This window comes from Pedobacter sp. PF22-3 (assembly GCF_026239555.1).
Classification (GTDB): domain Bacteria; phylum Bacteroidota; class Bacteroidia; order Sphingobacteriales; family Sphingobacteriaceae; genus Pedobacter.
Genome location: NZ_JAPIVP010000015.1, coordinates 1 through 57,671 on the forward strand (window position 1 = coordinate 1; position 57,671 = coordinate 57,671).

53 protein-coding genes are annotated in these 57,671 nt (G+C 38.7%); 15 read left to right on the top strand and 38 right to left on the bottom strand.

The genetic code is table 11. The annotated features are described in order from the left end of the window. From OQX63_RS17500 to OQX63_RS17655, 32 genes are all read right to left on the bottom strand, one after another. A partial coding sequence (locus tag OQX63_RS17500; RefSeq protein WP_265852113.1) for a hypothetical protein occupies positions 1-214 on the bottom strand: 214 nt, incomplete at its 3' end. A 6-nt stretch (positions 215-220) separates the two neighbouring features. Continuing rightward, positions 221-3,880: an RHS repeat domain-containing protein gene (locus OQX63_RS17505; protein ID WP_265852114.1), complete on the bottom strand. Its 3,660-nt coding sequence runs from the start codon at positions 3,878-3,880 to the stop codon at positions 221-223. A 178-nt stretch (positions 3,881-4,058) separates the two neighbouring features. Beyond that, positions 4,059-5,198 (bottom strand): type II secretion system F family protein, encoded by a 1,140-nt coding sequence (locus OQX63_RS17510; RefSeq protein WP_265852115.1) that lies wholly within the window; start codon positions 5,196-5,198, stop codon positions 4,059-4,061. Position 5,199: 1 nt separating this feature from the next. After that, positions 5,200-5,676 (bottom strand): hypothetical protein, encoded by a 477-nt coding sequence (locus OQX63_RS17515; RefSeq protein WP_265852116.1) that lies wholly within the window; start codon positions 5,674-5,676, stop codon positions 5,200-5,202. Further along, the gene (locus tag OQX63_RS17520; RefSeq protein ID WP_265852117.1) at positions 5,657-6,022 is read right to left on the bottom strand and encodes a type II secretion system protein; all 366 of its coding nucleotides are present in this window, start codon (positions 6,020-6,022) and stop codon (positions 5,657-5,659) included. Before OQX63_RS17520 ends, OQX63_RS17515 begins: the two co-directional genes overlap by 20 nt. Beyond that, a complete protein-coding gene (locus OQX63_RS17525) occupies positions 6,010-7,248 on the bottom strand; it encodes a hypothetical protein (RefSeq protein ID WP_265852118.1) in 1,239 nt (412 codons plus the stop codon). The genes OQX63_RS17520 and OQX63_RS17525 overlap by 13 nt, the downstream gene beginning before the upstream one ends. 138 nt (positions 7,249-7,386) lie before the next feature. After that, on the bottom strand, positions 7,387-8,034 hold the full coding sequence (locus OQX63_RS17530) for a hypothetical protein (protein ID WP_265852119.1): 648 nt from the start codon (positions 8,032-8,034) through the stop codon (positions 7,387-7,389). A 21-nt stretch (positions 8,035-8,055) separates the two neighbouring features. Further along, positions 8,056-8,880 (bottom strand): hypothetical protein, encoded by an 825-nt coding sequence (locus OQX63_RS17535; protein ID WP_265852120.1) that lies wholly within the window; start codon positions 8,878-8,880, stop codon positions 8,056-8,058. Then, positions 8,877-9,800: a hypothetical protein gene (locus OQX63_RS17540; RefSeq protein WP_265852121.1), complete on the bottom strand. Its 924-nt coding sequence runs from the start codon at positions 9,798-9,800 to the stop codon at positions 8,877-8,879. Before OQX63_RS17540 ends, OQX63_RS17535 begins: the two co-directional genes overlap by 4 nt. A gap of 1 nt (position 9,801) precedes the next feature. Then, complete coding sequence (locus OQX63_RS17545) at positions 9,802-10,755, bottom strand: hypothetical protein (RefSeq protein WP_265852122.1); 954 nt, start codon at positions 10,753-10,755, stop codon at positions 9,802-9,804. 1 nt (position 10,756) lies between these two features. Then, complete coding sequence (locus OQX63_RS17550; RefSeq protein WP_265852123.1) at positions 10,757-11,692, bottom strand: hypothetical protein; 936 nt, start codon at positions 11,690-11,692, stop codon at positions 10,757-10,759. Continuing rightward, positions 11,682-12,524, bottom strand: a complete 843-nt coding sequence (locus OQX63_RS17555; protein ID WP_265852124.1) for a hypothetical protein — start codon at positions 12,522-12,524, stop codon at positions 11,682-11,684. The genes OQX63_RS17550 and OQX63_RS17555 overlap by 11 nt, the downstream gene beginning before the upstream one ends. After that, complete coding sequence (locus OQX63_RS17560) at positions 12,505-13,614, bottom strand: hypothetical protein (protein ID WP_265852125.1); 1,110 nt, start codon at positions 13,612-13,614, stop codon at positions 12,505-12,507. Before OQX63_RS17560 ends, OQX63_RS17555 begins: the two co-directional genes overlap by 20 nt. Positions 13,615-13,617: 3 nt before the next feature. Continuing rightward, positions 13,618-14,619 carry a hypothetical protein gene (locus tag OQX63_RS17565; RefSeq protein ID WP_265852126.1) on the bottom strand — a complete coding sequence of 334 codons (1,002 nt, stop codon included), beginning with the start codon at positions 14,617-14,619 and terminating at the stop codon, positions 13,618-13,620. Next, positions 14,616-15,551, bottom strand: coding sequence for a hypothetical protein (locus OQX63_RS17570; RefSeq protein WP_265852127.1), 936 nt, complete (start codon positions 15,549-15,551; stop codon positions 14,616-14,618). Before OQX63_RS17570 ends, OQX63_RS17565 begins: the two co-directional genes overlap by 4 nt. Before the next feature lie 29 nt (positions 15,552-15,580). After that, on the bottom strand, positions 15,581-16,477 hold the full coding sequence (locus OQX63_RS17575; protein WP_265852128.1) for a hypothetical protein: 897 nt from the start codon (positions 16,475-16,477) through the stop codon (positions 15,581-15,583). After that, entirely contained in the window at positions 16,474-17,190 is a 717-nt protein-coding gene (locus OQX63_RS17580) for a hypothetical protein (protein WP_265852129.1), read from the bottom strand. Before OQX63_RS17580 ends, OQX63_RS17575 begins: the two co-directional genes overlap by 4 nt. Positions 17,191-17,193: 3 nt before the next feature. Beyond that, a complete protein-coding gene (locus tag OQX63_RS17585) occupies positions 17,194-18,285 on the bottom strand; it encodes a pyocin knob domain-containing protein (RefSeq protein ID WP_265852130.1) in 1,092 nt (363 codons plus the stop codon). Continuing rightward, positions 18,275-19,318 (bottom strand): hypothetical protein, encoded by a 1,044-nt coding sequence (locus OQX63_RS17590; protein ID WP_265852131.1) that lies wholly within the window; start codon positions 19,316-19,318, stop codon positions 18,275-18,277. The genes OQX63_RS17585 and OQX63_RS17590 overlap by 11 nt, the downstream gene beginning before the upstream one ends. A gap of 61 nt (positions 19,319-19,379) precedes the next feature. After that, positions 19,380-20,171 (bottom strand): hypothetical protein, encoded by a 792-nt coding sequence (locus tag OQX63_RS17595; protein WP_265852132.1) that lies wholly within the window; start codon positions 20,169-20,171, stop codon positions 19,380-19,382. Between the two features lie 59 nt (positions 20,172-20,230). After that, positions 20,231-21,217: a hypothetical protein gene (locus OQX63_RS17600; RefSeq protein ID WP_265852133.1), complete on the bottom strand. Its 987-nt coding sequence runs from the start codon at positions 21,215-21,217 to the stop codon at positions 20,231-20,233. Then, positions 21,214-21,831, bottom strand: a complete 618-nt coding sequence (locus tag OQX63_RS17605; RefSeq protein WP_265852134.1) for a toxin-antitoxin system YwqK family antitoxin — start codon at positions 21,829-21,831, stop codon at positions 21,214-21,216. The genes OQX63_RS17600 and OQX63_RS17605 overlap by 4 nt, the downstream gene beginning before the upstream one ends. Next, complete coding sequence (locus OQX63_RS17610; RefSeq protein ID WP_265852135.1) at positions 21,828-22,319, bottom strand: hypothetical protein; 492 nt, start codon at positions 22,317-22,319, stop codon at positions 21,828-21,830. The genes OQX63_RS17605 and OQX63_RS17610 overlap by 4 nt, the downstream gene beginning before the upstream one ends. Continuing rightward, positions 22,319-23,263, bottom strand: a complete 945-nt coding sequence (locus OQX63_RS17615) for a hypothetical protein (protein WP_265852136.1) — start codon at positions 23,261-23,263, stop codon at positions 22,319-22,321. The genes OQX63_RS17610 and OQX63_RS17615 overlap by 1 nt, the downstream gene beginning before the upstream one ends. Positions 23,264-23,266: 3 nt before the next feature. Continuing rightward, positions 23,267-24,109: a LytR/AlgR family response regulator transcription factor gene (locus OQX63_RS17620; RefSeq protein ID WP_265852137.1), complete on the bottom strand. Its 843-nt coding sequence runs from the start codon at positions 24,107-24,109 to the stop codon at positions 23,267-23,269. A 1,291-nt stretch (positions 24,110-25,400) separates the two neighbouring features. Beyond that, positions 25,401-25,997, bottom strand: a complete 597-nt coding sequence (locus OQX63_RS17625) for a VOC family protein (RefSeq protein WP_265852138.1) — start codon at positions 25,995-25,997, stop codon at positions 25,401-25,403. A 55-nt stretch (positions 25,998-26,052) separates the two neighbouring features. Further along, positions 26,053-26,262, bottom strand: coding sequence for a hypothetical protein (locus OQX63_RS17630; protein WP_265852139.1), 210 nt, complete (start codon positions 26,260-26,262; stop codon positions 26,053-26,055). 54 nt (positions 26,263-26,316) lie between these two features. Further along, complete coding sequence (locus tag OQX63_RS17635) at positions 26,317-26,811, bottom strand: hypothetical protein (protein WP_265852140.1); 495 nt, start codon at positions 26,809-26,811, stop codon at positions 26,317-26,319. Between the two features lie 149 nt (positions 26,812-26,960). Continuing rightward, a complete protein-coding gene (locus OQX63_RS17640) occupies positions 26,961-27,605 on the bottom strand; it encodes a hypothetical protein (protein WP_265852141.1) in 645 nt (214 codons plus the stop codon). A 32-nt stretch (positions 27,606-27,637) separates the two neighbouring features. Continuing rightward, positions 27,638-28,366, bottom strand: coding sequence for a DUF6794 domain-containing protein (locus tag OQX63_RS17645; RefSeq protein ID WP_265852142.1), 729 nt, complete (start codon positions 28,364-28,366; stop codon positions 27,638-27,640). 51 nt (positions 28,367-28,417) lie between these two features. Next, complete coding sequence (locus OQX63_RS17650; RefSeq protein ID WP_265852143.1) at positions 28,418-28,969, bottom strand: hypothetical protein; 552 nt, start codon at positions 28,967-28,969, stop codon at positions 28,418-28,420. A 118-nt stretch (positions 28,970-29,087) separates the two neighbouring features. Then, the gene (locus OQX63_RS17655; RefSeq protein ID WP_265852144.1) at positions 29,088-29,408 is read right to left on the bottom strand and encodes a hypothetical protein; all 321 of its coding nucleotides are present in this window, start codon (positions 29,406-29,408) and stop codon (positions 29,088-29,090) included. Positions 29,409-29,783: 375 nt separating this feature from the next. Here OQX63_RS17655 and OQX63_RS17660 point away from each other — a divergent pair, with 375 nt between their 5' ends. Continuing rightward, complete coding sequence (locus OQX63_RS17660; protein WP_265852145.1) at positions 29,784-30,695, top strand: HEPN domain-containing protein; 912 nt, start codon at positions 29,784-29,786, stop codon at positions 30,693-30,695. Positions 30,696-30,783: 88 nt separating this feature from the next. After that, a complete protein-coding gene (locus OQX63_RS17665; RefSeq protein WP_265852146.1) occupies positions 30,784-31,371 on the top strand; it encodes a hypothetical protein in 588 nt (195 codons plus the stop codon). Between the two features lie 437 nt (positions 31,372-31,808). Here OQX63_RS17665 and OQX63_RS17670 read toward each other — a convergent pair whose 3' ends face one another. The 4 genes from OQX63_RS17670 to OQX63_RS17685 form a co-directional block, all read right to left on the bottom strand. Further along, positions 31,809-32,045, bottom strand: a complete 237-nt coding sequence (locus OQX63_RS17670) for a hypothetical protein (RefSeq protein ID WP_265852147.1) — start codon at positions 32,043-32,045, stop codon at positions 31,809-31,811. A gap of 111 nt (positions 32,046-32,156) precedes the next feature. Further along, the gene (locus tag OQX63_RS17675; protein ID WP_265852148.1) at positions 32,157-32,957 is read right to left on the bottom strand and encodes an ImmA/IrrE family metallo-endopeptidase; all 801 of its coding nucleotides are present in this window, start codon (positions 32,955-32,957) and stop codon (positions 32,157-32,159) included. Then, a complete protein-coding gene (locus tag OQX63_RS17680; protein WP_265852149.1) occupies positions 32,932-33,354 on the bottom strand; it encodes a hypothetical protein in 423 nt (140 codons plus the stop codon). The genes OQX63_RS17675 and OQX63_RS17680 overlap by 26 nt, the downstream gene beginning before the upstream one ends. Continuing rightward, on the bottom strand, positions 33,351-33,962 hold the full coding sequence (locus OQX63_RS17685; protein WP_265852150.1) for a hypothetical protein: 612 nt from the start codon (positions 33,960-33,962) through the stop codon (positions 33,351-33,353). The genes OQX63_RS17680 and OQX63_RS17685 overlap by 4 nt, the downstream gene beginning before the upstream one ends. Positions 33,963-34,080: 118 nt before the next feature. Between OQX63_RS17685 and OQX63_RS17690 the strand changes: the two genes are divergently transcribed. The 10 genes from OQX63_RS17690 to OQX63_RS17735 all read left to right on the top strand — a co-directional run bounded on the left by OQX63_RS17690 (position 34,081) and on the right by OQX63_RS17735 (position 47,727). Continuing rightward, positions 34,081-35,055, top strand: a complete 975-nt coding sequence (locus OQX63_RS17690; RefSeq protein ID WP_265852151.1) for an SMODS domain-containing nucleotidyltransferase — start codon at positions 34,081-34,083, stop codon at positions 35,053-35,055. Next, entirely contained in the window at positions 35,033-35,440 is a 408-nt protein-coding gene (locus tag OQX63_RS17695) for a hypothetical protein (RefSeq protein ID WP_265852152.1), read from the top strand. The genes OQX63_RS17690 and OQX63_RS17695 overlap by 23 nt, the downstream gene beginning before the upstream one ends. A gap of 9 nt (positions 35,441-35,449) precedes the next feature. Beyond that, entirely contained in the window at positions 35,450-36,223 is a 774-nt protein-coding gene (locus OQX63_RS17700) for a hypothetical protein (RefSeq protein WP_265852153.1), read from the top strand. 1,078 nt (positions 36,224-37,301) lie between these two features. Continuing rightward, the gene (locus OQX63_RS17705; RefSeq protein ID WP_265852154.1) at positions 37,302-37,892 is read left to right on the top strand and encodes a TetR/AcrR family transcriptional regulator; all 591 of its coding nucleotides are present in this window, start codon (positions 37,302-37,304) and stop codon (positions 37,890-37,892) included. A 54-nt stretch (positions 37,893-37,946) separates the two neighbouring features. After that, positions 37,947-39,011 carry an efflux RND transporter periplasmic adaptor subunit gene (locus OQX63_RS17710; RefSeq protein ID WP_265852155.1) on the top strand — a complete coding sequence of 355 codons (1,065 nt, stop codon included), beginning with the start codon at positions 37,947-37,949 and terminating at the stop codon, positions 39,009-39,011. 11 nt (positions 39,012-39,022) lie between these two features. Then, positions 39,023-42,124 (top strand): efflux RND transporter permease subunit, encoded by a 3,102-nt coding sequence (locus OQX63_RS17715; protein ID WP_265852156.1) that lies wholly within the window; start codon positions 39,023-39,025, stop codon positions 42,122-42,124. Between the two features lie 18 nt (positions 42,125-42,142). Next, positions 42,143-43,432 (top strand): TolC family protein, encoded by a 1,290-nt coding sequence (locus tag OQX63_RS17720; protein ID WP_265852157.1) that lies wholly within the window; start codon positions 42,143-42,145, stop codon positions 43,430-43,432. 24 nt (positions 43,433-43,456) lie between these two features. Continuing rightward, complete coding sequence (locus tag OQX63_RS17725; RefSeq protein ID WP_265852158.1) at positions 43,457-44,056, top strand: hypothetical protein; 600 nt, start codon at positions 43,457-43,459, stop codon at positions 44,054-44,056. 16 nt (positions 44,057-44,072) lie between these two features. Beyond that, positions 44,073-45,329 carry an NAD(P)/FAD-dependent oxidoreductase gene (locus tag OQX63_RS17730; RefSeq protein WP_265852159.1) on the top strand — a complete coding sequence of 419 codons (1,257 nt, stop codon included), beginning with the start codon at positions 44,073-44,075 and terminating at the stop codon, positions 45,327-45,329. A gap of 70 nt (positions 45,330-45,399) precedes the next feature. Further along, positions 45,400-47,727, top strand: a complete 2,328-nt coding sequence (locus OQX63_RS17735; RefSeq protein ID WP_265852160.1) for a hypothetical protein — start codon at positions 45,400-45,402, stop codon at positions 47,725-47,727. A gap of 570 nt (positions 47,728-48,297) precedes the next feature. Here the strand turns inward: OQX63_RS17735 and OQX63_RS17740 are convergent. Next, a complete protein-coding gene (locus OQX63_RS17740) occupies positions 48,298-50,163 on the bottom strand; it encodes a hypothetical protein (RefSeq protein WP_265852161.1) in 1,866 nt (621 codons plus the stop codon). 563 nt (positions 50,164-50,726) lie between these two features. Between OQX63_RS17740 and OQX63_RS17745 the strand changes: the two genes are divergently transcribed. Continuing rightward, positions 50,727-51,470 carry a YoaK family protein gene (locus OQX63_RS17745; RefSeq protein ID WP_265852162.1) on the top strand — a complete coding sequence of 248 codons (744 nt, stop codon included), beginning with the start codon at positions 50,727-50,729 and terminating at the stop codon, positions 51,468-51,470. A gap of 144 nt (positions 51,471-51,614) precedes the next feature. Here OQX63_RS17745 and OQX63_RS17750 read toward each other — a convergent pair whose 3' ends face one another. Further along, positions 51,615-53,762, bottom strand: coding sequence for a GH92 family glycosyl hydrolase (locus OQX63_RS17750; protein ID WP_265852163.1), 2,148 nt, complete (start codon positions 53,760-53,762; stop codon positions 51,615-51,617). A 273-nt stretch (positions 53,763-54,035) separates the two neighbouring features. Here OQX63_RS17750 and OQX63_RS17755 point away from each other — a divergent pair, with 273 nt between their 5' ends. Together OQX63_RS17755 and OQX63_RS17760 are read left to right on the top strand one after the other, a co-directional pair. Then, positions 54,036-56,252 carry a glycosyl hydrolase family 95 catalytic domain-containing protein gene (locus OQX63_RS17755; RefSeq protein ID WP_265852164.1) on the top strand — a complete coding sequence of 739 codons (2,217 nt, stop codon included), beginning with the start codon at positions 54,036-54,038 and terminating at the stop codon, positions 56,250-56,252. Between the two features lie 808 nt (positions 56,253-57,060). After that, positions 57,061-57,414, top strand: coding sequence for a nuclear transport factor 2 family protein (locus OQX63_RS17760; protein ID WP_265852165.1), 354 nt, complete (start codon positions 57,061-57,063; stop codon positions 57,412-57,414). Positions 57,415-57,671: the final 257 nt, after the last annotated feature.

Genomic DNA, 57,671 nt, shown 5'->3' on the forward strand with positions numbered 1-57,671 from the left:
CGGATACAAAAGGTACGCAGTTTACATAGCTTAAACCCGTGGTAAAAATCCGCACAGGACCAGTGGTATGGAAACCATCAATCAGGGTTACGCTCAATGGTGCGCTGATCTCGCTTTCGCCGTTGTAAACCGATACCACTTTCTGGGCAGAAGCCTGGCCACCAAGCAGCAATAAAGCTGCCGCGGCACAAAAATATTTTAGCTGTTGTTTCATAGAGCGTTAGTTTTTATAATGATAATTAGTTTGCTTTAAGATATTGCCGTTCTGGTCTTTAATGATTTTCAGGCGCTGAAAGGCATCGTATTCGTAGGTAGTGGTCATGCCTTTGGCATCGGTACTACTTGTCATGCCGACTAATGGGTCAAATTCGAAAGTAGTCATTTGAGCATTTTTTGGCTGAAAACGAATATTGTCCAGCTGATAACCCTCATTAATAGCAATGATATAGGCAGATGTATCCACCAAAATATTATCTATAACCACAAAAGACCAAAGTCCAGTATTTTCTTTTTTCCAGTAACTTAAAACGTAAGTACCATTTGACAAACCGGATATGCTCTTTGAATATCCTCCGATTTTACTATACTTCCCGGATTTGCTATCTCCAACAGTACTTAATCCAGGACCGTTATATTCTTCAAAGTTTTCGTAAAAAATATCAGTCGCCTTAACATTATTACCTTGTGCAAGAGGAACAGATAAGCTATTACCCCATAAAAAACTTGTAACGGAGCCTTTATCTGCTGCTTGTTGCGTAAGTCGGTTTTTGTAATCATAAGTCATACGGAACCGGCTAGTATAGCTTGAGTTTTTCAAGAAAAGGCCGTTTGAAACTGTTGAGAAATCAAAAGAGTTAAGTGGTGTGACCGTTTCAGAAACTAAAATTTGTTTTAAAGTAGGTTGATCAGGGTTAAATATATTGATTGTACCTCCAAAGTATTTCTTTATTAAATTTGTACCTGGTGTAACCAGCTCTGTAAATGATTCTAAAGGGAGAATAATATGTTTTTGTTGCAATAGTTTTATACCACTTGAAATAGAATCAAGTCCAGATGCATTATTTAGGTCAGGATAATCCTGAGGATACTTATAATAGGTATTTAGCGTATCACCCCTAGAATTCCCAACAGATTTTTTAATCAGCTGAAAGTGTCCATTCGTTTTATCATACATATAGTTCTCATAAGTAATTTGCGCCTGAGTACCTGATATATCATACTCGGTGTGCTCTTTTCTTACAACAACATTACGATAAACGGGAATAGCGAACTGGTGTGCATAAATTTTGAATTCCTGACCATTATCATATCCCGGTGAAGTGTATTGACTAAGTCCTTGATTGAAGAGCATTTGCCATATTCTTCGGGGGTTTTCCCTGTCATAATAATAATAATCTTTTACTACAGGCATAAGATTACCCGCAGAAAGTTTATAATGTTTTTCTTCGATTAAATCTCCCCGTCCTCCAGGAATGGACGGGACACTGGCCATTACTGGATTTATAATCCAAGTATTGCTTAACTGGTTGCTGAAATAAAGGATAGTATTAATGTTAAAACTGCTCCCTGCATTATAATTGAATTCTGACAGCCCGTTCAGATTACCACTAGTGCTTTCTGAAATTTTCACTGTAGAATACCCAAAACACGGCGCATCCCGACCATCGCTGAATGGATAAATTGACTGACCATAGCGATAGCTAAAAATATTTAAAGCATCCTGTTGTGGAGACTGGTTAAAATAGTCCGATCCCTGTTGTGAAACATATATTGGCTTATCATCCTCTCTTCCATCAATATAAGTGAATTTTTTGACGTTAGTCGTTTCTGCAAGCGGGTCATAATTAGTAATCTTGCTGACCCGCAAACCACCTGAATAGATAGTTTTATCTACATAAGTGCTAGTACTACTTGTTTTCTCAACATATACCTGGAGCCGGACTTCACAGTTATTAAAAAAAGCCTGTGAATAGGGTTCTAGATATACCCTGTAATTACTGCCTCCCTTTATCACCACAGAAGAATCTTGAGCAGATGCGTAACTCGAAGAAGGAATTGGGATTCTTTTTAGAAACATTCCATTTTCATACAAAACAACATTAAAAAAATAATCTGAAGGATAACTACCATGCCTATCAACCATGCAAAAAATCTTGAGCCGCTTATTGTTCCAGGTATTTGCTGCAACCAGATTACCGTTTGCATCCATAAAACCTGAGACCGACAGTGTACTCGCTCCTGAAGCTTTGTAACCATTGCTTACCGTATCCCTATAAGTCGTTACAAGTTCTTTTCTGATGAACTGATTGGTTTCATATTCAAAGGTTGATTTACCCCCGGTAGGGTATTGAACAGATGTTAATATATTAGCCTGTGCATTGATTGGACTTGCTTCCCTATCTGCACCCGGAAAAGATTGCCAGGCTCCATTTGAAAAAACACTACCACCCGGTATAAACTGACCGTTAAATGCTCCATTAAAATATCCCCAATGATCAACAGAATACGACAACTTCGCAGGAAGGTTGATGTTTTCATTGTAAGAGTAAACAGTTCTCTTATTTATGTTCGCCTCTAAGGAATCTAATTCGGTCACGCTATTCAACTTAAGCCTTTTTGTATGGTTATCATTTGTATATTGGCTAAGCTGTACATTAGATCCAGATACGCCACCAAATCCGCTGGATGTGAAATAGTCATCATTGTTCAAAAGAACTTTTTTGATCAACGCTCCCTTATTGTTTCTAATCTCAATAGCTTTCAAACGGCGGGCGTTTTGAAGATCTTTCCGTTGTTCGTCATAAATAAACATAACAAATCCATCAGAAAAATTTATCTTATTGATATTAAGTTGTTGGTAGATTGAGTAGCTAGCTGTTGTAATGACGCCACGGGACTGCGATGTATGTGGGGAAACATTACCCACTAACTGAGTTTCACCAATAACGGGTAATGGATGCGTATAACTTTGTGTTGAATAGAGGTAATCAAAATTAATTTCGCCATTTACCGGTGATACAATTTTAGTAAGATACCAAGTATTTAAATTATGTGAAACGCGGTTTTCCACATAATAAGGATCGGTTGAATTGGTAGAGTTTAACTGTTTTTGGGTAAAAAAATAGACAATCCCCTTTTCATCTGTGATTTTCCAGTCTGGGTAATATCCATTTGGAATGATTTCAATCTTTAAAGAACCATCACCCAATAAAACCGGCTTAAAATTATTGTCAAAAACAAACTTATAACTACGCTCGCCAATATTGATCATATAAAGATCAGACGCAAAATCGGGAGCTTTCCCATCATAGCCCACTTGAAAATTATAGAAATATTCTTTTCCAACACCATTGTGTGGAAAAGACAACCCACTATAAACAACACCAGATACGCCATTGGCTGTAAATTGATTAAAGTTATTTACCCATAAATAATAGTTATTTTGATAGCTGATAAAAGGATTTTTTGATTGCAGGATTATGTCAGGATCATCTGGCATGTCAGGATAATTATTGGCAAACCCGCCTTCGAAATCGGGAGCGCCACGAACAGTGCTGACAATTGAGCCTCCTGCACTGAGCGCCCATCCAAGTCCAACTTCACTAGCCTCTTCTTTAACTTTTACCCCCCCTGCATGATACATCAAGGAGATTGGTAAGTTAAGATCACCTTCCTTAATCGTATAAACGGGATAAGTTATACTCGGTATTCCCGAAAAGTTACTGACCGGGATGAGTCCAAATTTACCCAATGCAGATACATCTGGAGGAGGAGGGGTAAGCATTGGTGGTTTTACAGTAGTTTGTCCGCTAATCATTTGACAATAAAGCATGGACAGAAAAAGGATAAAAATCCTTAGGATAGAGAATTGACGTTTCATTTATTAAGTATTATTAAGAGAATTATATGATATAGAATATTAGGAGGTCAGAAAGCTAGGGTAATCAAATTTTTTCACAGAAATCGGGAATTTAAACACCCATTCTCGCGATCTATAATTCCAACTATTTATTGAATTCAAATTATTATATTGCATTAATATTAGATTATTTAAAGGTTTAAAAACTGCTACTCATCTGGAACATCGGCAGGTACATGGCAATCAGGATTACGCCTACCACTATCCCCAAAAAGATGATAATTAAGGGTTCCAGTAAACCGCTGATGGCGTTGGTTTTGTATTCTACTTCTTCGGTATACTGTTCTGAAAGTTGCTCGAAGAAATATTCCAAGCGGTTTACTTCTTCCGCGATTTTGATCATCTGGATAAATTTTGCGGGATAAAAATCGTATTTGGAAAGTGCTGCCGAAAGACTGCTTCCTAAAAGAATATCCTTTTCTGCCAATTTGAGTGAATTTTCCACAGGATAAAAGGTAATCATCTGCCGCACCAGTTCCAGTGCCTGTAGCAAAGGGGTGTTGGTTTCGGTGAGTAAGCGCATGGTGTTGGCAAAACGGGCCAGGTAAACCTTACGCGTAATTTCGCCAACAATGGGAATGCGCAGCAAAAGCAAGGAAGCCCCTTTTTTAAACCAGAATTTATTTCGGTTAATAAAATATAGCACAACCAGTGCTACCACCGCAAACAGCATCAGGTAAATATATCGGTCAAACCAATCAGAAAAACTGACAATAAGGGAAGTGATGTAGGGTAATTTGCCACCAAAACGTTTAAATACATCGGCAAACATGGGTACCACAAACTTGATCATAAAAAATACCGCGCCGAAAGAGGTAAAAAGAACCAATAAAGGATAGGTAATGGCACCGATAATTTTGCGCTGCTGGCTGATTTTCGATTTGTAGTATTTTGCCAGTTCGCCCAATACTTCGCCAAGTTTACCTGTTTCCTCCCCTATTTTTACGCTATAATATTCGTAAGGACTAAATTTCGATTCGGCCTGCATGGTTTCGGACAGCGATTTACCTTCTATTACCTGTTTCTGTACGGAAGAAAAAAGTTCCACATCATTTTTTTGCGTATAAGAACCCGCGGTAAGTTCGAGCGCAGAGCGAATATCAATTCCCGATCGGATGAGCGTGCCCAGTTCATTGTAAAATCCTTCCTTTTTCTTATCGGATAATTTACCCTTGCCAAAAGAAATGTCTTTGCTTAAAAAATCAGCAAGACTTGCTGTTTCCTTTTCGTTGGATGCCCCTTTTTTTTTCTGGATTTTTGAAATATCTATTGATGGCATGTTATTTTAGTAAATCGTGAGCACTATAAAATTTCCCTATGGTGATGGGGATCGTCTGTTGTTTTTCCATTTTGAGCATAAAACTGATGTGATCAACAGTATCCATTTCCTGCACTTCTCTTTCTTCAAACCGAAAACGGGTGTCAACCGGTGTGACATGAAAGCTATCCGTACGCAAATTTTCTACCTTTCGGAGGATGGCCGTGTCTGCAAATTGGTAAGTGATGCTCAAACTATCTCCGGTAATATGGATACCATCAACTGTTCTGATCAGGTAGCACCCTTTAGCCACATCTTTTTCCATGGTTCTGCGTAAAGTAAGTACTTCTTCTGCAGTAGCATTTTTTTTCTGAAAAGCATGAAAATAGTCTCCAATCATCTGGTATGCCGTATAACAGATGCTCATGCATATTGCAGCCAGCAGCATGGCAATCGCTATTTCCATCAACGTATAAGCCTCAATTTTCTTTGCTTTCATCCTTCATTTTTAAAAGAAACCTGATATAACCTACAGGAGCGCCATGGTCATTTGCCTTGATCTCTACCATTTGCATGGCGGAAGTGGCCTGTTTAACCACATTGATTTTATAATCGACGCTATCGATCCAGACACTTTCCTGTTCAATACTTCTACTCTCAATAACCTGTAACCTAAGGGTTTCCAGTTGCTGCCCAATCTGCACTTTCCGCATGGATATGCCACTGCTCAGCACATTGGAAAAAAGCCCCATGGCCATAGAAAACACCACCATGATAATCACCATGGCAATGAGTACCTCTATTAATGTGGAGGCTTCCAGCTGCTTGTTTTTCAATTTTGCCATCTCAATATATTTTGCTTTTCAGCATTACCTGTAAATATGGCCGAACTGAGGTATACCCTGCTCCTGGCTTTTCTGTTTAGTATGACATCAATCAGGAAATTCTCATAGAGTGTTGCAGGGGTTTTCATAATAAAGCGGTTACAGGAAACCTTTCCTGCCACCTTTACCCCCTTATCAAGTTTTATTAGTCCTGTTGCGTAAACTTCGCCCTGCACCATGGTTTGCTCACCCAAGCCCACCAGGGTTTGCAAAGCCGATCTTTTGGGTTCGTAACTAAAAATAATGCCCTCAAAGTGGTTGTTTTTTCCGAGCGTGATCTTTGCCTGATCAACCATTTTTTCTTTACTCACCAGCCCTAATACCGATGGATAGTTCAGGCTTACGTCGTTTCCGATCACAATCGAGTCTCTGGCGAAAAGCTGGCAATTGCCTTTAAAACCATCGGCCACTACAATGCTTCTGGCATAAATGATGGTATTATCCAGCTTTGCTGCAGCCGAAATCTTCACCGTTGTATCTGAATATAAAATAACCTGACCAGCAAGCTGGGTAGTGATCTGCCTCAAGCCCGATACATTAAACTTTTTGGCTTTGGCGAAAAAAGAAACCTGCTCATCAGCTCCATTTAAAGTGGGTAGTTTTGTTAAATCAAAATCAAGCTCCGTTTCTATTTCCTTAATCCACTTGCTTTCCAGTCCGCCTAAGGTCCGTTTACTATCGGCAATTTTACCATAAACCAGTTGATCGCCCGAATAAGGCCGGCTATCTACATACGATTTACGCATCCCTGCCTTGGGCACTTCTACATTGCCGGTAATGCGGGTATCGCCACTAACAGACAAAGGTCTGTCTTCATCACTCAGGTACAAGGCCACCGCATCGTTGGTGGTTTCCTGCCCCATCAAAAAACTTCGTTTCAGGGTATCAGCCAGCACGAAACTTTTAACGGTAGCGAGGGAAAAAATGCCCCAATGTTTTTGCTCAATCCATACACTATCGGTCTGGTCGCCAAAAAGATCCAATCCGATGTTATTTTCTTCGGAATTTGCATTTTGGGCCAATACGTACGAGATACCGGAATCCATATTCCTGCTGAGCCTGGCCATCCGTATCTCTTTCAAGTAACTTCCGCGATAATGCGCGGCCAGCATGATCAGTGAAGCGCAGATCAAAGCAATGATGAAAGCTACGATGATAGAGAAATATAAAGCGCCGGCTTTAAGCATAATTAAGGTTTATTAGTCATTAGTTCATTGGTCAATAGTTTCATTAGTCATTGGTTAATTGGTACTTTCAAATTGCCTATAGAGATTGTTGATAACTGCTCAATAAAAAACTAAAAACTACCAACTGAAAACTGCTTACTATTTAACCTTTTTCTTCAGTTCATTGATTTCTTTCTGCTGGCTGATCATGTGAAGCGTTAGTTCTTCTATTTTTTGGAGCAACAGTTTATTCATTTCGCCAAGTTCAATCCCGTTTTTCGCCACTTCTTGTGCGCTTGGAATACCCGGGAGGTGTTTATTTGCTTTAATATAAAGGTCTAAATCTGATAGAGAAGAAATTTTATAATCCTTTCGGAACACGAAATCAGGCCAGCCTGTTGCTTCTACCTTAACTTCTTTGGCCCGTATATTGCCATTAACAGCCAGGCGTTCTGTACCGAAGGTTTCTGTGCCTATGCCCACTTTACCATCTGCACCCACAACCATGTGAACATAATATTTACTATCCACCCAATTTGTCGTACCGATTAAAAAGCGGTCATCCCCACTTCCATAATCATCACCAATATTTACCCTCAAATCGCTCAAATTATTCGCCCTATTAAGCCGGTAAATGGAGAGTTCGTCAGAATTTGAAGTTACTCCGTTGAATGTAAGCCTATTCCCGGCACCTGTTACTGCCCCGGCATCTGCGCCAATAGATAAATCCCCGTTGATAGTCTGACTTTGTGCTTTCACCATAATTACAGCAATCATAAAAGCGAGTGTTAAATAGATTTTTTTCATAAAATATAGTTTATTTGCTTATTATCTTTTTTTAAGTTGGTCAAGTTGTTTTTGCTGGTCTACACTTTCTTTTTTTAGTTCGATGATATAAAGCGTTAACTCTTCAATTTTTTTAAGTAAAAGTTTATTCATTTCGCCTAGTTCAACTCCATTTTCTTTTACTTCTCTAGCAGTCGGTATATCAGGCAAATGTTTGCTTGCTTTGATATAACCTTCCAACGTTTCCAACGTTCCAACATTATAACCTTCATCAAAAACGTAATCAGGCCAGTTAGTGGCTTCTACTTTGATTTCTTTAGCACGGATTTTGCCGTTAACTGAAAGTTTTTCTGAAGGAAGGTCTGTACCTATGCCTACATTGCCGTCAATTACGTTCAGGTTACCAATATAGGTATGGGTGTTATCCCTGATAATATTATAAACAGTTAGGATACCACCATTATCATTTAAGTTATCGTCGTTTACTGAACCAAGTTCTAATGATCCAGCTAGAAAACTGCTAACTTTAAAAATACCTACATCAGCTCCTATTGCTGCTTTCACCCATATCTGACTCTCCCCTCCTAAATTTAACAATGCAAATTGTGGTTGTAACCAATTTGCATAGCCCATGCTATGGTGTTCTTGAATAGAAAAACTTTGCGAATTGATAAACTGAATCCGTCCGGAAATCAAAGATGGTTTATGTGCCGTAGTATGTTTGTAGGTGTATTCAAACTCGCTGTGCATGCCTCCAATTTTAGCTACCAAATACCATTTACCATCAGCAGGTAAACTGAATTGCTGTGCAGATAAACTTATTATACTGCTAAAAAAAACTGCAATTAATATAAATATATGCTTCATTTTATTTTTCTTTTAAGTTTAGATATTTCCGTTTGTTGCCTGACTAACATTTTTGATTGCTCATTCATTTTATGCTCATGCTTAATGATGAACAAAGTAAGTTCTTCTATTTTTTGTTGCTGCAACTTTAGCATTTCACTCACCGCAATCCCATTTTCTTCTAGTTCTCTAGCACTTGGGATTCCAGGCAAATGTTTATGTACCATGATATAACCTTCCAATTCTTCCAACGTTCCAACATTATAACCTTCATCAAAAACATAATCAGGCCAGTTAGTGGCTTCTACTTTAATTTCATGTGCTCTGATTTTACCGTTAACGGAGAGTTTTTCTTTTGGATTAGTGGTACCGATACCCAGATCGCCATTGGCTAGTAAGGTAACGGCCTTAGTTTCGTTATTACCCACAGAGAATCCAATACCATCGAAAGACCTGATTAATAAATCATTTCCGGTGCGTTTAAAACCAGCAATCATATTCCCGCCTAAATCAGTATGTTTTAACCAATATCCATCAATACTATTATATTTAAGATTTACTTCACCGGCCACTTCAAGTCTAGAAGTTGGACTGAGTGTACCCAAACCTAGATTCCCACCAGATAGCACCATAAACGTTTGTCCCATGTCTCCCCACATCTGTACTCCGGTATAGGGGTTTCTTTCCCACCAGGTCCTGGTATCTACCTGTGGTTGTAAAAATGAAAGATCAACAGCGATCCCATCATGCAATGATGCGGAGAACCAATCGCTACCATTTTGATTACGGTACAGCCATGTTTTATGCATTACGTTATTTGCGATAGTTGAACCTCCGGCACTTGATATTTCATAAACATTTCCTTTAACTGTACCAAGCTGAGCTTTCACCTGATTGAATACACTTAATATCAATACGGATACGAATATTATTTTTTTCATTTTATCGTTCTTTAAGTTCAATTTTATCCATTCGTTGAATCATTTTTTTGATGGCGTAATCTTGTTCAGCTTGTTTGGCTTTCAGTTGTATATTTTCAACTGCTACTTTCTTAAGTGCTTTATCTTTTTCAATTAAATGCAAGGTTAGTTCCTCAATCTTTTTCTGCTGTAATTTCACCACCTCTCCTAACACTAAACCATTCGTTTCTATATCTTTTGCACTTGGCATACCAGGCAGATGTCTATTTGCTTTAATATAACCTTCCAATTCTTCCAACGTTCCAACCTTGTAACCTTCATCAAAAACATAATCAGGCCAGTTAGTTGCTTCTACTTTGATTTCCCGGGCACGGATATTGCCGTTTACGGATAATTTTTCACGGGGAGTGGTAGTACCTATTCCGACATCGCCTTTACCAGATATGGATAGTTCAGGTGAGTATAGTCCTGATACGCTTGAAGGAATAAGCTGCACATAATCAACATACATATCCGTTACACCAGGTTGAAAATTCATTCCCCTCATTTCTAAATTAGGAATTCCGTGAGGAATAGATACAGGGATGGTAATCAGCTGCCACTCGTTACTGGCTTTAAACATATTGGGTGTAATCCACATAGACCCATACACGATAGCTCCATATTGACTAACGATATCAAGTGTGAAAAGGTTAGCTATCGAACTATTAGACGACACTTTTATTCTCACCTGAAAAAGATAATTTCCTGCGGTAACTGGTACATAAGGCCCAGCAAAGAAAGTTCCCCCAGCACTACTTGCAGGCCTGAACATACAGGCACCTCCGTTTGCACCGGCATCGTTAATCATGGCAGTACCTTCCGTGGGAACTAATCCATTACTTTCATCATGAAAAAGGGTGGAGATCGCTCCCTGCGAAAAACAGTTGCCAAAACTGACAGCAAGCAATAAGGTTAAAAATAATTGTCTCATCATTTTATTTTTTTTTCTTTTTATTTTCCAAGATATCTACTCGATTAATCAGTGCGTTGATCTGTTTGTCCTTTTCAATCAGGTGTAAAGTCAATTCTTCAACCTTTTGCAACAGTTTAATATTCAGTTCTCCCAGATTGACACCGTTTTCTACCATCTGTTTTGCAGCTGGGATCTCGGGCAGGTGTCTGTTGATTTTTATAAATTTCTCCAGTTCGGCTAATTCAGGAAGCTTATAATCAGCTTCGAATACAAAATCGGCTCCAGCGTTAGTCGAAACCTTTATTTCGCGGGCGCCTATCTTTCCAGCTACAGTAAGCATATCGGTTGGATTAGTGGTTCCAATGCCTACCCTGCTTCCCGTAGGGTTAATAATCAGATCACCTCCCCACTGCGTTAAATTATAATTGTGTGTACCAATTATTGTTCTACCACCAAAGCCACTTCCGATCACCAACCTATCCGATAAATTATCTGATCCACCAAAATCTGCTGCAATCCAACCTCCATTTAAACCAGCATCTTGTCCACTATTAAAAGAATTAATTGAATTACGACTATTCCAATTAAATACAGCATTTCCTAATCGCAAGCGATCCAGATGACTGTTCCCATTCACATTAAAAAGTTCAGTAGGAGAAAAAGTTCCGATCCCAACCTTACCACCTTGTGGATTGATATAGGTATTGCCTTGGTTATAATGGTTAATGTAAGTTGCAAAACCTGCTTTTGAATCGAGATGCAGGTTTCCGTTAGTTACGGCTACAAAAGCGTGATTGGTTACCTGTCCATTTCCTCCAACCTGCAAATATTCTGACCAGGTAGTATTTGGACCATACAGATGATATTGATCTCCGGTGATGTTTATCGCTTGTCCATTTGCAGATGAAACGGCGAAAGAAAATAACAAAGCCTGAAATAAGATGCGTTTAATTTTCATTATTCTTTAATTTTCGGTTTTCAACCTCTAATTTTTCTATTCGTTTATTTAGTTGGATGACGTGTAAAGTAAGTTCTTCCAGACTTTTCAACAGCTTTTTGTTCACTTCACCCAATGCCAATCCATCTTTTTCAATTACTTTTGCAGATGGAATATCAGGCAAGTGTTTATTTGCCTTGATATAACCTTCCAATTCTTCCAACGTTCCAACCTTATAACCCTCATCAAAAACATAATCAGGCCAGTTGCTGGCTTCTACTTTGATTTCTCGGGCGCGGATGTTGCCGTTTACTGCTAATCTTTCATTAGGTGTGAGGGTTCCCATGCCAATGTTACCATTATTTACCACCAACCAATCGTTCATGAAACTGAGCTCCGGACGGCCAGAGAAAGAAGGTGAAAACTTAATTAATTGTTCTTCCTGATCTGCGTTATTGGTTGCAACTATATCCAGATCTATCGCATTACCTCTATCTGTAGTTTTAAACTTCCAGCGGTAAATATTTTCATAATTGGCAGACAGAACGATATTGGTTGCAGCAGGAGAATTACCAAAAATATGAAGTTGATTGTTGCTAAATGAGTTGGTATTAATACCTATTCCCGGAACACTAAATACACCAGATGAGATCAATCTGTTTCCAAAAATATAAAGCCTTAAAGAAAAATCTTCAGTCCCATTATCAATCTCATGAAAATCAATATATTTCCCTAATTCAGATACACCATCACCTCCTATATGAACTGACTTATTCCAATTCTGTGCATTTGCATTTGTAAAAGCCAGACATAAAACTAATGCTATTGGAATCTTATCTATTCTTATTTTCATTTTGTTTTAATTTCAATTCAATTTCATTTAAATGGTTTTGCTGCTGTTTTAATAAGATTTTAAATTCATTAATCTCTTTATCGCGTGCTATAGACTTACTATTTTCTTCAATTAGATGAATTGTAAGTTCTTCAACCTTCTTTAATAATAGTTTATTTATTTCGCCTAGCTGCAAACCATTTAATTCTATTTCATGAGCACTCGGCATCTCAGGCAAATGTTTATTTGCTTTGATATAACTTTCCAATTCTTTTAACGTTCCAACATTGTAACCCTCATCAAAAACATAATCAGGCCAATTGGTGGCTTCTACTTTGATTTCTCGGGCGCGGATGTTGCCATTTACGGATAATTTTTCGCGAGGCATACCAGTGCCTATGCCCACATCGCCATTAGCCTTAATTGTCATTGAAAGAGCCCCTGTGAAGGCCTGACCTTCAGTTACCGAACTTGGTGTATTGGTATAAAATAAAATACCTCCCTGATGATTCTGCCCATTTCCCGGAATTACTATGGAAGCTCCAGACATTGAGGGATGTGTATTTGCAATCTTCTGATCATCATTGTCAGAAAAAAACAGGTTAGAAGACATGAGTACGGTTCCATGATTATTAGAGCTAAAATTGGCATAGTTCTTTGTGCTCGTGTTAGAGTTTGTTTGACCAAAAGCTGCATTAAAGCTTTTAATATTACCAAGTACATCCAATTTTGATGCTGGATTCGAAACTCCTATACCCACATTTCCTGAACTTACCCTCAGTCCTCCCCGCTGGATATCTACATAGCTATTTTGATATGAAATTCCCGGATCAAGGATGATGCCTGTGTCCCAGCTAAGTTTTAATTGTTGATAAGCTGGCGCAAGCCAAGACCCGGGTGTACGGTAGATCCCATAATTCAAAGGTCCTCCATTATACCAGGTAATCCCATCGGGTGTATCGCTTCCATCATTAAGATTATTAAAACTAATTTTTGCCGCAGGGTTTAAGGTACCAATGCCAACATTTCCACCGTTGGTAGGAAATACACTTTGTGCTGAAACGAGCCCAAAGCTTGAACTAAAGAATACAAGAGCGAGAATTTTCTTCATATTTTAATGTTTAATATTTTTCCTGATGATTAACAATTCTTTCATTACGCGATCAATCTGTTGCTGTTGTTTTTTATTGATGGCTTGTTCGTCATGAAGCTGTTTATCCTTTTCAATAAGATGCAGGGTGAGCTCTTCAACCTTTTGCAGCAGTTTGATGTTCAATTCCCCAAGATTTACTCCTTCATCTACCATTTGTTTTGCTGTCGGAATTTCAGGAAGGTGTTTATTGGTTTTTACAAATTTTTCCAATTCTGTTAAGTCTGGGAGTTTGTAATTCGGTTCGAATACAAAATCGGCACCGGCATTGGTAGAAACTTTAATTTCTCGTGCACCGATTTTACCTGCGACAGTTAGCAAATCTGTTGGATTGGTTGTGCCAATCCCTACATTGCCAACAGGATCAATAACCATTCTAACCAAGGGTTGTGAACCATAAGCGGTAGCAAAAACCAATCTTGCCTTAGCATCATTGGTAGCGTCATCAGTAAGCTGAGCACCTATATAGGCCATTCCTTTATTAAATTGTGCATTCCGTGCTATCCAGCTTACACTGCCTGCAGAACTTCCACTCATGATCGAATTATTGCTAAGAATCAGGTGCGATTGACTATTCATTTCAGCATTTGGATTGAAGATCTCAAAGACTTTATTATTTCCACCATGATAATAACTTTGGGGATTTGGTACATTTAAGCCAAGGTTGCCTGAGGGTATGTCCATTGCTAAAAAGCTGGTTCCAGAATATGGACCGCCCAAAAATATTCTTTTAGTGGAAGTGGCCCCATAGATGGATTGCGAATTGTAGCCACCAATAAAAATGGCTTCGGGGTCCCAACCATGGTAGCTACCAATCAGCTGCTGTATAAAACCATTCTGACTACTTACCACAATATTATCATAACTATCTTTAATGGTGATTCTCGGGGTAACCACAGGATCCTGTGCTTTCAATTGCATGATAAAGCAAATGTTCAGCAATATATATATCGAATATTTTTTCATTTCCGTTTTGGATTTATAGCCATTGTTCTTTTGAGCTCAGTTTGCAATGACAAGAGCATTTGCTGCTGATCTTTCATCGCTTTTTTAAGATCATTAATATCCGTTAACTGTGCAGTTAAGGTTTTATCCTTCTCAATCAGATGCAAAGTAAGTTCCTCAACCTTTTGCAGCAGTTTGATGTTCAATTCCCCAAGATTTACTCCTTCATCTACCATTTGTTTTGCTGTCGGAATTTCAGGAAGGTGTTTATTGGTTTTTACAAATTTTTCCAATTCTGTTAAGTCTGGGAGTTTGTAATCGGGCTCAAACACAAAGTCGGCTCCCGCATTAGTGGAAACCTTTATTTCGCGGGCACCAATGTTGCCAGCTACCGTAAGCTTATCCTGTGGATTAGCTGTCCCAATACCTACATTTCCATTTTGCAGAAAACTAAAAACATATGGATTATTCGTATCTGAAAAACTTCCTGTATGCCCACCAAAACCGTTGTCCATTGCTAATAACTTAAATACGCCATTACTCGTTCCCATTTTAAATGATGAGATATCCGGTTGATGAAAGGTGATCACTGGTTGGTTTGCTTTAATTTCGAACGACTCTGCCGGTGCTGTTGTTCCAATCCCAAGGTTTCCCATCAGATAACTTGCTTTACCTAATTCTGATGAAATTGAGGCATTGGGTGTTTGTGGTGTATTCCATGCCGAGAAATTAAAATTTTGACCTGTACTACTGATCCTGGAGGCACTATAATTCGACCACCACATGATACTACTGTCATGTCTTACACCTCCGTTAGCATCGCTACCGATAACCACATCTGCCCCATAGGGATTATTGGGATCTATAACATTATTTCCGGTAGTTACTACCTGTACTTGCGCCAATGCGGCACTTCCTGAGCACAACAGGAAGGAGAGCAATAAAATTTTCATTTGTTTGGTTTAAATTTGAAAAGGATAATCTATTTTTTATTTTTCAGCCCCTTGAGATCAGCATTTTGAGTTTCTACTTTTTTACTTAATTCGATGAGCTGTAAGGTTAATTCTTCTATTTTTTGTTGCTGCAGTTTCAGCATTTCGCTTACCGCAATCCCATTTGCCTCCACATCTTTGGCACTCGGCATTCCAGGCAAATGTTTATGCGTTTTGATATAACTTTCCAACACTTCCAAAGTTCCAACCTTATAACCTTCCTCAAAAACATAATCAGGCCAGTTGGCGGCTTCAACCTTTACTTCTTTTGCCCTGATCTTGCCGTTAACAGAAAGCTTTTCTGTGGGGTTTAATGTACCAAACCCAATATTGCCCGAGTTGTTAAAAAAAGAGAAGCTTTCTGGATTAGCATTTGATGACCAGGTAAATTGCGTTGGTGTAGTGTTTTCCTTTTGAAAGTAAGGAGTAAAATCATTACCTCTAATTAGGAAAGTTAAGCCAAGATTTGCAATTGGTGTTTTGATATAAACATCATAAAGCTCTTCATTCCCATTTTCATTTGAGATTTTTGCATACCATTGCAATTGGTTAGCAGAATTTCCAGATAACTGTAAAATGGGTTTTTGTGTACCCGATAACTTTTGCGGAAAAGAAAAATCGATATAACTACCTCCCGATCCTTGATAATCTACAAAATAAGCACGACCAGCCACACCTCCTTTGCCCCAAAAACCTTGTGAAGGATTATAGTTTTTTATTGAAAATAGTTTTATCCATTCTTGCTCCACCGTATGGTGATAATATTCATAAACATAAAGTTTGGTATTGCTATTTTTATTTGGATCACCCAATATGGTTTGTGCATTACCTAAATGGTAACCAATTAATAAAGCAATTAAAATGATCCAGAATTTGAAGTTTTTCATAATTTTTGAGCTTTAGATTTTAGCGCTTCTAATTCTTTTTTGATAATTATCATTTCTCTATCTTTTTGAATTAGATAGAGCGTAATTTCCTCTACTTTTTTAAGCAACAGTTTGTTCATTTCACCTAATGCTATCCCATTTTCTTGTACTTCTTTAGCTGAAGGAATCTCTGGCAAATGTTTATTCGCTTTGATATAACTTTCCAACTCTGCCAACGTTCCAACCTTATAATCCTCAGCAAAAACATAATCAGGCCAGTTGGTGGCTTCTACCTTGATTTCGCGGGCACGGATATTGCCATTTACGGAGAGTTTTTCTGAAGGAGTAAATGTGCCAAGGCCTAAATTCCCATTTGCACCGAGGTTCATTAACACATATTCGGTATCGGTTCCGGCATCTCTTTTGAGCCATTGGAAAAGTGGAAATGCAGCTCTGCTATCAATCCTAAAGGCAGCGCCTAAAAACGAACTTTTTTTATTTGCTTCTCTAAAGTTCAAACTCATATTAAACAGCGGGACAGTACCGCCAACTTCAGTATTTAATCCTAACGGTATTTCAGCATTCGAAATCAGGATGTTTCCTCTAACATCCAATTTTTCTTGTGGTGTAATTGTTCCTATTCCAACGTTGGCACCGTTGGTAGGAAATACACTTTGTGCTGAAGCCGCCCCAAAGCTTGCACTAAGGAACATAAGAGCGAGAATTTTCTTCATATTTTAATGTTTAATATTTTTCTTGATGATTAACAATTCATTGATTACACGATCTAGCTGTTGCTGTTGTTTTATATTTATGACTTTTTCATCACGAAGCTGTCTATCCTTTTCGATGAGATGCAAGGTTAATTCTTCTATTTTTTGCTGTTGTAATTTTAACATTTCACTCACCGTAATTCCATTCGCTTCTACTTCTTGAGCACTCGGCATTCCAGGCAAATGTTTATGCGTTTTGATATAACTTTCCAATTCTTCCAACTTTCCAACCTTATAACCCTCAGCAAAAACGTAATCAGGCCAATTGGTGGCTTCTACTTTTATTTCGCGGGCGCGAATATTGCCGTTTACGGAAAGCTTTTCCCGAGGGCTTAATGTCCCCATTCCAATATTTCCAACGCCATCAATCACAATATCATCACCATAAAACCATTGTTGGCCATTTCCATACTTATCAAACATCCTTCGGGTGCCCAGAATCATTTTACCGGTAGCATTACCATTACCTGTATTTCCCGCTACAGTCATTATTCTGGCCTGTCCCCAAGGGTTACTTCCGTCTGTATTACCTGGTATCACAAATTCAAGTGAGGAACCTTTATCTTCAAGTCGCCCTCCCGTTTGGGCTTCAACAATAAGACTACTATTAGTATTATAATTATTACCATCGTTAAGGTTTGCTCCATTACCTAAAGCACGAACTTTTGAAGGATTATTCAATTGTGATTGCACCCAATCTTGTGTTGCAACTGTATGCCAGTTACCCCAAGTACTTTGATATTGCTGACGATAGTATAAGCCATCAGTAAAATAACCGAGTCCGATTTGCCCTATCCAGTTATTGCCATGATCATGCTGCATTTCAATAATATGATACCAATCAGAGGATGTAGGGGCATTTATTTGGGTTTGGGCGTTAAATATATACATCCCCGGCATGCCCGTCCCTCCCCAGTTTTGATTAATATTTAAATCACCTGTGTATTGATTGGCATTAGTTTTAACACCATTAGCAGTTGTTAGTGGCTCTTGCGCAATTACCGCCTCAGACAGTCCTAGTGCGGTAATCAATAACAATACTTTCTTATTTAGCATTTTTTAGTTTTTTTTGAGTTAACCTGGTTTTGGTGCTTTTCATTTCTAGCTTTAGCAAGCGTTCTTCATAGCTTTTATTTATTGTTCTCTGTTCAGTAAGTTGTTTATCTTTTTCGATCAGATGCAGCGTCAACTCCTCTATCTTTTTCTGTTGTAATTTGAGCATTTCACTCACCGCAATTCCATTCACTTCTACTTCTTGAGCACTTGGCATTCCAGGCAAATGTTTATGCGTTTTGATATAACTTTCCAATTCTTCCAACTTTCCAATCTTATAACCCTCAGCAAAAACATAATCGGGCCAGTTGGTGGCTTCTACCTTAATTTCTTTGGCCCTGATGTTACCATTTACTGCAAGTTTATCAGTGGGTGAATTCACGCCTATGCCCATATTTCCATTACCTAAAATTCTTAAGAGTTGTCTTTCCTGACTAGCATTATTATAACTATAAAAAGCAAACCCACCTTGAGATCCGGCGCCTTCGTTAGCAACAAAATCAGTCTCTCCATCTCCAGCAGTCCTATTCCAGCCCATCAGCATCTTACCTGTACCTGCCAGGCTTTGATACGCAACAGGGTTTCCGTACATATCAAGGTTTGCATACTGTCCTCCAAACTTTACCGTACCCATCACATCCAATGTCGCACTAGGATCTGATGTACCGATGCCTACATACCCATTATATTGCCAGGTCATAGCATGCTGATCTGGCACATTGTTCTGATTGGCTGCTCCGTTTACAAAAAGGTCTAACCTCGAGCCCCACACATTCGGGCCACCATGAGCAATCCTAAATTCTGCCGATTCAGGATAACTGTAATTCGGTGTCCCAGGGCGCGAAAACTTCAACAGCGATTGTGCAGACGAGACTACACCAGCTGGTTTGCTATCTGGATTAACTAATATATGCAATGGCGCACTAGGATTAAGCGTACCAATTCCTGCCGGGCCATTATTTGGAAAGGTATTCTGTGCATGAGTCAGGCTTCCTCCACACATTATGGAGCAGAGCATTAAAAATTTAAAATTCATGTTTAATGTTTTTGTTGATCAGTTTTTGGATTATTGTCTTCCAGAATTCCCATCCTTTTAATCAGTTCATCAAGTTTTTATCTTTTTCGATGAGATGTAAGGTTAGTTCTTCTATTTTTTGTTGCTGCAGTTTCAGCATTTCACTTACCGCAATCCCATTTACTTCTATATCTTTGGCAGATGGCATTCCAGGCAAGTGCTTGTTTGCTTTGATATAATCTTCCAACGCTTTCAACGGCCCAACCTGATAACCATCTTCAAAAACATAATCGGGCCAGTTAGTAGCTTCTACCTTGATTTCTTTAGCGCGGATGTTACCATTTATGGCCAACTTATAATTGTTGTCAGGAATGGCCATGTTAATCGCCAAATTCCCCTCATGATCACTTGTAATTACTGACTTGATGTTTAACGGAAGTAGCTCTGTTAACCCTGAAGGAAGAGATTCAGTGACGGTATTTACCACTAGTTTGGTCGCGTCTCCTCCAAACATACAAGATTTAACGGCTATGGCAGTCCAGTGGTTAGTAATTAAATAGAAATCTATATTACCATTCGTATTATGATAAGCATGCAGAGAATAGCGGTCTGAGATACCACCCGTCGTAAATTTTGTTATTCTTAACTCATTTCTGTTGGCAATATAATAAGTAGTTTCGCCTGTTTGATAAGATTCCCAGGCTCCTCCCAAAACCTCTACCTTTAGTTTCTGCAAATTGGAGCCATCACTTGGGGGCAGGCTCCCTAGATATACATGCAATTGTTGCCCAGCATTTCCAATTATTTCTTTGCCATATTGTGCTTTTAGAAGAAATGGAAATAAGTATAACAAGATTAGGATTATTTTTTTCATGATGGGTTGAGGAGTGTTAATAAGTATATCGTTTAAATTTTCAGCTAATGATTAGCAGTTTATTTTATTTTCTTCAAGATTTCTTTAAGCATTTTATCCTGGCGGTCAAGCTTCGTTTCGAGAGTGGTGATTTTAAGGTTTTGTTTGTTAAGCTGCTTTTCTTTTTCGATCAGATGTAAAGTGAGCTCCTCAACCTTTTGCAACAGCTTAATATTCAGTTCACCGAGGTTTACTCCATTTTCTACCATCTGCTTGGCCGTTGGGATTTCGGGAAGTTGTTTATTGGTTTTTACGAATTTTTCCAGTTCGGCTAATTCAGGAAGTTTATAATCGGGTTCGAAAACGAAATCGGCACCTGTGGTATTTACCACTATTTCATTGGCCCGGGCTTTTCCGTTTACGTCAAGAAGATACGTACTGTTAGCTTGACTTGTTTTACCAATGATTACATTACCATTGTCACTAATTACAAATTTCGGCCCCATCGCGGAATTATCCTGATTATAACTCCAAAACTGTAGAGAATTACCATAATATCCAGTCATATTGTATATCGCCCAGCGATAGGCCAAATTACTGGCCGTTTTATTAGGGTTTTCGAGCCACAAAGATCCGCCTTCATTTGAGCCTACATTAGACAGAATACTGCCAGCAACAGATAATTTTTGAGTTGGGTTATCTATTCCTATACCTACATTACCAGCACCTTTTAGTGTTAAAACTGTTTTGGGACCATTTTTATAGGCTCCTAGCACGAGGTATGGATCTGCCGGATTACTTACATAATTGAAATGAAATTCATCTTCAGAACCATTTGTACCTTCTGAAAACGCACCTTTAAATAAAATAGTTCCTAAACCGCCACTTAAACTCGGCGCAAGTCTTAACACAGGCCTTTGACCTTCAATCTGCAATACTGGTCCGCCAAACCAAGAGGTTGGATTTAGTGTACCAATACCCACATTTCCTGAAGTTGGGAAAGTATTTTGGGCAAACAAAAAGTTACCCGTAAATAATGAGAGGCCAATTAAGATGATTTTTTTCATTGTTTTGTTTTTTTATCTTTTTTAAAAATGGATTTTAACCAACGGGCAATTTTCACTGCCCTGCTGGGTTGGTAAGCGATAACCTTACCTTTATTGTAGCGGATAACCTGGATACTATCGGCACTCACCCGCTTTTCCAGTTTCCCATTTAATAAACCATCGAGGTATTTTCCCCTTTCCAGCAGTATACCATCCTGATCGTATTTTTCAAACCTGCCGTTGGCTTTACCTGAAGAATAATTAATGATTGAATCCAGTTTTCCGTCTTCACCCCAGTTTTTCCATCTACCTGTTTTCAGACCCATTTGGTATAATCCCTGTGTTTTAAGTCCTTTGGTATCGTAAAATTCATTATATATACCATCCAGCAGTTTACCGCTATAGCCACCTTGGGTGTATCGGATCTGGTTGCCGCTAAACCAGGCATAATTTCGGTCAGATTTCATATTACCTAACCCTGTTTCCGGTTTTTGCACATAAAAAACAGCTTTATAATGCTCGTAATTAACGGTATGGGTATAGTGATCTACATTAAAATAGGATGTTATTCGTTGTGCACCAGCCTTAAAAAACAGCAGGCACAGCAGGAGCATGGTGATGTAAACTAATTTCATTGTTTTATAGATAAAAATTTTGTTGCGTTCTGGTATTCGACTTTTATCGAATCACCAATCCTTTTTATAAATTTTAAGCCATTTGCCCGTTCACCCTCACTAAGCATGACTTCTTTCCCATTTACACTGATAATGGCGACATGTGTTTTTTCTGCACGGTTATAAATCTGCCCGCTATAAATAATTCCCGACCAATTTACCTGCGGTTTAAATGGAGCAGGTGTTGTTGGTGATATGGGTGTTGATGGTTTGTCCACAGGTTTGGGTTCGGCAGCAGTTAAGGCAAAAGGATCTGCATAGTTCATTTCCAATGTTACCTGGTCTTTTGCATGATCAATCATATTAAAATAAGGCTCTTTAATGGTCCTCGAATTAACTGGCACGTTATCTTCAGTAGCCAGCCCGGTAAAAACCCGATAAAAAATAATACCCCATACACCTGCTACACAGCAAATGAGCAAATAGGTGGTTCTTTTACTCTTCATCATTACTGTATGGTAAAAGTTCTGATCTCACTATAGGCACCAGCATTTCCGGCTTTATCAAAAGCCCTCACTCTCCAGGCAACGGTTTCACCAACGTTACCGGCATCAAAAACGTGTTCGGTAGAAGTTACGATCAGTGGATAACTCTTACTATAGGGCGTCTGTTCATCACTTTGGTATACCGATATCTCATAACGTTCTGCATCGGCAAGTCTACTCCAAGTTAGCCTTACCGGCCGGGATACGGCCTGCTTATTAGAGGGGGTATTGAGCAATACCCGTTCAGGACCTGTAACATCATAGATCAAGCTTCTTACGGTACTCCATTTCGAGTTCTCCACGCTGTTTTCTGCCCGTACACGGAACTGATAAGTTCCTTCCTTGCTTAGTGTTTGTAGAAAGCCCAGGTTATCAGTTGTAATGTTGAGTGTCATGTTATTTTCATCGAGAAAATTATTATTATCTACCTGTAAGCGATATACTTTGGCACCGAAAAGCTTAAGCCATTCGTATCTTACATCAGGTTTTGAAAAATAAAGTCCACTTGACGGAACCGTAAGCTGTACACTCTGCTCTTTAAGACTGGAAGGAAATATTTCAAGCGAACGGGTACTGTAATTACTTGCACTACTACCGTTTTCGCCCCTTACCCGCCATTCATATTTTCCCGGGTCCATGGTATATACAAATTTTTCGGTCTTGATCAAAGTATCCAAAACCATTTTACTTACACTGTCAAATTTTGGCGAAACGATCTGTAACCGGTAAAAGAGCGCATCGGCCATTGGGTTCCACCAAAACGTCTGTTGATAGCTATTGGTTTCGAGTTTATTGGCAGGGGCCAGGATATCTATACTTCGATTTTCTATGGATGGCTCTATAAATTCACTGCAGCCTGCCATTAATAGCAAAACACTTACCATTAAAAGATTTATATTTTTTTTCATCGGTTAAAACTGTATATTAATTTCGTACATGGACTGTACTTTTATCAGGATTCCTCCAAAGGTAATTAAAGCCTCTGCCAATCTGGAGTAAGAAAAGATTTGAACAATAGCCTTTTTTTTAATCATTTTTTGCGCCTTTTTTTCAAAAAAAGCCTTTCTGTATGTACTACCAATCAGGAGTTTATTCGTTTCATTGCCATTAAGCATGACGGTATTTCCCTCTATAGCAGTAATTTTTTCATCACTGATGATATAAGATTTATGTATCCGGCTAAAACAGGCACTGGGCAAACCATCTTCCATTTCTTTCATCGTGTTATGGCAAGAGAAACGTTGGTTATTTTCCATGTGAAGTACTACATAGTTCTGCATGGCCTGTATGTAAATCAATTGGTCGCATTTGATCAGGAATTCTTTTAGTCCTTTAGCATCTGCCTTAATAAAAAAAGAATCTATCACCTGCTGCTTTTTTGTGCCTTGTACACCGTGGGCGAGCTGTGTAAGATGATCGAATTTATTGATGGTTTTTGCAAAACGGTTAAAGGTAACTGGCCTGATCAGGAAATCAAATGCCGAATGCTCAAAAGCTTCGAAAGCCATTTCCGTATTTTCGGATACCAAAACGATGGAAGAAAACTGTTTGATTCGTTCCAGCCAGCCATTGCTACCACTTAAAAATACAACATCAACAAAAACAATATCGGGTCTGATAGAATATACGGCATCAAAACTTTCTGGCCGCTGTACCGAATATCCCTTTAATTGAGTAAGCGGATAGTCGTTTATGTACATACATAAAGATTCTACGGTATGCAGTTCACCGATTACATAACAGCTGATCATCATTTTTTAGTCTAAAATATACTTTTGCCATGCCTCTTTTCAGACATTGAAATTTAATATTGATTAAAGCAGAAACCGACTGGTTTGTTTATGGATCCTGGGATGGAATAATACCTGTAAAGCAGGATATTTTGAGAGAAGCATTAACAATAGACGAGTACATTTTTTTGCCGTTTAACCTGCTCTAATATCTTTAAAAAAATATAAATTGCAAAAGAACAGCAAACAAAAAAAACAAATAATGCGTTAAATAGCTGTAATCAGGTAAATACAATTGAAATTTTAGCTTTTTTGAAGAAGTAAAGTAACAGGAATACCTTAAAAAGTAAATATTTCGTTACAAAAAGAATCTAACAAGTTATATTTGTATTCTGCCCGATCATTTAAATATGCTAAAAAGATGGCGAAACGATGTAGCGCTGATTGCGAAGAGGCTGGAATGGTTATTGGTAATCCAAATACCGTAGTTTTTAATAACCTTAATTTTTCAAGTGCATTTGCTTATACAATAAATATGTGGTGATAAAAAAATCAATATTTAAAATTCTTTACTGTGATTTATCTTAGAGCCATTTGCAGAAAAATGATAATTTTTTAAGCCATTAGCGTATTAAGTTCAATATTTACTCTAAATAGCCCGTAAGCGCTTCAGGCTATATGGCCATGCGGACAATTTTGACATGCCGTCTTGAAAAATAATTCAGATTTTTTCGTTGCAGGGCTCAAGTCCGAATACCATTGCCTCATTTTAACGAGGATAAAACTTGATCTGGAAACTAAAGAAATTTTTGAGGTTGATGATTTTAGAAGATAATACCTCTATAGTTAGTATGGTTTTATTCTGAAGTCTGTAACTTACCACAACGGAGCATTATCTTACTGTAATGAAAATTTATTCTTTAAAGTTAGTCAAGTGGTATCGAAATAACTGGTGCACAATTGGAAATCTGGATTAACTATTATTTATAACTTGCTCATTTATTACGTTTGGATTATTAAGTTATTATCCCAGCGGGATCACACCAAAGACTGTCAAAATGTATAAAACCCTGCAATCGCACGATTAGCAGGGTTTTTGCTTTTAGGGAATTGCCAAATCGTTGAGAAAGCGCTATCCTATGCCTGTCCGTAGCGTTCCGCAGGGCTCTACGGATTAGTAAATAGAAAAGAGTCTGTGACTCGCTTTTATTTGAGTTTATAAGTTCAATTTTATTCTTATATCCGTAGAGACGCTATGCTTAACTCTACGGACAGAGGGGTTCGATTTCAAATTTCTAAGTTTGCGAAATTAATATCAACTCCAGTTTAGGAGTTCTATTATATTCCCGTCCGGGTCTGAGATGTAAATAAACCTAAATACACCGATATTATCAAAATGATGTTCGCTTAGCTCTCCAATTTTCGATGCTCCATTCTTTAATGCTATTGCTAAAACCCCCGCAATATCCTCTACCTTAAATGCGATATGTCCAAATCCTTTTTGATTAGCTAAGTGTCTTTCAGCATTAATCATTTCTGAATACTGATAGATTTCTAATGTCGGTCCATTATCCCCATAGCCAGGTAGCCGTAATTGTACCCCTTGTAAATTCGCGTTAAAGACGCCGGTGCCTTTTTCAAGCCACTCCCCTTGATAGTTTCGTATAGGTGGAACCGCTATGCAATTAAACACGATTTCATAGAAACGTGCAAGTTCCTTCCAATCCTTTGTTATAATGTTGGTATGCGCATACTTTATATTCATGATGTAAATTCTGACTTGATTGTACGTAAAGGTATTAAAGGTAAGATTTTTTGCAATTTGTCCTTCTCTGGCGTGATAAAATTTTTTGTCCTTTAAGCCATTTAAAAGTATTGTTTTGCCTTCAAATTTCCTGTAATAAACCAACAAGAAATATCAAGTTTATTGCCTGTTGTGTTCTCCTGAAATTGCCATTTACAATAAACTATTCTATATTACCATTAAAAGATGCTAAATGTAGATTATATTTTTTCCTAATTATAATATTCGTTTTATAAAAGGGAATACTGCCCACTTTGTAAAGGCCTTTTTCTTTATCAATTACTACAGCCCACATTGTCTCAATGGTTTCTTCGTCAAGAACGTTGCTGTAAAATTGGAAAAGTATTTTTTCGTATTCTTCTTCTTCTGCCATTTTAAAAGAGGTCAAATTATTTATTACTTATAATTTAGGGTTGAGCAAGTTTGGTTAAACACATCTATTGTTCTGTAGCCAGGTGATTGCTTTATTTGTTACCAATCTCTCTATATTATCTTTGGTAGCCTCTGGAACATAATCTTGATAAGTCTCGCCATGGTCTAAATCATCCCAGGCCCAGTGAAGTAGATAAAAATCGAAAATTGGTTTTTCATAGTCATAAGCCAGACCTGTCGAATACAAAGCTTTTAGATTGCGCTTAACATCTATGGATTTAGCCATTTTTTCAATAAAAGTTCTACAGTACCCAACAATTGCTTCTTGTTCTTCTGGCAACACGATAAAAAGCTCATTAAATGAAGAGAGTAGATATTTTTCTGTTTCAAAAAAGTTTGCTGGCTTGGAAATACCTGCTAAGATCAGTAAAGACGGTGTTTCGTAACCAAGCGACAACATCTCAACAGCCCAATCTATGGATTGATCGATATCGAAATCTTTAAGGTATCGATATGCAAGCATCTTGCCTGTCAAATCACTTGTGCGCATTGGTAGTTGACATTATAGTTGAGCATTCTGTTTTAATGAATTGTAAAGTCGTTCCAGAGTCTGGCTTTTTTAGCGAGTTGATGAATTGCTAATCCGTCATGTTATCTTATAATCTGTGGCAAATAATTGATTTCTGCTTGTTGTGCCATTTATTTTTTATCAATATTATTTACGATTGTCCTCGTTACGCTATGCAGAATGTCGGTATTCCAATCATCCATATAACTAAATGACTTGTTTTCCTTGGCTGGATCATCAGCAGAATAAATAACAAAATACGTTTGATAATCTTTGGTACGAACCTTATCCCAGGTAATTTCCAGGAGATCGTTTGAAAGAATGCCATTCTTCTTGATTTTCAAGCAATCATTGTAGAATGTCACATCACCTATAGAAAATTCCAGATCGTTCCAAAAGTCTTGAATATGCCCGTTTGCAATATCACGAAAGTAATATTTCCATAGATTGCCCAAGATCTCTGAATATAGATTATGGCGATCTATTTTTCCAATTCCGTAAAAGCTCTTGAAGTGTATCTTCAGAACCTGATCATTTCTATCCTTGATAAATATCTGATATTCTCTTCCCACAATAAATTTATAGCCACTGATCCATCTCACGCCAAAACGATATTCCTTTACCGATGCTTTATCAATTTTTATATAAGGATTATGTTTTTTTCCTGTCTCGAACCTTATAAACTCTGGATGGATAGTCAATTCCCGTCGCTTATTGTCTATTGGCCCTCGCTTCACCACAAATCTAATTCCCCCTAAATGTTCTTCAGCATCCATTATTTTTCTTTTTGATGTAGGAAATTGCAATTTTATTCAACGGTCAATCCTATAAGTGAGAAGTCGATATCTTCTCCAATTTTTATTTTTTGCATAAGAATATCCGTATCGCTTCTATTTGCGCTATTTATCTTTACTGTAAAAAATACATTCGATGGCGAATTGATGTTATACTTTTTTACAACAGTACCTTTAATCAAACGGTCAGTTTTTGGATCAAATTTCCAGGATATATTTGGGCAATCCAAAATTAAGGCATTTCTGGAACCGTCAGTATTATCTACGCGCATATAGATTAAAATATGATCTCCTTCCTTAAACCGATTATAGTTTTTAACGGCCATAAGTGCAGCTTTTTCTTCGCATTCCCTTATGGTTTTCCAATATACTTTGTATTTTTCAACCTGTTCATCCACATCAATTTTTGTGTTATTTAATCTCCTATGCAAAGATGTAAGGATGATCGAGGACATATCATCGGGATGATTGATGCCTAATGATCTAAAATATTTGGCTAAAGGAACATTTCTGTCGCCTCTTATCCAATTATTTCTGATCCAAAGTCCGGCTCCAAAGTGGGCTTCAGCAACGGCCTTTTGTTCAGATTTGGTTTTAAACGAATTCAATTCGGTGGAAGTCCATTCATTTTTGAGGTAAGAGATTGACTCCTCCAGGTTTTTCGGCATTGCCTGTGTTTTAGGAGATGCTGAAGAACAACTAAGGCATGAAATAAGCAACAGAATATTGACCAGTGTTTTCATTAGAGAGCGAATAATTTTTAAATCTACAAAACGCTATTGAATTAGTAGCACTCACATAATCTTCTTTTCAACTGACATACTTATCCAATAAATTCCCATCTGTCCCCTGTTATCCATTACGCCTTTGGGCAACTGATTTTTAGGACAGCTTAAAATGCAAGTATCTACCCCTTTTACAAATGCAGTTAAGGCTTCAAGTTTATTTTCTGAAAATGGAAGTATCGTGTAGTCCCAACTGGAATAAAAAGACAACATCCACTTAAATTCTGCATCGGTTTTTCCATCGATTAAATATTGATTTAAAATGGAATACGATTCAGATACGGTTGCATTGTCGAGATCTTCAATTCCTGTATAACAACTGGGCTCCACCTGAGTATACCAATTTAAAAATATCAGCCGCTTTAAGATTTCAAGCTTTGCTGCTTCGTCATCAATGCGAAAATAGAGTTCAAGATAAGATTTATGGATATTCCGATATTGGTCAAATATTCCTTCCTCGGCAAGTTTTTCGGTTACAAAGTCCATAGTTCCATTTTGAGACTCGGCATAATCCCAAATTTCTACTTCTCTATCAGATAAAATATCGATTTCGGTTTTCATAATTTACTCCAACCCATGCTTTTTAGATAAACTGGGCTCTGCATAATCGAGAATCCCAGCGGATTAGTGGCGTCGTCCGTTAGATAGTTAATATCCATTTCAGTCTTAAAGAAAGTTTCTATTTTGTGTGCTTGGCCTTATTAACTCCAATCTTGCTGATTATCTTCTTCTCTGTTTCTGCCTGTATCACATTGATGATCAGATTTGGGTCAATATTTAGTATGTATGCTAGACGTAGTATTTCAGAAACTGTGAACTTTTCAGGATCAGCCAACTTCACAGAATACCGTTCCGAATTGATGCCTAACAATTTAATAATCTTAGTTGGATACAACTCAGAAATATCATACATCTTTTTAATCTTGTTGGTTTCAAACATTGCGCCTATTGACGAAAGGTCTTTTTCGGGACTATTATTGTTGTTCTTCCAATTAGCCATATTACTGCGTTTACAACTAAAGTCGTCAATAGATTACTATTCATTTATAAAAAAGAACCATTAGTAAATTTAAAAATACTAATAGTTTTTTTTTGTCTGGACTTTTTACTACGTTTGGGTATGAAAAAATAAAGAATTATTTTTAGCGATTACTTCACAAAATATTGAAGCATTCGCACTTCGAGTCTCGTCTTAGAAACCTGAGAAATTTCAAATGGATACGAGAGGTAAGTGTAGTGCTCACGTCATAGGCGTGAGCCTGCTTTTCCGTATCCAAGGCTTCTCAGGGCCACTAAGACGGTAAGTGGGTTTCACGCCTTATTTTGTGCCACCCACTTCCAAGACTCATTTGAAAGAAATTTAAATGAGATCAATATGGAACCAAAATTATCACCAGAAGCCGAACACGCTGCCCATTTCAGGGCGTTTATCCATCGGCTCTCCCAAAAGTTCGAACCACTCCAGATCTTCAGCTTTTCGCAGAACAGCTCCACTCATCATTCTCAAGGCTGTTTTATTGACAATCAAGGCTATTTTAAATGCGACTATTGCCTATTGGTAGTTACTGAAACGGCAACCCGAATAGATTACGAAATGCAGGATTTCGCCAACAGCTATTACCAGCATGGAACAATTACGGTGATCTCCCATGGCAGGCAATCGGTTATCGACGCAGTACAGCAAAACAGCCGCTTTTTTATCAGCGTGCTTACCTATGGAAAACTGCTCTATAGTAAGGATGGACTGTTAGACAGTGATCTAATAGCTGCGTTTATCCCCACAAAGGGCGCAATCAAGGCACTCAAACATTATGAACATCGGATACCGCTGGCTGACGGATTTCTGATGTGCGCATCCGAATGCCTGGAAAAGGAGCAGTTCGGGATTTGTGCCTTTATGCTCCATCAGGCGGTAGAACAGACTTGTATCTGTCTGTTGAGGGTTCATATCGCCTACCGTTCTGAGTTCCATAACCTTTACCGCCTGCTCCGTTTGTGTCAATGCTTTTCTGAAAAGCCTTTTCAGCTTTTCCTGTCCACTCCCGAAGATGAGCGGTTATTTGATGTAATGGCAAAAAGTTATTCTGGTTCACGTTATAAAGATGATTTTACGGTTTCCCGGCAGGATGCGGAGCGTCTTTATCAAAGGGTCGCATCTTTTATTTTGTTGGCAAAGGAGATGTGCAAAGAAAAAATAGAACTGCTTGCCAAATCGGCATCAGACTATTCAGTCTTAAAAAACGCTGATCACGTACAGATCGAAAAAATATTACAGACCAATATTTGAAACTATGAAACCATCATGATTTATCAACCACACAGTGGGATGAATAAATCTGATAGCTTCATAACAGCTAAAAAACAAATTTAAACAGATGAAAAAGCAAACAAATAAAACATCAGATAACAGGATCGTTTATCTTGACAATGATGAAATAACAGATCCGATAAAAGTGGTAAATGATTTTTTCAGTCACTCCTGGTTGCCCAATCATTTGAAGATGCTGAAACGCTGGCGAAACGATGCAGCGCTTGAATCCGAAGAATCAAAAAAATGTAGCCCAGACTACCTTGTTTATAATTACGAACTGACCATAAAGCTGATAGAGGCCGCCTGGCTCTTAAAGAGTCACAAGCTTGGCAGACTTGACTTCGATGACAAACAGCAAAGTGATATCGCAAAATGGTACATCAAAACGGAAAGGAAGAAGCTACGGGATTATCCAGAAAATCTGAGCATTCGGGAGATCGTAAAGCCTTCATCTGTACTAAAGAAAATGTTCAGGACCTATAAACTGGACGGGTATAAAAAAATCCTGAACACATGGCTTCACAATGCGCTGAGCAGCTCCTTCATAGAAGAAAGCCTTTCCAAATCTGAAGTCATCACAGTTTACGAACAATTGGTTAAACTGTTCGAGGCTACGTGGCTGATTAGTGAGCGCGTTAAAGATGGCAATTGAAGCTTTATTTTCCGTCCCGACTGACGAAGGCCCTAAACCGTTTAGAAAAACTCCTTTTCATTCGTTTTGTAAATTTTTAGGAGGAAATGGTTGTCATCATGGCTATACCACAACCCCATAAATGTTCCCAGATCATATGGGTGTGAAGAAAATGAAAATGGTTTGCGGGGTTTGAAACAGCTTACTCTCATTAATTATGTTCTTGGATCAACTAAGTTAAATTTTTCGAAGTAATTTTGTCAAGCAGAAGTGTTATAAGAAATTGGCAATTAGGTAGATTCCTATTAAGAAACCATTTACTATGGCCTAAATTTAATTCAAAAAAATTGATTCTTGTTGACAAAGGCAATAAGAATCAATGATCCATTCTATCAATATTTTCGGTCTCTTGCTCGGTATTCATAATTATTTTGTAAGTTATTAGCACCTCAAACTATTTAATCTGTCTCCTTTGGTACAAAAGCCTCGTACCACGCACTGTTATTTTCATCGCCGTCATGGGTTTTTACCACAGCTCTTATTTCTGGCTCGCCAACAAGATCTCCATCATCATTAACAAGTTGAATTAAAACACGTTCATGGTGGTCAAACTGGTCTTTTGGCGCACCCTGAAAGGGAATAAGTAATGGTACTTGAGATACTGATTCATCTGTTCTGATTTTGATAGTTTTCATATTTTATTTTTATTTCTTTAACATCGATTCAAATAAACAGTCAAATTCCCCTCAGGTTCAACGTAACATCTTTCATTTGATCTTTAAGCAAAATATTGTTTTTGCTATCACTTATTTCTCCCAGATTACACTAATTGTATAGTCGTAGGACTTAGCAAATAGACAATACTCATAAAACCTGCTGTCTTGTTCATCATCGTTCAATCTCAACCAATCTGATTTCCATATATCCTGTTTTGATTCGTTGCCACTGTACACTTTTTTTGTAGTGTATAATTCGTAAGCAACAGATCCTGTCGGTGGCGGGGAATCCCGTTGAAACTCCAGAAAATATCTAAAGTCATATGATGGCTTGAACCACTTCATTTTATTTCCCTTACAAAATACAATGCATATTGGATGGTTTCCTGCCTTCACGAACTTGAGAATTGCAGCGGTTTTACTCACCTGAAATCGTTTTGCTAAATTGTCTATAAGATCGGGGCCGAATACTTTTCTTTCACATTCCTTATAGAAAAGGGTCGAAGGCATCAGGAATTCGGATGCAAACTCATTGGCTTCTACTTCATGGGGACCTCCCTGAAACCAGCTAAGCAAATCATGATCAGTGTCCGAAATTATCGGATATAAATCCTTATGCATTTCGAAGTGTCCCAATTCGTGAGCGGCGGCAAAGCGCTTTTTACTCACATATTCAATTTGTGAATTTATAGTAATTATTGACTTCCCCTTTAATGTGATAATCTCACCTTCCTTTCCCGATAGCGGTTTTTCTTCGTAAAAAGCCCGCCTCCCTAAAATGATCTCCGAAATGGGGAGTTCGGTCGGGTCATCTAGTCCACAAGCATCAAGGACTTTTTGAGCGGTCAGCTCGGCTTTAGTAAGCTTAAACGTCTTTGTTGTTGGAACCATCTTCCTCCATAAATTTGAGTGTATAGTGTTTAATTAAAATAGCCTTAATATCTTCTTTGGATAACGTCTCAAAATTTCGGAAGTTCAGTGAAAGTTCTTCTTTTAGCATGAACTCTTTAATTGAGAAAGTTGCCTGACTTAGCAAATTTTCGGCCCATTGTATCGCCTTGTCCTTAACAGATTCTGCCGCTACCATGTCTGCTTTAGTTTGTTCTGCATTTATCTGGAGATGCATCCTTTTAATCCGTTTTAGGCCATCTGCCACTATTTTATCCGGATTTAACCCCTGCAACGACAAAAACTGTTTTGACTGTTCTTTATTGGAGCTGATTGAGTCGAGGTCAGCAACTACTAATCTGATAAAATCAGTTTTAGTGTATTTTGCACTTTTACTCATAATTTATGTTCCGTTAAATCAAACTTTTTCACTGTATTTTTTATAATTGTTTTCAAACGCCTAAAGGCGTTGTCATAGGTATCTTCACTCATTTCAAACTCTTTAATTACTTCCCGTCTCTTCATCCCGTAGCCATATATAGATACAAATATCTGTTCAACATCATTTTCACCCTGCACGGTATCAGCTATACTGGACATAACGTTGTCATAATCCACCTGTTGGTCAAAAAATGCTTCCACATATGGCAAAACCGATTCCAGATAATTATTGGCACTATCTTCATCGTCGAGGCCATCGGCAATGCCAAATACATCTTTCGTAGTTTTATTTTCATCAGACCTTAAGTCATTGCCAACCAACGACCTAATAACGCTAAATTTTAAGAAATCTACCAACGTTCCTTTTTCAGGATCAAACTTCTCTGGTTTTTCTAAATACCTTCCAATAGCTTCGTAGACATAATCGTCCACCTCTTTGCCTTTTAAATAAGAACCAGGATCTTTTCCTCTAAACCATGTCTTACCTTTTATCAGCCCTATTGTATAAGAATGAAGCTTGAGGATTATATCCTCCCAATCAGGGTCTTCCATATTTTTCTCACTCATTAATATACTTGCTTACTTAATTAATGTTGGTGACTAACTTTTTTTTGCAGGCACCTGCCAAAAAGATTTTCTCATCAACAGTCCTATTTATAAGCAAATTATTAAAAATAAATTAGATATGACACTTTTACAAGCTATTAACCAGTTCATCGACAATATTTCGGTTACTGATAGACAAGAGACCAGCATCTCATCATCTTTGGACAATATATATTGGCACCTGAAAAAAAAGGATAATGAACTTTATGTGAGCAAAACGTTCACTAACGGGTCTTACGATAGAGACACCATAATTAGACCGTTAAATGATATAGACATCTTTGCGGTACTGAAGCTGGACGAGTGGAAAGATGAATATGGCAGGCTACCATCACCTCAAACCGTTCTTTCTAGGTTCAAAAATTATCTAAATGGTCTGGTAGATTACAAAGATAAAGTGTATCAAGATAGACCCTGTGTTTCAATAGAACTCTCAGATAAACAGTTTGATATACTTCCTTGCTTTGAAGTGTTTGGCGGTGGGTACCAAATTCCGAATTATGATCTCACAGGATGGAGTTACAGTTACCCAGACCAGTTGTACAGAGATTTAGAGGCCGTTCATAAACTTCGCAACTACAAAGTAAAACAGATTATCAAAGCCGTTAAATACTGGAACAGAGACCTTTACAAGCTGATACCATCTTACCATATAGAGGAGGCAGCCATAAATATATTTAACCTAAACAGTTTCACTAATTTTAAAACCGGGATAGAGATTTGGTTCGATAACGCTGGGTATTATCTTCAACAGGCCAAGTTTAAGTCCTATAAGAACTATGATAAGGCGATTGAAAACATTAAGAAAGCAAACAAAAAACTGCAAGATGCAGCGGTTAAATATGAAGATGGAAAAGAGGGAGAAGCAGTTTTAATGTGGAAAGAGATATTCGGTAGGGATTTCCCGACTATCAATGCAGAAGAAGCTAAGAACTTTTCCCAGGCAATCAGCGAAGGCAATCTGAAAGTCGCAAGTACAGGACTATTATCTACAGTTGCCGGTTATGGCATCAGTGCATCTAGGGGTTATCATGGCGGTATATCAGAAGGCTAAAAAATATAACCCTGAAATACAGGTTATCGCCATGCGGTCGAGGTACCCACAGTTCAAACATACGCGAACCAAAGATGGTTGCATAGTTTTTAAAGGCAAATTACGTGTAAAACCAGAACTGCCGGAGTATGAGGTTAAGATTTTATATTGTGGTGATAAATCGCCAAAAGTTTATATTTTAAACCCTGCTCCCGTTGAGGGTGCCCCACATATTTACTCTAACACAAAATCATTATGTTTATACCATCCGGATAACTTTAAGTGGCACGGCGGTAAATTGATTGCTGAAGATATAATGGGATGGACAGCTGGCTGGATATATTTTTATGAATACTGGTTGCAAACAGGTAAATGGATTGGGCCTGAAGCTTCACACAATATTTAATTAAACGCTATGACACGAATAGTACCACATCAACAGATGTTCAATAGGGCCAAGATGTTTGACAAATGGGCAAATATTTTTATCTATATTTCTTCAGCTATCTCGATAGCATTAATGTTCATCAATCCGACAAACGAAAGATTTGTTATTGTATTAAATGCACTCAACTGCGTAATAATAGCATTAGTGGTGCTCTTTGACCAGCTTTTTAACTATTTGTTTTTTGAGGCTGGAAAAGCAAAGAGACTGGATTTCATAGATAATTCGTTTGGAACCGATTTCTCTGGTGCTAAATCCCAGGGTTATTTCACAAATGAAAATCTCAGCGCCGGAATCTATAAAATGGCTGTGAACTGCTTCGAGAATTCTTTTTTTTCAAAAAATATAAGTAGTAAAATGATCTCTGGTGCATGGATCAAGGCAGTTATCATACTGGTTATTTTTGTCTTTAACGCAGCACTGGGAGCTAAAGGTCTAGTTAACCTTCTTTTTCAGTTATCGCTTCCTGTTTTGCTTATCACGCAAGCGGTTAAGGTTACTTTTTTCTATGCAAGAATAAACACAACTTATGAGGCTTTTCTCTCTTTGTTCAGCGACTTCAAACAGGCAGGAAACATCTTAGGCAAGGACCCGGAAATTTTAAAGATAGTATTAGAATATCAGACTACCCTCACATGGGGAGCAATACCACTTAGTGACAGGGTATTCAACAAATTTAATCCAACGCTTTCCAGAAAATGGAATGAGCTTAAGGCGAACTATAACATAGCCGGTGAGGCTTAATGTTAAATAGCGAAGATGAAACTATTCCTCTTTTTAATCTATAAAGTTATCAATCATGTTGAAACCTAAAACTGCGAACAGAAAAATACATTTACCTGCAATAGAAGATAGCATTTACCCTCTTTGCAAACAAACAAATCTTAGAACAGGGATACGAAGACCTGCTATAACAATGCCTGTGGCTGAATTCCTTAAACTGGATTATTTTATGCGGTGTGAGAAATGTTATAAAATGATATGAATTAACAACTTGAAACTTTCTCTTCCGATCATCAGTAAATCCAAAAAAAAATGTACGGTTTCGTAACGATTTTATAATAACATTTTTTGCTTTTCAAAGAAATAGATTATATTAACGTATAGCAATTGCAACTAAAAAATACAAACAAAAAGGTGAGTGATTCGGTGAGTCGCTTTTCAAAAACCTTTCAGATAGCCTTTCAACGCTGAAAATTGAACGAAATTCACATCCCATTGAGATCTCAAAAATCCTCCAATTTTCCTTAAAGGTTTTTTTGTTTAAAAGGATTCCGCTATGCTAAATCCCGAACAGCTGTTTATTGCCCCCTTACCCGGCCTGCTCCGACATTACTTACTGAGGGTATTATTGGAAGACTAACGATTTGGCAATCCTTTATTTCATTTCTGCCTTACCGGCAGACCACAGTTCTGATATTCGCCGAAATTGTTAGGTAGAAGCGATTTCAATTCAGGTATAGCAATTCGATGCTGTATTAAAACCTGCTGATGGAGACTGAATGATTTTTTTTCTAAACAACTGATTTCGAATGCACACCTTGCTGTTTCCACCCGGCTCGGTTACGCACGTATTTTATGGATAAAATTGCTTTTTTTCTCTTCTTTAATTATAATTAAGTTCCCAAAAGCATCGCCAAAACCAAACTCAATTCACTTGACGGAAAGTATTAGCCGGGTTAACCTGTTTACCAAACTTTGAACCTGTAAGCGTATCAATATTCCCTGGTTTTTCAATAATTAAGCTGGATCTAATACCAATATAGTTCAAATATTTATTTTTTATTTGTTCGACTGAACATTTTATGTACTTTTGTCTAAAATGAAGTTATCCAAAGAAGACCAAATCAGAGACGAAATTATCGCTGCCGCCATAGCGGTTTTTGAAAGCTATGGCTTTACCCGGGTATCAATGCAGGATATTTCCAAAGCAGGTAAAAAAGGACGCACTACTTTGTATTATTATTTCGGTAATAAAACAGAAGTTTTTGATGCAGTAGTAGAAAAATTATGCCTTCAGATATTTGATGCCTGCCAGGCGGTTATTGATCCCAATGCCTCAATGTCTACTAATTTGGAAAAATTTTACACCAAGAAATTACAGGAACTCAAATTGCTTACTAAAAGATATCATCTGGTATTAGAAGATTTAAAGCAACAACCGGAGCTTGCCGCCGCTAAAACCAGGGTTTTACTCGAGAAAGAAGGCAGTGTACTTTACAAGTTGATCAGATGGGCAGTTGAGAAAAAAGAAATTGCGGAACTCAGCGAGGCTGATAGTCATTTTCTTGCTGAAACAATTGTAACCGCATTCAAAAGCTTTGAGCATGAAATCATCTTGTTTAACCGGTTTCCCGATATGGAAGCCAAACTGTCCTGGATTTCACAAATTTTTTGCAAAGGATTGAAATAATTTTTTTTGATTAAAAATAGACAAAAACACATAAACTGTTCAAATGATTAAAATATGAAACCTATCTCATCAATTTTTACAGCCGCTACCGTAGCGCTACTTTTCACTGGATGTTCCGAGCACAAAGATTCTGGCAAAATGCCTGACACGATCAATGTTAAAACGATTAATTTAAGCAAGCAACAGGGAGGATCCTCCGATCAGATAATTTATAGCGGAACTTTGCAGGCCGACAAAATGATCGATTTGAGTTTCCAGGTTTCCGGCACCATTAATTCATTCCCGGTACAAGCCGGAGATTACATAAAAAAAGGCCAGTTAGTGGCCACCGTAGATGAAACTACTTACCGTAATCAATATAATGCACAATTAGCCCAGGTTAAACTGGCTGAAGAAAACTATAACCGTATTCTTTCTGTATTTAAGAAAGGCAGCATAGCAGAAATTAAAATGCTGGAGGCCAAATCAAATCTAGACCAGGCGGCATCTGCTGCAAAGGCAACTTATCAAAATATTGCGCACACCAAGCTATACGCTCCTCAAAGCGGGTATGCGGGCGACAAAAAAACAGAAGCAGGTGCTATTGCTAGTCCCGGATTACCTGTGTTGCAGTTACTGGATACACGTTCGGTAAATGTTTTAGTAGCTGTTCCTGAAAATGAAATCAACCTATATCATCAGGGTGATCATGCATCTGTCACCATAGAGGCCATGGGTAATACTCCGGTAGAGGGGCATATTGCAGAAGTAGGTGTCATGGCCCTCAATAGTAGTGCAAACTACACGGTCAAAGTAAAACTGGCCAATTCCAGTCAAAATTTAAAACCGGGCATGCTCTGCAAGGTGGTATTCCGCCCTTCTCAAACTAAATCATTGTCTGCTAAAACAGTTGAACAGCAATTAATTGTCCCTGCCCAGGCCGTACAAGTAGATGAGCAAGGCCGTAATTATGTATATACCGTTAACCCGCAACATAAAGCGCAACGGAAAGAGGTTAAAACCGGTTTACTCTATAATAATGGATTGGCAATTACCAGTGGTTTAACTGGTAATGAAGAACTGATTACTTCCGGTTACCAAAAGCTGGCAGATCAGTCTCCCGTTAAAATCATCCAATAAATCAGCCCCCCATGAAAAAGAAAGAAAACATGATTGAGTGGGCCATGCGCTACCATGTGCTGCCCCTTACCCTAGCTGTTGTACTATTTTTACTGGGTATCCTTGCCCTGTTCAATATGCCCCGCAATGAATTTCCCGATTTTACGATCAGGCAGGGCGTAATTGTTGGCCTTTACCCGGGTGCATCATCCAACCAGGTAGAAGAACAAATGACCAAAAAAGTTGAGGAATACCTTTTTAGTAATAATGAGGTGAATAAAACCAAAACCTACTCTTATTCACGCGATGGCGTAATGTATATTTTTGTTGAAGTATCTGATAAAGTGAGCGGTGCTGAGGCCAAAGCTTTTTGGAATAAGATTAAGAATGGCATGCTCCTTTTACAGGGGCAGTTACCGAAAGAGGTGAAAGGTTTTTATGTGAACAGCGATTTTGGTTCTACTTCTGCTTTACTGCTGGCAGTAGAATCACCCACCCGGCCTTATAAAGAACTACTGCGAAATGTAGAAGACATTGAAGCTGAATTACGCCGGGTTAAAGACGTGGCCAAAATATCACACACGGGTAACCTGAACGAGCAAATCGGTATTTATGTTGATAACAATAAACTGCTTCAAAATGGAGTTACGGCTGGTAACATTAAGGAAGTATTGCAAAATGAGGGTGCCATCAGTGCTGCGGGCACCGAAGATGGAAAAATAATCGACCGACCAATACATCTGACCAGTTTTTATAAAACGGAGTCAGACCTTGCCGGGCAGATTATCAAGCGTGACGATAAAGGTAATTCCATACGGCTCCGTGATGTAGCCACCATCAGGCGGGAATATGGTGACCCTGACAGCTATGTAACATCGAATGGCACCAAAAGCATCATTATTTCGCTGGAAATGGTGACCGGTAAAAATATCGTACATTTTGGCAAGGAACTGGAAGAGCGGCTGGCAAAAGTGAGTGCACATTTGCCGCCGGATATTAAACTGGTTAAACTAGCCAATCAGCCGGAAGTGGTTGATGAATCCATTGCCCACTTTATGAAGGAGTTCGCTTTTGCCTTAATTGGTGTCGTGGTTGTAGCTTTATTGTTATTACCGTTGCGGGTAGCAGCTGTAGCAGCGGCAACCATTCCAATTACGATTGCGGCAACACTGGGCATTATGTACCTGGCAGGGATAGAACTGGATACGGTAACATTGGCAGCGCTTATTGTGGTACTGGGGATCGTTGTTGATGATCCTATTGTAGTTATAGATAACCATGTAGAAAAGCTGGATCATGGGATGTCTTTCTGGGATGCAGCCAAAAGCAGTGCGGAGGAACTTTTCCCTTCTGTATTTACAGCAACGCTTGCCATTTCGGCCACATTCTTCCCGCTGATGTTTTTTATGACGGGAACCGCAAAAGACTTTATCAGTGTTTTCCCGGTTACCATCATTATTGCCTTAACCTTATCCCTGGTGATATCAATGTTATTGGTGCCATTTTTTAATACGCTTTTCATTAAAAAGGGGTTGCATAACGAAAATAAAAAGCAAGACCATAAATCAATGCTGGACAGGCTACAACTGTTTTTTAATAAACATATCGGCAATTCAGTTAAACATTACAAACTTACCATACTCTTCGGCGTGCTGTCCGTTGTATTCGGTGTCATCATCATGGGCATACTCCCCCAGCAATTATTCCCTAAAGTAGAACGTAATCAATTTGCTGTGGAGATTTACCTGCCCAGTGGTTACAGCCTTAACCAAACGGATAGTGTGGTTAAAAACATGGAACGTATCATGCATCAGGATAAACGGGTGGTAAATTATACCAGTTTTATTGGTAACAGTTCACCACGTTTTCACATGGTTTATGCCCCTAACCTCGCCGCTAAAAATTATGCGCAAATATTGGTCAATACGGCATCTGAAGGCGCTACGGAAGAAGTGATCAAAGATTATCAGCAAAAATACAGCAATGTGTTCCCTTCTGCTTATGTAAGGATGAAACAACTCAACATGGTTAGTTCACCGGCGCCGATAGAAGTTCGTATATCAGGCAACAATATTGATGATCTTAAAGCGGTAGGTGAAAAGGTGATTGCCATAGGTAATAGGCATAAAAAAGTGATCTGGACCAGGACGGACTATGACCAAATGGAGGAAGGGATAAAACTCAATGTGAAAAGCCAGGAACTGGCGCGCCTTGGTTTAACTAAGAGCGATGTGGCCAACACCGTGGCCATGCACACCGAGGGCGTTGATGCTACGCGACTTTGGGAAGGTAACTATCAGATTGATGTGAAAATTAAAACACCCAAAACATCCAGAATGAATGTATCCAACCTGCTGGATCTCAATATACCTTCCCAGCAAACAAAAACAGTGGTACCGCTTAGACAGGTGGCCGATATTTCGCCGGAATGGAATGATGGACAGGTGGTGAGGCGGAACAGCATCCGCACACTAACTGTACGGATGGACATTGTTCCGGATGCTGTTGCCAATAACGTGCTGACGGAACTACAGCCAGATATCACCAAAATTAAATTGCCGCAGGATGTTGAAATCTCCTATGGCGGTGAACTGGAACTGCAAAGTGAAAACATGGGCCCTATGGGGATTTCCTTACTCATGAGCGTCATCCTGATCTTTTTGATTTTGCTTTGGCACTTTAAACATCTTAAACACGCAATACTCAGCATCACCACCATGCCCCTCAGCTTGCTTGGCGCATCATTCGGATTGTTGGTAACTGGCTATCCATTCGGGTTTACCTCTTTTCTAGGACTATTGGCCTTATGCGGTATTGTGGTGCGTAATGGCATTATCCTGATCGATCATGCCGAAGAACTCAGGATTCATGAAGGGAAAACGGTGTTGCAGGCCGGTATTTTATCAGCCGAACGCCGTATGCGGCCCATATTCCTAACTTCTACGGCTGCAGCCGTGGGTGTTACACCTATGATCATCAGCCGCTCCTCTTTATGGGGACCATTAGGCACTGTGATCTGCTTTGGGCTAATGGTTTCCATGGTATTAACCCTTTTTGTTTTACCAACGCTTTACTGGCTGTTCTTCCGCAAAGAAGATGAAAAGGTAGAAGAAACAAATCACCAAACCGCGTAATCCTTAAAATTGATTATTATGAAATTCCTCTTTTTATCCATCATATATCTGGGTTTGGCGTATACCGCCACCGCTCAGCATATTGTATCACTTGAGCAAAGCAGGCAAGCCGCTTTAGCATACAGTACCGCGATCAAAAACGGGCAGCTTAAAGTAAGCTCGGCAGACTTCGGACTAGTTGCAGCCAAATCTTCCTATCTCCCATCTGTTAGCGGTACTGGCCTGGGCTTGTATGGCTTCAAAGATTTGGTACCGGCTATTCCGGGCATATTGAACAAAGGCATCAACAATTTCTACCTGGTAGGTGTAACAGCCACCCAGCCCATTTACGCAGGCGGTAAAATTGAAACCGGTTATCGGCTAGCTGCTTTACAGCAGGAAACCAGTAAAATAATGGCCCGGCAATCTGTTGATTCGGTATTACTGCTCACTACGCAAAAATACTGGAACCTGGTAAACTTGCAGGAGCAGGAAAAAACGCTCGCAGCTAATGAATTGCTGCTGAATAATGTGCTGAAAATGCAAAAGGATATGCTGGCTTCAGGAATGATTGCCCGCAATGACCTGCTGAAAGTAAAAGTTCAACGCAGTCAGCTAATTGTTAACCGCAGTAAATTGCAAAACGGGCGTCGACTGGCCCTGTTTGATTTTTCAATATACACCGGCATGCAATATGATTCATTGATGGTGATGCAAGATACGCTGGACAAGGTAAATGAACCATTGCTTCCTGGTGGAACAGCGGACACCACACTTTCTGGCATAGCCAATTACCAGTTACTGCTCAAACAGGTGCAAGCTGAAGGTCTGCAAACCAAATTAAGTAAAGCAGATTATTTGCCGAGTTTATCTGTCGGGCTGAGTGCTTCGCAGGCAGGCTCATTTAATAAGACAATAGGCAGTACTTTTGTACCGGCAGCCCTGGCTACCCTGAGCATTCCTATTTCAGACGGTTTATGGGGGCATGCGAAACAAAAGGTAAAACAGAGAAAGATTAGCGAACAAATTGCTCAAAACACTTTAAGGGATGGGAGCAATCAGCTGCAGGTAGGTATTCTGAAATACTGGTACGATATGAAAGATGAACTGACGCAGATCCGCTACGCCAAAGAGAACTTGTTACAGGCCACAGAAAATCTGAAAGTAAATCAGGACAACTATAAAGCGGGATTAAGTACGGCAACTGATGTTTTGGATGCCCAGGCATTTTATCAACAGGCTGCATTAACATTAAATACCGCTTATTCAGATTTCCAGGTGAAAAAAGCTGCATATGAATATGCAACAGGTAAAATTAATAGTAAATAAGTTTTATTCATCATAGCTAACCCGATGGAAATATTTAGGAAAACGGAATATCGTGTTCAAATAGCCGAAAACGCAATTAGAGTAATTAGCCAATACAGTATTGAACAAATCTCTTTTAAACTCATCTCGGCTATTACAAAAGTTAGTGTAAACACAATTATTGATCATTTTGACAATTTGAATAATCTGATCGCCTTTTGCCTTGTGCAGAGTTTTGATGGTTTAGCCAAAAATTTATCAAAAGATATTAAAGAGAGGCGCAATAATATGAATGGTATGGAAGCCTTTTGGATAACATTGGTGGAGTTTAATACGACTCATTGCCATAAAGGGCGGCTAATAGCCGCTTACCTTAAGGCTCCAGCTTCGTATCCGTTGGTGCATGCAAAGCATTGCCTTGCAAATTCCCTTAATCATAAGTTTGAAAAGACTGAGCATATCTTAAAAAAATGCAATGGTGATATTAGGTTTATCGCATTTGCGTACCTGTTTCAAATGGCAAATAAGGTATCGAATGATCTGGCCAATTCTGTAGAAAGGCATAGACAACTTTTCATGTCAGATTTCTACAATGAGCATGTGGCATATGAGCTCAACAGGTTTACTAAACTCCCCATAAGCTAACCATAAAATGAAAATGATGACGAGAATTATAGTTGTAGGCGGCGGATTCGCCGGAATTAATCTGATAAAAGGACTGGCTGGTAAAAAAGGTATTGAAGTGGTATTAGTAGATAAGAATAATTATCATTTTTTTCCGCCGCTCCTGTACCAGGTAGCCACCGCATTTATTGAGCCATCCAACATTACCTACCCCTTTAGGAAAATGTTTCAGGGAAGACAAAATGTGCGCTTCTATAATGGAACATTGCTAAGTGTTGATGATGAGGAAAAACAAATCATCACCGATAGCGGGAGGCTCAACTATGACTTTTTAGTGTTGGCCATGGGTACCGAAACCAATTTCTACGGCCTGGAAACCTTGAAAACGAAAGCTTTGCCAATCAAAACAATTGAAGATGCGCTGTATCTGCGCAATCATTTGTTAATGAATATGGAAAAAGCCGTTAAAACAACCAACCCGCAAGAACGGACCAAGCTGCTTAACCTTGTTATTGCAGGAGGCGGGCCAACCGGTGTTGAATTGGCCGGCATGGCAGGCGAAATGAGCAAAAGTATTTTTCGAAAAGATTATCCTGAACTGGGTGAAGCTGCAGGAAACATCTACCTGGTAGGTTCAGGAGATAAACTGTTAGGCCCCATGAGCAAAAAGGCACAACAGGAATCTTATAAACAATTGTTTAAATTAGGGATTCAAATCAAATTGGGGGTGGCTGTTCAGGATTATATGAATGACGAGGTGATCCTTTCCAACGGGGAAAAGATCAGTACCTGTTCCCTTATCTGGGCATCGGGAGTTGTCGCAGCCAATGTGAACGGTTTGCCTGATGAATCCAGGGGCCGGGGAGGAAGATTAAAGGTTGATGAATATAACAGCATTTCAGGGATTGATAGCATTTTCGCCATTGGTGACATCTGCTGTCAAACTACAGACAAACATTATCCTGAAGGTCATCCGCAACTGGCACAGGTGGCCATACAGCAGGGTGAGTTACTTGCAGCTAACCTGGTGAATTTGACAGATAATAAAAGGATGAAGCCTTTCACCTATGTAAACAAAGGAAGTATGGCTATTATCACTAAATATCATGCCGTTGTAGACCTTCCATTTGGTTCTTTTAAGGGCTACTTCGCCTGGCTAACCTGGCTGTTCGTACACATCATACCTATAGCAGGGTTCAGGAACAAGGCAAAACTGGCATACAACTGGATTTGGAGTTTTCTAACGAATGATCCCAACCTGCGATTGATTATACGCGCAAAAAAGGACCTTTAAACATCATAGTATAAATTACAGCAATCACTGTTTATGCTGATGCCTTAGTCATATCTTAATTCACTAAATTATGCGCACCCCTACGTTTTCATTTCAATCCAATCCTACGATTAATCGTTTGATAAAGAGCGATTTTTCATTCAGGCCACTCGAAAACTACCTGAAAAAATTAAACCGCTCTTCACCGATTAGAATGAGAATGATCGATGAGCTGATTGAAGCGCTGCAACAATATTTAACTGGCAACAAGGACAATTCGTCCTTGCTTCCCGACCCTGATGACCAATCCTTATTTGATTTAATTTACCTGGCACTGAACCCGTTACTTGCAGATGAACGTAATTGTTTTTTGGCAATAGCCTCGCCATTGCCGGGGAAAATACATTATTGTACAGATGCATTTAATGATCTTTTTAAAAATGGTATGGCAAAAGCAAAAAGCGTTGGCGGTACAGATCAGGATGTAAATCTGTTAAATGAATATAAGAATTACATCTACCGCCTGATTTTAAGCCAATGTTATCACTTTTCCTTTCAGATACTGGAACCAGGACATTATACCTATACTAACCCTAAAACCGGGCTGGAAGAATATTACAAGGTAAATATCGATACCAGATTTGTAGAGGTTGTGGTTACAGGTGAGTTGCCTGATGTCACGATGGATAGTATCATCAATGCCGGCCCTGCCCGCATAGACCCATTAACAATACTAGAAAAGATTTTACCATTGCACTTTTTTAAACTATCCGGTTTTGCCGTAATTACGCTGGAAAACATTACTGATACCTTCGCAATTGATCAAATCAGAAACGAACTTGTAAACCATGAAAACGAAGATCACATCTACCAGCAAGTGATTAAAAGTTTAAGTGTCCTATCCGGCAACAATGCTGTTCATTTTAGTTTAAAACCTTTGACCAGATTAAACAATGAGACAATTGTGGATATCAACCCGAAAATACAAAGTTTCATGATGGATTTAGCCGAACAATTTGAAGACGAAATAATGCTTCAATCACTCTTTAGTGGGTACCAGGAAAATCCGGTTACGTATTACTTTTCTTCAGCCAATAATGCCGGACACAATTTTGAAATTCCTATTCATGATCTTTTGGAATCAAAAAAAGTTAAAGTTTATGCTTGTCTGCCGCTACTTTTCAAACAAAAGGTTGTTGGCATTTTGGAAATATATGCTTTCAAAGAGGTATTATTCTTTGAAAACATTTTGGCGAAAATAGCAGTAGCATTGCCTTTACTCAGCCAGTTAACAAAAAATAGTGCCGATCACTTTTCAGATAAGATCAATGATGTGGTGCGGCAACACTTCACTGTTCTGCAACCGGCCGTTCTGTGGAAATTCCATCTTGCGGCCTGGAATTACCTGCAAAAAGAGCAGAACATGGAAGCCGGTGCCGCCATAGAATCTATCACATTTGATGGCGTTTATGCTATTTATGGCGCAATTGACATCAAAGATTCTACACTAAAACGTAATGATGCACTATTGAAGGACATTCATAGCATGCTGGACGAATCCATAAGCATATCAGACAAATTGATCATTGCCGGGTATCCTGCCGAAAAGGTCAAAACATCATGTGTTAAATTCAAATCCAGATACCAGCAAGCGGTTACATTAAAGGACGAAATAGCTATTTTAACCTTTCTACGTCTTTATTTGAAACCACTCTTAATGCCCCTGGCAGAGGAAGAGCCGGATTATTTAGCTTATGCTAACGCTTATCTGGAACAGGTTGGTAATGTAAATAGTGCAAGCCATGTTAACCGTAACATTTTAGAGCAAAAAATTGGGCAGTTAAACGAAGATATAACGGGATTTATGGCCAGGATGATCGAGGATTTGCAGCAGCTACATCCTGGTTACATTAAGACATTTAGAACTGACGGAGTAGAAAGTGATATTTACATCGGTCAATCCATTACGCCAAGATCAAAATTAGATGGCGGTAAAATCAGGGCATATCGGGCTTTGCAGCTTCGTTATATGGCTTTGATGGCAAAGTATTCCGCTCAAACGTCATTAACCGACTCATTTGCGCTAACCACTACACAACTCATCTTTGCACCCGGCACCCCCATTACCATTACTTTCCGTAATGATGAAAAGCGGTTTGATGTGGAAGGAGCAGATAACATCAATTATGAAATAATTAAAAAGCGAATCGATAAGATATGCATTAAAGGAAAAACCGAAAGGTTGAATCAGCCCGGTAAAATTGCTATTGTATATCAGGATGATGACATTAAAACGGAGTATTTGCATCTCATAAGCGTATTACAGGAAGAAGGTATTTTGCGTGAAAATGTAGAAATTTTGCACCTTGAAGACTTGAAAGATGTTTTTGGATTAATGGCGATCCGGGTAGAGATTTAAAATATAGAGGCAAAGAAAATCGTTTAAGGACATACAGACGGTAAATAAGGATGAATCTTCTTTGATCTCTTTAATTATCTTAAAAGAGCTGCTGGTCACATACAGGTGGCATTCCGTTATGCTAAAATCCCGAACAGCCGTTTATTGCCTCCTTACCCGGGCTGCTCCGACACAGCGATAGCCCAACTAAACCTTAAGATAACCTTCTCCTTACCTGTTATTTAGCTATTGTTAATCTTCCAATCCAAAGCGAGGCAAATCTTTAACCTAGCTGATCTCTAACAGCGCCATACCTCAACTAAAGCAAGTGTGAAGTAGTGTGCAAGCAAGTACCACGCAAGCCTGGCCGGAAGGTGGCCTAAACGTGGGGTAAATGTGGAATTGGAATATTCTTTTTGGAGTTTTTTAATCAGACGGATTGATTTGGGTGATCATCCTTTTTTGCTTATCCTAAGATACGAAAATTATGGCAAAAACATACGGTTTGAGGAATATGGAAAACTAAGGTTGTCTTCTTAGATTTCAGAATTTTTCAAGTACCCGGTATGCTTTGGGTACTTGAAAAATTGATTATTTTGCTTTTCCCTCTTTTTTCTGCTCTTCATAGGTTAATTTCACGTTGAAGTGATAATCAACAAGGTGATTGCCCTTTAAAACGTAGCATTCAAGCATGAAAGGTTTACCGTAATAATAGTCTGCCTTTATATGAGGTCCAAAATTATCACCCCTGCTGAAACTCACTGATGTAATTTTCTTTAAATATCTTCCCGAAGTATTCTTTGGATAAATCAAGATCTTATCTTTTATGATTGCCTCGTCAACCATCACCTTATTGCCAGATACCGTGATTCCTGGAGGAAGCTTATCGATGCGATAAATGGCTTTCGAAATTTCGGCAAGATTAATCTGCATTACACCCTTAACATACTTTGCTTTTGCAAGCATTCCCTTGGGTATAAAATTCAGGCTGGATCTGTTAAATTCAACCACAGGAACAGTGCCGTTAAACTCCCCATTGGCATAGTCAATCGAATCCTTTGGAATGGAGATTTGCTTTCCATCCTGCTCCTCAAAAAAAGCGACTTCTTTTGCGCCCTCATACCGGCTTATATTATCAATAAAAAAAGAACTCATCAATTCCGGATATTCAAAGCTTACCCGCCATTTCTCTTTATCACCCGACGGAGTAGTGTAAGTCATGGACGATTGATCAATTTTAATTTTGCTGCCAAGTTCTCCCGCAGATAGCTCTGGCTTTGTGCTTAAAAGCTTAGCAACAGCAGGGTCGTAGGCAGTAGCATAAGTTGGGATGTCAAATACTTCCTGATAAGGAGCGGTGCTGTTATATCCTCTTTCCTTCGCCTTAAATGAGTAGACCGGCAACGAAAAGTTCTTTTTCAGAACGGTGGCTTTCGAATAATCCATGACGTAAATCACCACATCCTCTACCGTGCCTTTAAAGTAAGCGGAATAGTAAGACATATTTTTGTGCTTTTCGTCATACTTACGCTGCTCTTCGTCCAGGTTCTTTTCTAAATTCGCTACCTTTTCAGGGTTTTCTACAACCTCATTTAAAAGTTTTTTGTAGTAATCAAGCATTTCGCCTGAACCGCTGGAAGATCCACTTTGGTGCAAAAACTTTTTCGTTTTGTCGGTTGCCAAAATGGTTACTAAATCCATTTTCTCGGTATCTATGGCAGGATCTGTTTTATTAGGGTTTTCAACCTCTATACTTACCGCATGCCCTTTAACTTTTGCTAGTTTTACTTTAATGCCATTCTGTTCTTTGGTGTCACCTCGTTCATTGCTTGCGAAAGTAAACTTTAAGATGCCTTTAGGAACCTGCGCTTCGACAGAACCGTTTAGAGAAACCGGTTTTGCTGAATAGGATTTTTCATCAGGATAAAGGATGTCAAACCCTTCCTCATTGTTCCAATTAGTTCTTACCACTTGTCTGCTGATGAGGGAGTTATTTTCATCTTCAATAATATCTGTACTAGACTTGTCGTTAAATTTTACACTTTTCCAGGATGTCTTTTGGGCAAATGGAAGGGCGTAGGGATAATGAAGTTTGAGTTCAATCTTATCGCCACGAGATTCGTCCTTTTCTACTATGATGCCATCTAAGTAATTATTCGCTAAATCGCTTGTAGATCCATAATCGTTGAGAATGACGAATGGATTTTCGTCATATACCGTGTCCTTTGGTGGACGTTCGTTCTCAAGGTCAATCTCCCGGAACCAGAAAAGCATTCCCCCGAATTTTTTGGCTTGTTGTTTAAGACTATCGTTTTTAATTGCTGCTACTTTCTTTTCAAAAGCAAGCTTTTCTTTCTTGAGGTCTTCCAGCTTTTCGTCAACTGACTTTGTGCAAGAAGTGAAAATTGCCGATGTGATGGAGATGGCTAAAAGCGTTAACAGGAAATTTTTGGTCATATCAAGAGGATTATTAATTCAGCTGTCACCCTGCAAATCCCTGGCCACAATGACATTTCGATGATTAATGTTCTAAGAATTGTCGTTCATTCAATAAAAAATCAACAATTTGAACGGAAGTATAAAATATCCAAAGAATGATCAATACATAAGTTTAGACATTATAAATAAACAAATTCTGAACCTTAAATCCTCCTCATGATAATTAAAAAAAATATTCGAAAAGCTTGTGCCGGCTTTATTTGGTTGGGCACGGTGATCATTCTTTGCATCACAATAGAATATGCGGTGTACATTTGTGAAAACACTGCCACATGCTACAAACATCTAAAAATTAAGTTGTGAATAATTGATATATGCAAAGCTTAAATGGAAAATTAAAAACAGCATATCGAATTCCAATACTGTTAATTTTATCCGTATTTGTTTGCCAATATGTTTAAGTGTGTAGTATCTTAAGTTTTTCACAGACTCCGGATTCCTGTATACAAAATATAAACGGAGACCATTATTAAATGGGATTGCGATTGAATTTTGTAAATTAGCGGGTAAAGAATTTACAGATGTTCAGACACAAAGGGAAAGGCCGTACCTATTCCCATAATCTAAAACTAGCCTCGATCTTATCAACTGTAGCGGGGATTGTGAATATCTCCGGGGTTTTGTCGGTACATACCTTAACAACGAATGTAACCGGACATTTTGCGTTTTTCTCTGAACAGCTTTTCATGGAGAACTATAATATGGCTTTTACCTATCTGTATTATATACTGTTTTTTTTATCAGGGGCCTTTGTATCAGGGCTGATTATGGAATGGGCATCAAAATACAGATCCCACAATTCTTATATTATCCCCATCTCTCTGGAAATCGGAATCATGCTTTCCATAAGTTTGACCAGCTTTTTAGCTCCTACATGGTATCTGACGTATCCATCAGTTATAGCTTCGGCCTTATTATTTTCGATGGGACTGCAAAATGCATTGGTGACCAAGGTTTCGCAGTCTGTCGTGAGAACCACCCACCTTACAGGACTTTTTACAGATTTAGGTATAGAACTTTCTCAATTATTGCTTTACAAAGAAAACTCAGTGTATAAATCAATACGCAGGAGTATTTTCCTTAAAACCATGATCATAAGCGGATTCTTTTTAGGTGGAATGTTGGGTGGACTGGGATATCAGCATTTTCAGCTAAAAATATTATTACTTCCTGTTGTAATGCTGCTGGGTGCCCTATGGTATGACCGCCTGTTATTTCGGTATTATCATCTGAAAAGGAAGTTTAGCGATTCAACATCAAAATAAAAATATTTTATCGACTGATTTTAACACCCTTGCTAGCCTAATTCTAAAATTTCTTAAATTTAAGAAAAAATGAACAACAAAGCGGCTTCCTATTTATGAAACCGCTTTGTGAATAGATATTCTCTCTTAATATTTATAATAAACTTATCGTGTAACGATCTCTACCTTACCCCCATTTTTAAACAGATCGTGAGAAATGAAATATCCATTGCTTAATTTTCCATTTACTTTAATTTGGCTGATCCCCCTGCCCTTACCCGGTTTATTAATCGTTAATAATTTCCCTGTACTTGTTTTCCATTTAACTTCATCAAAAAGTGGAGCAGTAATTAAGTAAGTTGGATCGGTTGCTGAGAATGGATATAATCCCAACGAAGAAAATACATACCAGGCAGACATTTCTCCGGCATCGTCCATTCCCGAGAGTGCTAAACCATCATCGCCGATACCATATAGTTCATTTAAGATCTTATCAATAATTTTTTGCGATTTTTCTGGCTTGCCTATAAAGGTATAAGCAAAAGGCGCCTCATGATCTGGTTGGTTGCCCTGGCAATATTGTCCAATCATGGTTTCTACATTGCGGGCAATATATTTCGGGTTCCAAGGCAAAGTAAACAGGGAATCTAGTTTGGATTCGAATCCTTTTGCACCGCCATATAGTTCGATTAAGCCTTTCATATCATGTGGCGCATAGAACGAAACCTGCCAGGCATTGGCTTCTCTGTACATATACTCGTAGTAAGGATATTGTGGGTTAAAAGGTTTTATCCAATCGCCATTTTCTAATCTACCCCTCATAAACCGCGTAGCCGGATCGAACATATTTTTATAACTCTTAGATCGGGTCATTAGCGTGTGATAATTACTGCTATCACCTAGTTTTTTAGCAATTTGAGCCAGCGAATAATCATCATAGGCATACTCCAGCGTTTTAGAAACACCTGCTTTGGCTTTGGTTTCTACATGTGGATTTTTAACATCAGGGTCAGAAATATATCCTTTTTCAATATATTCTTTCACAAATGGACGGGCACCACCTTCCACATTGGCATTACGTAACAAAATCTGGTAGGTGCCTTTGATGTCAAAATCGTCGATTCCCCTCAGATAAGCTCCCGCAATGGATGACGCACCATGGTCGCCATGAAAAAACGTGGGAATAAAACCCGTTTTATCGCCAACATCTTTCATTGATTTAATTACATCTAAGGTTACTTTAGGCGTAATCAGCCCTAAAAGCACATCTTTATTACGGTAGGTATCCCAAAGTGATGGTTCCGTATAATAATTGAAATTTCCTTTTACGGTGTTGTGTTTTGCATCTCTAAACTCACCGTTAACATCGCTTCTCAAAGCCGGCCATAAAAATGACCTGTACAGGCAAGAGTACAACATCTGTTTTTGTTTCTCGCTTCCGCCCTTTACCTTGATGTTAGATAGAAGCGATTCCCATTTTTCAGTTGCCTCTTGGCGGATTTGTGTGAAACTTTTATCTCCAATTTCTCTTGCCAGATTTTCTTTGGCATTGGCAATACTAACAAATGATAAGCCAATCCTCAGTTCTACAGGTTTTTTGCTTCCGTCTGCGAGGTGCACAATGGCATAACCAGTGCGTTTGCCTTCTTCAGTAATATCAAGTTTATCTATCTTTCCGTTTACTACAGCATAAAAATATACGTTTTCGCCCCCTTGAAAGCCCTGTATGGCTGATGAACCATCTTGCGCGATATTCCATGTATTAACACTACTGTTAGCTTTACCCATACTGAATAGAATTTGCCTGTCGGTATTATCTTTGTACGTGTATTCATGAAAACCGCATCTTAAAGTTGAAGTAAGCCTAACATTTACCTGGTAATCATCAAGATATACTTGGTAAAAACCTGGTGCAGCACTTTCTTTCTGGTGCGAAAACTTTGATCCAAATTTCCCATTAGGTTTGGACAGCGGTAGAATGGGGATATTACATAGATTCCAGTGGCCTTTATTCGTGTGTGCAAAACCATAAATGGTATCGTCTTCGTATTCGTAGCCTGCGCCAGATTCAAATTCCGTAATCGGGCTCAACTGTACCATGGCATTCGGCAGAGCGCTACCGGGAAAAGTTAAACCCGCCCACGATCGCCAACCTTGTGGTAACTCATACCCTAAAATTTTAGGATCGGTTAAAGGCGCCGTGCCAATAAAGGTGTTTACATATCGCGTTAATTTAGTTTGTGCCTGAGATGGGTACAGAATCGCAATACTAAGTATTAAGACAATGGTTAAGGATTTGGTTAGCAATTTCATTTTTACATAAAACGTTTTAGTGTTCTATCAAATATATAAAATCTATTAAGTTCATCTATAAAATATCAGAATAGTTACTCATAATTTTCAACGAATTCTCCATACAAGATGCTTAAATAGTTGAATAATTTGCCAAATATCGGGATGCTTTAGTGCCTGGCTTTCCATACCTCCACTTCTATTTTATATATCTTTGATTTACACACCAATCAAATAACCAACATGCTTTTAAACTACAGGCAAAACATGGTTTGCGCCATATTACCGTGCTTAATGCTCTTCTGCTTTATCAACCAGCTGCAGGCTCAAAACAAAGAAAATACAGCTTTTACGATGTGGGATAATAAACCTGCAAAGCAGTGGATGACTGAGGCCTATCCCATTGGCAATGGCCGCATCGGCGGGATGATTTTTGGTGGTGTTGATCAGGAACACATTCAGTTTAATGATAATACGTTGTGGACAGGCGATGAAAATGACCGTGGTACTTATCAGGCTTTTGGTGACCTGTTTATTGAATTTAATAACATAGACAAACAATTCACCAATTACAGTCGCAAACTTGATATGACTAAGGCCGTACATACCGTTAATTACACACAAAACGGCACCCAGTTTAAACGTGAGTATTTTTGCAGTTTTCCGGATAAAGTGATGGTGTTACGCTTTACGGCCAACCAGAAAAAAGCTTACTCGGCAGTTATTGGCTTAAAAGATGCACACGATGGCAAAATAACGGACAGCGGAAATACCATCCAGCTTACTGGTAAATTACCAAACGGCATGACTTACCAGGCTAATGCTATAGTTAAAGTAGAAAATGGAAAGCTTGAGTCGGTAAAAGAGGGTAATAGCGGGAAGTTAAAAATAACCAATGCTGATGCCATTACCCTTATTTTTACTGCTGCTACCAATTATAGCAACAAACGAGCGCAAAACTGGAAAGGTGAAGAGCCGGCACCCAAAATTGAACGTATTTTAAATGCGGTTAAAACCAAAAGTTATGAGCAACTTTTAAAAACACATGTCCAGGATTATAGCCATTTATATAACCGCCTTGCAATAAACCTTGGAACAAGCAATGCCGAAACTCAAAATCTGCCTACCTATCAGCGGCTGATCAATTATAAAAATCTAGCTGACCCTGCACTCGAAGCTTTAATTTTCCAATATGGCCGATATCTGTTAATCAGTTCATCAAGGCCAGGTGGATTACCTGCCAATTTGCAAGGTCTTTGGAACGAAAGTAACACCCCGCCATGGGGCAGCGATTATCACTCGAACATCAACATCCAGATGAATTATTGGCTGGCTGAGCCAACCAATCTATCTGAGTGCCAGATTCCGTATCTGGATTATATTAATAGCATGCGAGAAGTTAGTACTATAGCTACCCGCAAGCAATACCCCAATACCAGAGGCTGGACGGTAAAAACAGAAAACAATATTTTTGGAGGCATGAGTTTTCTATGGAACACCCCTGGAAGTGCCTGGTACGCACAAGCACTTTGGGAGCATTATGCCTTTACAAAAGATAAAAATTACTTAAAAAATTTCGCCTACCCGATTATAAAAGAAATCGCTGAATTTTGGGATGACCATTTAAAAAGAAGACCGGATGGAACCTTGGTATCGCCAATGGGCTGGTCGCCAGAACATGGACCAACCGAAGATGGGGTAACGCACGATCAACAAATTGTATACGATCTGTTTACCAATTATATTGAAGCTGCTGAAGTTTTAGGTATTGATGCTGATTACAAAAAACACATTGCCGATTTAAAGGCACATTTATTAAAACCTAAAATCGGAAAATGGGGTCAGCTACAGGAATGGGAAACCGATCGCGATGATCCTACAGACCAACACCGGCACATTTCACACCTCTTTGGTTTACATCCAGGAAGAGAGATCAATACCATTAAAACACCAGAACTCGCAAAAGCTGCCAGGGTAACCTTAATTGCCCGTGGCGATGAGTCAACCGGCTGGTCAATGGCCTGGAAAATGAATTTCTGGGCGCGTTTACAGGATGGAAACCATGCTTATAAAATCTTACAAAATTTTATCACACCTGTTGGTGGCTCAGGTACAGATTATAACAAAGGCGGTGGTATTTATACCAATCTATTCTGCGCACATCCACCCTTTCAAATTGACGGGAACTTTGGCTATACAGCTGGTGTTTCAGAAATGTTGCTGCAAAGTCAGGCTGGCGAGTTGCAACTTCTACCGGCGCTACCCGATCAATGGGCTAAAGGCAGTATTCAAGGTTTAAGGGCTCGTGGTAATTTCGAAATTTCTGATTTGCAATGGAAGGATGGTAAAGTTGTGAAACTGTCAATCAAATCCTTATCAGGCGAAGATTGTATTGTGAGAAGTCCGAATGCGCTTAAAAAAATTAAAGGCATTGCAGAAGAAAAATCAGGAAATGATTTTAAATACAGTTTTAAAACGCAGGTTGGGAAAGTGTATAATTTTGAAGGATAGCCCAGAGATCGGGTGATGATTTATAGGATTGAATTAGTTTTAATAGCATTTTTTTTGCGAATACTAGGTTGCGGGATATCATCATCCTCAACCCGATAGCTATCAGGTCGATTGGGGATCTTAAAGCACTTGTATTAAGATCCCCCGCCTGCGCCTATCGTGTGGACACATCTTTTTTTAAGAATGGTTTTGGGCATCATGCTAGATGGCTTTAATAGACCACAGTCTTTACCGAAGGACGCCGTCAATCCCAGGTGGCAGGAGAATCAAAAAAATAGGTGCATAATGGTCCAAATAGCATTGCCAAACCTGAAACGCAGTGGTTTTGTGTTCATTCGCATTGAATTCAAAATTTAATATAAATTGAACACAAAACGAAGTGCCACTGTTTTTTTGATGAGCGTGGGCAGTGAGAAGCCACATTGCTGGATTGACAAAGCGCTTTGGGTACTTTGGCGCTCCAAAGTACCATGCCCCCGCGGCAAAGAGCGGAAAAAATCAACATTTGTTCCCAAAACTATTGCTTCTTAAGGAATCAGTACCTGTTAATGGGGGGAAAGATGCTGACCACGCAGTAGCTACAAGACAATTGAAAATACTAACTTCTACTTGTAAAATAAATTCAGCATGACGATCGCCTTAGGAATATGTGCTATAAAAAATAAATGCAGCTAACAGAAATGTTTCCACACGATAGCGCCTGCCCGGGAATGACGACATTGCTATTAAAATCTGTCTAGTTACTCATAAAGTCTCTTCATTTCAAACATTCCTTTGCAAATCTCCGTTTTATCATAAAAGAAATGCCATGAGTACATCCAATAAGATAACAACCGAACATAATGCAAAAGTTGTTATACTTGATTTTATCAATGCCTTAAATGCCGAAAATTTTGAAATGGCCAGAGCACAACTGCATGACGATATGACTTTTAAAGGTGTGATGGGCGAAAGAAATGGCGCTGATATTTACATCGAAGACATGAAGAAAATGAAATTCAAATACGCTGTTAAAAAAGTATTTGTAGATCAGGAAGAGGTTTGCCTGTGGTATGATATCAACATGGGTGAAAAAACAATCTTTTCAAGCGGCTGGTATAAACTGGAAGACGAGAAGATTAAATCTTTTCAGGTGATATTTGATCCAAGACCAATTTTATAAGGTAGATGGAAACGCCGTGGTATCGTCATCCGATAGCTATCGGATGCGAGAAGGCCTTTTCTGCCGACGAAGCAATCTTTCTAGCAGGGATCGCTAACAGGAAAGATTGCTTCGTCGTTCCTCCTCGCAATGACGACCAATCTATTGGAGTCTGCAAATTGTAGCTGAGCTTCAGGATCTTTAGCAGTTTTAAATACCAATAGATTTTTATGTTCTATTACATTTCATCTAATAACTATCGATCAAAATGACCGATT

What these genes read in the sequence shown, in the direction of transcription:
- OQX63_RS17600 (WP_265852133.1), bottom strand. Translation starts at nt 21,217, where the DNA reads ATGAAAAAAATCATCTTAATTGGCCTCTCATTATTTACGGGTAACTTT.
- OQX63_RS17525 (WP_265852118.1), bottom strand. Translation starts at nt 7,248, where the DNA reads ATGCTTAAAGCCGGCGCTTTATATTTCTCTATCATCGTAGCTTTCATC.
- OQX63_RS17515 (WP_265852116.1), bottom strand. Translation starts at nt 5,676, where the DNA reads ATGAAAGCAAAGAAAATTGAGGCTTATACGTTGATGGAAATAGCGATT.
- OQX63_RS17620 (WP_265852137.1), bottom strand. Translation starts at nt 24,109, where the DNA reads ATGATGATCAGCTGTTATGTAATCGGTGAACTGCATACCGTAGAATCT.
- OQX63_RS17745 (WP_265852162.1), top strand. Translation starts at nt 50,727, where the DNA reads ATGTTCAGACACAAAGGGAAAGGCCGTACCTATTCCCATAATCTAAAA.
- OQX63_RS17695 (WP_265852152.1), top strand. Translation starts at nt 35,033, where the DNA reads ATGGCGGTATATCAGAAGGCTAAAAAATATAACCCTGAAATACAGGTT.
- OQX63_RS17735 (WP_265852160.1), top strand. Translation starts at nt 45,400, where the DNA reads ATGCGCACCCCTACGTTTTCATTTCAATCCAATCCTACGATTAATCGT.
- OQX63_RS17555 (WP_265852124.1), bottom strand. Translation starts at nt 12,524, where the DNA reads ATGAAAATAAGAATAGATAAGATTCCAATAGCATTAGTTTTATGTCTG.
- OQX63_RS17590 (WP_265852131.1), bottom strand. Translation starts at nt 19,318, where the DNA reads ATGAATTTTAAATTTTTAATGCTCTGCTCCATAATGTGTGGAGGAAGC.
- OQX63_RS17635 (WP_265852140.1), bottom strand. Translation starts at nt 26,811, where the DNA reads ATGCGCACAAGTGATTTGACAGGCAAGATGCTTGCATATCGATACCTT.
- OQX63_RS17650 (WP_265852143.1), bottom strand. Translation starts at nt 28,969, where the DNA reads ATGAAAACCGAAATCGATATTTTATCTGATAGAGAAGTAGAAATTTGG.
- OQX63_RS17580 (WP_265852129.1), bottom strand. Translation starts at nt 17,190, where the DNA reads ATGAAGAAAATTCTCGCTCTTATGTTCCTTAGTGCAAGCTTTGGGGCG.
- OQX63_RS17570 (WP_265852127.1), bottom strand. Translation starts at nt 15,551, where the DNA reads ATGAAAATTTTATTGCTCTCCTTCCTGTTGTGCTCAGGAAGTGCCGCA.
- OQX63_RS17640 (WP_265852141.1), bottom strand. Translation starts at nt 27,605, where the DNA reads ATGGATGCTGAAGAACATTTAGGGGGAATTAGATTTGTGGTGAAGCGA.
- OQX63_RS17535 (WP_265852120.1), bottom strand. Translation starts at nt 8,880, where the DNA reads ATGAAGCATATATTTATATTAATTGCAGTTTTTTTTAGCAGTATAATA.
- OQX63_RS17610 (WP_265852135.1), bottom strand. Translation starts at nt 22,319, where the DNA reads ATGATGAAGAGTAAAAGAACCACCTATTTGCTCATTTGCTGTGTAGCA.
- OQX63_RS17545 (WP_265852122.1), bottom strand. Translation starts at nt 10,755, where the DNA reads ATGATGAGACAATTATTTTTAACCTTATTGCTTGCTGTCAGTTTTGGC.
- OQX63_RS17665 (WP_265852146.1), top strand. Translation starts at nt 30,784, where the DNA reads ATGAAAAAGCAAACAAATAAAACATCAGATAACAGGATCGTTTATCTT.
- OQX63_RS17680 (WP_265852149.1), bottom strand. Translation starts at nt 33,354, where the DNA reads ATGAGTAAAAGTGCAAAATACACTAAAACTGATTTTATCAGATTAGTA.
- OQX63_RS17740 (WP_265852161.1), bottom strand. Translation starts at nt 50,163, where the DNA reads ATGACCAAAAATTTCCTGTTAACGCTTTTAGCCATCTCCATCACATCG.
- OQX63_RS17760 (WP_265852165.1), top strand. Translation starts at nt 57,061, where the DNA reads ATGAGTACATCCAATAAGATAACAACCGAACATAATGCAAAAGTTGTT.
- OQX63_RS17550 (WP_265852123.1), bottom strand. Translation starts at nt 11,692, where the DNA reads ATGAAAATTAAACGCATCTTATTTCAGGCTTTGTTATTTTCTTTCGCC.
- OQX63_RS17565 (WP_265852126.1), bottom strand. Translation starts at nt 14,619, where the DNA reads ATGAAAAAATATTCGATATATATATTGCTGAACATTTGCTTTATCATG.
- OQX63_RS17725 (WP_265852158.1), top strand. Translation starts at nt 43,457, where the DNA reads ATGGAAATATTTAGGAAAACGGAATATCGTGTTCAAATAGCCGAAAAC.
- OQX63_RS17730 (WP_265852159.1), top strand. Translation starts at nt 44,073, where the DNA reads ATGACGAGAATTATAGTTGTAGGCGGCGGATTCGCCGGAATTAATCTG.
- OQX63_RS17700 (WP_265852153.1), top strand. Translation starts at nt 35,450, where the DNA reads ATGACACGAATAGTACCACATCAACAGATGTTCAATAGGGCCAAGATG.
- OQX63_RS17660 (WP_265852145.1), top strand. Translation starts at nt 29,784, where the DNA reads ATGGAACCAAAATTATCACCAGAAGCCGAACACGCTGCCCATTTCAGG.
- OQX63_RS17655 (WP_265852144.1), bottom strand. Translation starts at nt 29,408, where the DNA reads ATGGCTAATTGGAAGAACAACAATAATAGTCCCGAAAAAGACCTTTCG.
- OQX63_RS17510 (WP_265852115.1), bottom strand. Translation starts at nt 5,198, where the DNA reads ATGCCATCAATAGATATTTCAAAAATCCAGAAAAAAAAAGGGGCATCC.
- OQX63_RS17705 (WP_265852154.1), top strand. Translation starts at nt 37,302, where the DNA reads ATGAAGTTATCCAAAGAAGACCAAATCAGAGACGAAATTATCGCTGCC.
- OQX63_RS17605 (WP_265852134.1), bottom strand. Translation starts at nt 21,831, where the DNA reads ATGAAATTAGTTTACATCACCATGCTCCTGCTGTGCCTGCTGTTTTTT.
- OQX63_RS17595 (WP_265852132.1), bottom strand. Translation starts at nt 20,171, where the DNA reads ATGAAAAAAATAATCCTAATCTTGTTATACTTATTTCCATTTCTTCTA.
- OQX63_RS17710 (WP_265852155.1), top strand. Translation starts at nt 37,947, where the DNA reads ATGAAACCTATCTCATCAATTTTTACAGCCGCTACCGTAGCGCTACTT.
- OQX63_RS17715 (WP_265852156.1), top strand. Translation starts at nt 39,023, where the DNA reads ATGAAAAAGAAAGAAAACATGATTGAGTGGGCCATGCGCTACCATGTG.
- OQX63_RS17585 (WP_265852130.1), bottom strand. Translation starts at nt 18,285, where the DNA reads ATGCTAAATAAGAAAGTATTGTTATTGATTACCGCACTAGGACTGTCT.
- OQX63_RS17530 (WP_265852119.1), bottom strand. Translation starts at nt 8,034, where the DNA reads ATGAAAAAAATCTATTTAACACTCGCTTTTATGATTGCTGTAATTATG.
- OQX63_RS17685 (WP_265852150.1), bottom strand. Translation starts at nt 33,962, where the DNA reads ATGAGTGAGAAAAATATGGAAGACCCTGATTGGGAGGATATAATCCTC.
- OQX63_RS17505 (WP_265852114.1), bottom strand. Translation starts at nt 3,880, where the DNA reads ATGAAACGTCAATTCTCTATCCTAAGGATTTTTATCCTTTTTCTGTCC.
- OQX63_RS17755 (WP_265852164.1), top strand. Translation starts at nt 54,036, where the DNA reads ATGCTCTTCTGCTTTATCAACCAGCTGCAGGCTCAAAACAAAGAAAAT.
- OQX63_RS17560 (WP_265852125.1), bottom strand. Translation starts at nt 13,614, where the DNA reads ATGAAGAAAATTCTCGCTCTTGTATTCTTTAGTTCAAGCTTTGGGCTC.
- OQX63_RS17630 (WP_265852139.1), bottom strand. Translation starts at nt 26,262, where the DNA reads ATGGCAGAAGAAGAAGAATACGAAAAAATACTTTTCCAATTTTACAGC.
- OQX63_RS17690 (WP_265852151.1), top strand. Translation starts at nt 34,081, where the DNA reads ATGACACTTTTACAAGCTATTAACCAGTTCATCGACAATATTTCGGTT.
- OQX63_RS17750 (WP_265852163.1), bottom strand. Translation starts at nt 53,762, where the DNA reads ATGAAATTGCTAACCAAATCCTTAACCATTGTCTTAATACTTAGTATT.
- OQX63_RS17670 (WP_265852147.1), bottom strand. Translation starts at nt 32,045, where the DNA reads ATGAAAACTATCAAAATCAGAACAGATGAATCAGTATCTCAAGTACCA.
- OQX63_RS17675 (WP_265852148.1), bottom strand. Translation starts at nt 32,957, where the DNA reads ATGGTTCCAACAACAAAGACGTTTAAGCTTACTAAAGCCGAGCTGACC.
- OQX63_RS17520 (WP_265852117.1), bottom strand. Translation starts at nt 6,022, where the DNA reads ATGGCAAAATTGAAAAACAAGCAGCTGGAAGCCTCCACATTAATAGAG.
- OQX63_RS17575 (WP_265852128.1), bottom strand. Translation starts at nt 16,477, where the DNA reads ATGAAAAACTTCAAATTCTGGATCATTTTAATTGCTTTATTAATTGGT.
- OQX63_RS17720 (WP_265852157.1), top strand. Translation starts at nt 42,143, where the DNA reads ATGAAATTCCTCTTTTTATCCATCATATATCTGGGTTTGGCGTATACC.
- OQX63_RS17645 (WP_265852142.1), bottom strand. Translation starts at nt 28,366, where the DNA reads ATGAAAACACTGGTCAATATTCTGTTGCTTATTTCATGCCTTAGTTGT.
- OQX63_RS17615 (WP_265852136.1), bottom strand. Translation starts at nt 23,263, where the DNA reads ATGAAAAAAAATATAAATCTTTTAATGGTAAGTGTTTTGCTATTAATG.
- OQX63_RS17540 (WP_265852121.1), bottom strand. Translation starts at nt 9,800, where the DNA reads ATGAAAAAAATAATATTCGTATCCGTATTGATATTAAGTGTATTCAAT.